Source organism: Parendozoicomonas haliclonae (assembly GCF_900174585.1).
Lineage (GTDB): Bacteria > Pseudomonadota > Gammaproteobacteria > Pseudomonadales > Endozoicomonadaceae > Sansalvadorimonas > Sansalvadorimonas haliclonae.
In genome coordinates, this window is the sequence record NZ_FWPT01000013.1 from 1 (window position 1) to 57671 (window position 57671).

51 protein-coding genes (1 of these 51 running past the window's edge) are annotated in these 57671 nt (G+C 53.3%); 28 read left to right on the forward strand and 23 right to left on the reverse strand.

The genetic code is table 11. The features are described from left to right. Positions 1-160 precede the first annotated feature (160 nt). The 4 genes from EHSB41UT_RS21475 to EHSB41UT_RS21490 all read right to left on the reverse strand — a co-directional run bounded on the left by EHSB41UT_RS21475 (position 161) and on the right by EHSB41UT_RS21490 (position 2819). On the reverse strand, positions 161-613 hold the full coding sequence (locus EHSB41UT_RS21475) for a regulatory protein RecX (protein ID WP_087112922.1): 453 nt from the start codon (positions 611-613) through the stop codon (positions 161-163). 2 nt (positions 614-615) lie between these two features. Next, positions 616-1671 (reverse strand): recombinase RecA, encoded by a 1056-nt coding sequence (gene recA / locus EHSB41UT_RS21480; RefSeq protein ID WP_087112923.1) that lies wholly within the window; start codon positions 1669-1671, stop codon positions 616-618. Positions 1672-1959: 288 nt separating this feature from the next. Continuing rightward, positions 1960-2472, reverse strand: a complete 513-nt coding sequence (locus EHSB41UT_RS21485; RefSeq protein ID WP_242667390.1) for a CinA family protein — start codon at positions 2470-2472, stop codon at positions 1960-1962. Positions 2473-2489: 17 nt separating this feature from the next. Next, a complete protein-coding gene (locus EHSB41UT_RS21490; RefSeq protein ID WP_462938300.1) occupies positions 2490-2819 on the reverse strand; it encodes a YkgJ family cysteine cluster protein in 330 nt (109 codons plus the stop codon). 97 nt (positions 2820-2916) lie between these two features. Here EHSB41UT_RS21490 and EHSB41UT_RS21495 point away from each other — a divergent pair, with 97 nt between their 5' ends. From EHSB41UT_RS21495 to EHSB41UT_RS21505, 3 genes are all read left to right on the forward strand, one after another. Next, complete coding sequence (locus tag EHSB41UT_RS21495; RefSeq protein WP_133060609.1) at positions 2917-4998, forward strand: RING finger protein; 2082 nt, start codon at positions 2917-2919, stop codon at positions 4996-4998. A 159-nt stretch (positions 4999-5157) separates the two neighbouring features. Then, positions 5158-7380, forward strand: a complete 2223-nt coding sequence (locus tag EHSB41UT_RS21500) for a hypothetical protein (protein ID WP_087112925.1) — start codon at positions 5158-5160, stop codon at positions 7378-7380. Positions 7381-7441: 61 nt separating this feature from the next. Continuing rightward, a complete protein-coding gene (locus tag EHSB41UT_RS21505; RefSeq protein ID WP_087112926.1) occupies positions 7442-8350 on the forward strand; it encodes a hypothetical protein in 909 nt (302 codons plus the stop codon). Between the two features lie 9 nt (positions 8351-8359). On the opposite strand, the gene EHSB41UT_RS21510 is transcribed toward EHSB41UT_RS21505, so the two are convergent. Beyond that, a complete protein-coding gene (locus EHSB41UT_RS21510; RefSeq protein ID WP_087112927.1) occupies positions 8360-9430 on the reverse strand; it encodes an alpha/beta hydrolase in 1071 nt (356 codons plus the stop codon). A gap of 156 nt (positions 9431-9586) precedes the next feature. Here EHSB41UT_RS21510 and EHSB41UT_RS21515 point away from each other — a divergent pair, with 156 nt between their 5' ends. Together EHSB41UT_RS21515 and EHSB41UT_RS21520 are read left to right on the forward strand one after the other, a co-directional pair. Further along, positions 9587-9832, forward strand: a complete 246-nt coding sequence (locus EHSB41UT_RS21515; protein WP_087112928.1) for a hypothetical protein — start codon at positions 9587-9589, stop codon at positions 9830-9832. A gap of 91 nt (positions 9833-9923) precedes the next feature. After that, positions 9924-10313 (forward strand): DUF2721 domain-containing protein, encoded by a 390-nt coding sequence (locus EHSB41UT_RS21520; protein WP_087112929.1) that lies wholly within the window; start codon positions 9924-9926, stop codon positions 10311-10313. A 47-nt stretch (positions 10314-10360) separates the two neighbouring features. Here EHSB41UT_RS21520 and EHSB41UT_RS21525 read toward each other — a convergent pair whose 3' ends face one another. Further along, the gene (locus tag EHSB41UT_RS21525) at positions 10361-10672 is read right to left on the reverse strand and encodes a hypothetical protein (protein ID WP_087112930.1); all 312 of its coding nucleotides are present in this window, start codon (positions 10670-10672) and stop codon (positions 10361-10363) included. A gap of 174 nt (positions 10673-10846) precedes the next feature. Between EHSB41UT_RS21525 and dapE the strand changes: the two genes are divergently transcribed. The 8 genes from dapE to EHSB41UT_RS21565 all read left to right on the forward strand — a co-directional run bounded on the left by dapE (position 10847) and on the right by EHSB41UT_RS21565 (position 20325). Beyond that, positions 10847-12007, forward strand: a complete 1161-nt coding sequence (gene dapE / locus EHSB41UT_RS21530) for a succinyl-diaminopimelate desuccinylase (RefSeq protein ID WP_087112931.1) — start codon at positions 10847-10849, stop codon at positions 12005-12007. Beyond that, on the forward strand, positions 12007-12309 hold the full coding sequence (locus tag EHSB41UT_RS21535) for an antibiotic biosynthesis monooxygenase family protein (RefSeq protein ID WP_087112932.1): 303 nt from the start codon (positions 12007-12009) through the stop codon (positions 12307-12309). Before dapE ends, EHSB41UT_RS21535 begins: the two co-directional genes overlap by 1 nt. Before the next feature lie 56 nt (positions 12310-12365). Continuing rightward, the gene (locus EHSB41UT_RS21540) at positions 12366-13232 is read left to right on the forward strand and encodes a putative RNA methyltransferase (RefSeq protein WP_087112933.1); all 867 of its coding nucleotides are present in this window, start codon (positions 12366-12368) and stop codon (positions 13230-13232) included. 7 nt (positions 13233-13239) lie between these two features. Further along, positions 13240-13623: a hypothetical protein gene (locus EHSB41UT_RS21545; protein WP_087112934.1), complete on the forward strand. Its 384-nt coding sequence runs from the start codon at positions 13240-13242 to the stop codon at positions 13621-13623. 102 nt (positions 13624-13725) lie between these two features. Further along, positions 13726-16212, forward strand: a complete 2487-nt coding sequence (gene plsB, locus EHSB41UT_RS21550; RefSeq protein WP_087112935.1) for a glycerol-3-phosphate 1-O-acyltransferase PlsB — start codon at positions 13726-13728, stop codon at positions 16210-16212. 141 nt (positions 16213-16353) lie between these two features. Next, complete coding sequence (locus EHSB41UT_RS21555; RefSeq protein WP_087112936.1) at positions 16354-17511, forward strand: J domain-containing protein; 1158 nt, start codon at positions 16354-16356, stop codon at positions 17509-17511. 107 nt (positions 17512-17618) lie between these two features. Further along, positions 17619-19307: a hypothetical protein gene (locus tag EHSB41UT_RS21560; RefSeq protein ID WP_087112937.1), complete on the forward strand. Its 1689-nt coding sequence runs from the start codon at positions 17619-17621 to the stop codon at positions 19305-19307. A gap of 127 nt (positions 19308-19434) precedes the next feature. Then, positions 19435-20325 (forward strand): radical SAM protein, encoded by an 891-nt coding sequence (locus EHSB41UT_RS21565; protein ID WP_087112938.1) that lies wholly within the window; start codon positions 19435-19437, stop codon positions 20323-20325. Positions 20326-20344: 19 nt separating this feature from the next. Here EHSB41UT_RS21565 and cutC read toward each other — a convergent pair whose 3' ends face one another. Next, entirely contained in the window at positions 20345-22744 is a 2400-nt protein-coding gene (gene cutC / locus EHSB41UT_RS21570; protein ID WP_087112939.1) for a choline trimethylamine-lyase, read from the reverse strand. Between the two features lie 87 nt (positions 22745-22831). Here cutC and asd point away from each other — a divergent pair, with 87 nt between their 5' ends. Together asd and EHSB41UT_RS24670 are read left to right on the forward strand one after the other, a co-directional pair. Then, entirely contained in the window at positions 22832-23881 is a 1050-nt protein-coding gene (asd, locus tag EHSB41UT_RS21575) for an archaetidylserine decarboxylase (RefSeq protein WP_087112940.1), read from the forward strand. A gap of 27 nt (positions 23882-23908) precedes the next feature. After that, positions 23909-24064, forward strand: coding sequence for a hypothetical protein (locus tag EHSB41UT_RS24670; RefSeq protein ID WP_165767369.1), 156 nt, complete (start codon positions 23909-23911; stop codon positions 24062-24064). A 53-nt stretch (positions 24065-24117) separates the two neighbouring features. Here EHSB41UT_RS24670 and EHSB41UT_RS21580 read toward each other — a convergent pair whose 3' ends face one another. The 4 genes from EHSB41UT_RS21580 to EHSB41UT_RS24535 all read right to left on the reverse strand — a co-directional run bounded on the left by EHSB41UT_RS21580 (position 24118) and on the right by EHSB41UT_RS24535 (position 27276). Further along, positions 24118-24918 carry a class I SAM-dependent methyltransferase gene (locus tag EHSB41UT_RS21580; protein WP_242667391.1) on the reverse strand — a complete coding sequence of 267 codons (801 nt, stop codon included), beginning with the start codon at positions 24916-24918 and terminating at the stop codon, positions 24118-24120. Between the two features lie 150 nt (positions 24919-25068). Next, positions 25069-25875, reverse strand: a complete 807-nt coding sequence (locus EHSB41UT_RS21585) for an undecaprenyl-diphosphate phosphatase (protein ID WP_087112941.1) — start codon at positions 25873-25875, stop codon at positions 25069-25071. An 11-nt stretch (positions 25876-25886) separates the two neighbouring features. Further along, positions 25887-26609, reverse strand: a complete 723-nt coding sequence (gene tsaB / locus EHSB41UT_RS21590) for a tRNA (adenosine(37)-N6)-threonylcarbamoyltransferase complex dimerization subunit type 1 TsaB (RefSeq protein ID WP_087112942.1) — start codon at positions 26607-26609, stop codon at positions 25887-25889. 217 nt (positions 26610-26826) lie between these two features. Continuing rightward, on the reverse strand, positions 26827-27276 hold the full coding sequence (locus EHSB41UT_RS24535; protein ID WP_133060610.1) for a hypothetical protein: 450 nt from the start codon (positions 27274-27276) through the stop codon (positions 26827-26829). 93 nt (positions 27277-27369) lie between these two features. Here EHSB41UT_RS24535 and EHSB41UT_RS21595 point away from each other — a divergent pair, with 93 nt between their 5' ends. Both EHSB41UT_RS21595 and EHSB41UT_RS21600 read left to right on the forward strand, forming a co-directional pair. Beyond that, on the forward strand, positions 27370-28467 hold the full coding sequence (locus EHSB41UT_RS21595; RefSeq protein ID WP_133060611.1) for a hypothetical protein: 1098 nt from the start codon (positions 27370-27372) through the stop codon (positions 28465-28467). A gap of 163 nt (positions 28468-28630) precedes the next feature. Further along, entirely contained in the window at positions 28631-30310 is a 1680-nt protein-coding gene (locus EHSB41UT_RS21600) for a hypothetical protein (RefSeq protein ID WP_087112944.1), read from the forward strand. Between the two features lie 116 nt (positions 30311-30426). Here EHSB41UT_RS21600 and adk read toward each other — a convergent pair whose 3' ends face one another. Beyond that, complete coding sequence (adk, locus tag EHSB41UT_RS21605; protein WP_087112945.1) at positions 30427-31077, reverse strand: adenylate kinase; 651 nt, start codon at positions 31075-31077, stop codon at positions 30427-30429. A 172-nt stretch (positions 31078-31249) separates the two neighbouring features. Continuing rightward, complete coding sequence (ppc, locus tag EHSB41UT_RS21610; RefSeq protein WP_087113024.1) at positions 31250-33916, reverse strand: phosphoenolpyruvate carboxylase; 2667 nt, start codon at positions 33914-33916, stop codon at positions 31250-31252. A gap of 373 nt (positions 33917-34289) precedes the next feature. Between ppc and EHSB41UT_RS21615 the strand changes: the two genes are divergently transcribed. The 4 genes from EHSB41UT_RS21615 (at position 34290) to EHSB41UT_RS21630 (ending at position 39171) form a co-directional block, all read left to right on the forward strand. Beyond that, entirely contained in the window at positions 34290-35993 is a 1704-nt protein-coding gene (locus EHSB41UT_RS21615) for a glycoside hydrolase family 19 protein (RefSeq protein ID WP_087112946.1), read from the forward strand. A 144-nt stretch (positions 35994-36137) separates the two neighbouring features. Beyond that, positions 36138-37100 (forward strand): class I SAM-dependent methyltransferase, encoded by a 963-nt coding sequence (locus EHSB41UT_RS21620; RefSeq protein ID WP_087112947.1) that lies wholly within the window; start codon positions 36138-36140, stop codon positions 37098-37100. Then, positions 37097-37762 (forward strand): response regulator, encoded by a 666-nt coding sequence (locus EHSB41UT_RS21625; RefSeq protein WP_087112948.1) that lies wholly within the window; start codon positions 37097-37099, stop codon positions 37760-37762. Before EHSB41UT_RS21620 ends, EHSB41UT_RS21625 begins: the two co-directional genes overlap by 4 nt. Next, positions 37762-39171: an ATP-binding protein gene (locus EHSB41UT_RS21630; protein WP_087112949.1), complete on the forward strand. Its 1410-nt coding sequence runs from the start codon at positions 37762-37764 to the stop codon at positions 39169-39171. Before EHSB41UT_RS21625 ends, EHSB41UT_RS21630 begins: the two co-directional genes overlap by 1 nt. Here the strand turns inward: EHSB41UT_RS21630 and EHSB41UT_RS21635 are convergent. Both EHSB41UT_RS21635 and EHSB41UT_RS21640 read right to left on the reverse strand, forming a co-directional pair. Continuing rightward, entirely contained in the window at positions 39168-39677 is a 510-nt protein-coding gene (locus tag EHSB41UT_RS21635) for a hypothetical protein (protein ID WP_087112950.1), read from the reverse strand. The two genes, EHSB41UT_RS21630 and EHSB41UT_RS21635, sit on opposite strands and share 4 nt — an antisense overlap. Positions 39678-39795: 118 nt before the next feature. Next, positions 39796-40749 carry a fatty acid desaturase family protein gene (locus EHSB41UT_RS21640; protein WP_087112951.1) on the reverse strand — a complete coding sequence of 318 codons (954 nt, stop codon included), beginning with the start codon at positions 40747-40749 and terminating at the stop codon, positions 39796-39798. 177 nt (positions 40750-40926) lie between these two features. Here EHSB41UT_RS21640 and EHSB41UT_RS21645 point away from each other — a divergent pair, with 177 nt between their 5' ends. Further along, on the forward strand, positions 40927-41202 hold the full coding sequence (locus EHSB41UT_RS21645) for a DUF406 family protein (protein WP_133060612.1): 276 nt from the start codon (positions 40927-40929) through the stop codon (positions 41200-41202). An 85-nt stretch (positions 41203-41287) separates the two neighbouring features. On the opposite strand, the gene EHSB41UT_RS24975 is transcribed toward EHSB41UT_RS21645, so the two are convergent. Then, positions 41288-43492, reverse strand: coding sequence for an immunoglobulin-like domain-containing protein (locus tag EHSB41UT_RS24975; protein WP_087112953.1), 2205 nt, complete (start codon positions 43490-43492; stop codon positions 41288-41290). A 393-nt stretch (positions 43493-43885) separates the two neighbouring features. Here EHSB41UT_RS24975 and rimO point away from each other — a divergent pair, with 393 nt between their 5' ends. Continuing rightward, positions 43886-45280, forward strand: coding sequence for a 30S ribosomal protein S12 methylthiotransferase RimO (rimO, locus tag EHSB41UT_RS21655; RefSeq protein WP_207626731.1), 1395 nt, complete (start codon positions 43886-43888; stop codon positions 45278-45280). 102 nt (positions 45281-45382) lie between these two features. Here the strand turns inward: rimO and rluB are convergent, their stop codons facing one another. The 3 genes from rluB to EHSB41UT_RS21670 all read right to left on the reverse strand — a co-directional run bounded on the left by rluB (position 45383) and on the right by EHSB41UT_RS21670 (position 48935). Next, on the reverse strand, positions 45383-46393 hold the full coding sequence (gene rluB / locus EHSB41UT_RS21660) for a 23S rRNA pseudouridine(2605) synthase RluB (RefSeq protein ID WP_087112955.1): 1011 nt from the start codon (positions 46391-46393) through the stop codon (positions 45383-45385). Between the two features lie 221 nt (positions 46394-46614). Then, entirely contained in the window at positions 46615-47982 is a 1368-nt protein-coding gene (gene scpB / locus EHSB41UT_RS24990; protein WP_087112956.1) for an SMC-Scp complex subunit ScpB, read from the reverse strand. Continuing rightward, a complete protein-coding gene (locus EHSB41UT_RS21670) occupies positions 47979-48935 on the reverse strand; it encodes a segregation and condensation protein A (protein WP_165767370.1) in 957 nt (318 codons plus the stop codon). The genes scpB and EHSB41UT_RS21670 overlap by 4 nt, the downstream gene beginning before the upstream one ends. Positions 48936-49173: 238 nt before the next feature. On the opposite strand from EHSB41UT_RS21670, the gene EHSB41UT_RS21675 reads away from it, so the two are divergent. After that, a complete protein-coding gene (locus EHSB41UT_RS21675; RefSeq protein WP_133060613.1) occupies positions 49174-50913 on the forward strand; it encodes a hypothetical protein in 1740 nt (579 codons plus the stop codon). Between the two features lie 24 nt (positions 50914-50937). Here the strand turns inward: EHSB41UT_RS21675 and EHSB41UT_RS21680 are convergent, their stop codons facing one another. Together EHSB41UT_RS21680 and EHSB41UT_RS21685 are read right to left on the reverse strand one after the other, a co-directional pair. Next, on the reverse strand, positions 50938-51558 hold the full coding sequence (locus EHSB41UT_RS21680) for an L-threonylcarbamoyladenylate synthase (RefSeq protein WP_087112958.1): 621 nt from the start codon (positions 51556-51558) through the stop codon (positions 50938-50940). A 76-nt stretch (positions 51559-51634) separates the two neighbouring features. Next, positions 51635-52546 carry a PHP domain-containing protein gene (locus tag EHSB41UT_RS21685; protein ID WP_087112959.1) on the reverse strand — a complete coding sequence of 304 codons (912 nt, stop codon included), beginning with the start codon at positions 52544-52546 and terminating at the stop codon, positions 51635-51637. Positions 52547-52698: 152 nt separating this feature from the next. Between EHSB41UT_RS21685 and ispZ the strand changes: the two genes are divergently transcribed. The 3 genes from ispZ (at position 52699) to EHSB41UT_RS21700 (ending at position 54448) form a co-directional block, all read left to right on the forward strand. Further along, positions 52699-53298 (forward strand): septation protein IspZ, encoded by a 600-nt coding sequence (gene ispZ / locus EHSB41UT_RS21690; RefSeq protein ID WP_087112960.1) that lies wholly within the window; start codon positions 52699-52701, stop codon positions 53296-53298. A 181-nt stretch (positions 53299-53479) separates the two neighbouring features. Further along, positions 53480-54145, forward strand: a complete 666-nt coding sequence (locus EHSB41UT_RS21695) for a TIGR04211 family SH3 domain-containing protein (RefSeq protein WP_087112961.1) — start codon at positions 53480-53482, stop codon at positions 54143-54145. Between the two features lie 114 nt (positions 54146-54259). Next, positions 54260-54448, forward strand: coding sequence for a DUF2061 domain-containing protein (locus EHSB41UT_RS21700; protein ID WP_087112962.1), 189 nt, complete (start codon positions 54260-54262; stop codon positions 54446-54448). A gap of 22 nt (positions 54449-54470) precedes the next feature. Here EHSB41UT_RS21700 and EHSB41UT_RS21705 read toward each other — a convergent pair whose 3' ends face one another. Beyond that, positions 54471-54761, reverse strand: a complete 291-nt coding sequence (locus tag EHSB41UT_RS21705) for an Rdx family protein (RefSeq protein WP_087112963.1) — start codon at positions 54759-54761, stop codon at positions 54471-54473. 131 nt (positions 54762-54892) lie between these two features. Here EHSB41UT_RS21705 and EHSB41UT_RS21710 point away from each other — a divergent pair, with 131 nt between their 5' ends. Beyond that, the gene (locus tag EHSB41UT_RS21710; protein WP_133060614.1) at positions 54893-55795 is read left to right on the forward strand and encodes a hypothetical protein; all 903 of its coding nucleotides are present in this window, start codon (positions 54893-54895) and stop codon (positions 55793-55795) included. Between the two features lie 16 nt (positions 55796-55811). Here EHSB41UT_RS21710 and EHSB41UT_RS21715 read toward each other — a convergent pair whose 3' ends face one another. Then, on the reverse strand, positions 55812-57671 hold the 3' portion of the coding sequence (locus EHSB41UT_RS21715; protein ID WP_278248170.1) for an ABC transporter ATP-binding protein. Its footprint extends 12 nt past the window's final position; the window shows 1860 of its 1872 coding nt (coding positions 13-1872); its start codon lies beyond the right edge, outside the window; it ends in the stop codon at positions 55812-55814.

Consider the following 57671-nt stretch of genomic DNA (forward strand, 5'->3'; position numbering starts at 1 on the left):
CGAGCTGATGTGATGATATTCCATCATCTATGTATTCGCTGGCAATGATACGTTTCAGCTCTGGGCTGTATTTGGACATAAAAGTAACCCCCAATAATTGGGTGTCCAACTATTGGGGGTCACTTCAGTTTGGCTGCGCTTTTTGACTGGATGACAATCTCTAGTCCTGATAGGCCCGGATAGCGTGATTAATCGCGTCCATCTCAAAGCCCCGATATTGCAGGTAACGCATCTGTCGGGCACGGTCGCGATTATCAACCGGTGTCGCCTGACCAAACTTGCGCTGACGACAGTCCCGCGCCAGTTCGTACCAGTCCACATCCGCCTCTTCCAGAGCTATCTGACACTCTTCGCCAGCAATGCCTTTCTGCTGCAGTTCCTGACGAATACGAACCGGGCCATGCCCTTTACCGATACGTGCCCGAACAAAGCTCTCGACGAAACGTCCATCGGAGAGCAAATTGTCCTCCTCAAGGCGATCCAGAACCTGCTCCAGCACTTCCGGCTCCTCGGCACGCCCCCGCAACTTGTTATGCAACTCCTTGCGGGAGTGTTCACGGCGGGCCAGAAGATCCATCGCAGCCCTGCGCAGCAGTACGTCCTGCTCGGTCATACTCAGGCCTTGATCAGATCATCACCGGCTTTATCAGCCGCTTCTTCCTTACCCTTTTCTTCTGCAGAACCAATGTTCAGCAGCTGACGACGGATTTCAGTTTCAATCTCGTCAGCAATGGCAGGATTGTCTTCCAGGTACTGGGAGGCGTTGGCCTTACCCTGACCGATCTTGTTGCCTTTGTAGGAGTACCAGGCACCGGCCTTCTCAACCAGCTTCTGCTTCACGCCCAGATCGATCACTTCACCCATATGGTAAATGCCCTGACCGTAAAGAATCTGGAATTCAGCCTGTCTGAACGGAGGGGAGACCTTGTTCTTAACAACCTTGACGCGGGTTTCGTTACCGACAACTTCATCACCCTGCTTCACGGAACCGGTACGACGGATATCCAGACGCACGGAGGAGTAGAACTTCAGGGCGTTACCACCGGTGGTGGTTTCCGGGTTGCCGAACATCACACCGATCTTCATACGGATCTGGTTGATGAATACCACCAGACAGTTAGCCTGCTTGATGGAACCGGTCAGCTTACGCAGCGCCTGGCTCATCAGACGGGCCTGCAGACCCACGTGAGAATCACCCATCTCGCCTTCAATTTCGGCCTTCGGTACCAGTGCGGCCACGGAGTCAACGATAATAACGTCAACGGCATTGGAGCGAACCAGCATATCGGTGATTTCGAGAGCCTGTTCACCGGTGTCAGGCTGGGACACGTACAGGTCGTCTACGTTCACACCCAGCTTGCCGGCATAGTCAGGATCCAGAGCGTGTTCCGCATCCACGAATGCACAGGTGCAGCCACTCTTCTGGGCCTGAGCAATCAGACTCAGCGTCATGGTGGTTTTACCGGAGGATTCCGGACCATAGATCTCAACAATACGGCCCTTTGGCAGACCGCCAATGCCGAGCGCGATATCCAGCTGCAGGGAGCCGGTGGAGATAGCCGGAATGGCTTCCCGCTTCTGGTCGCCCATACGCATAACTGCGCCTTTACCAAACTGGCGTTCGATTTGACCTAGCGCAGCAGAGAGCGCTTTCTTTTTGTTATCATCCATTTGTTCACCTCACTCGCAATATTCCTGGTTGCTCCCTCGCATCCTCTGCCGATCAGTGATGGCCGTTGCCGGTTTTCTTCCGAAATCCTCAGATTCCGAAATACAGTGATACTCAGAGTATGGAGACACAAAATACTGTACAGATAAACAGTATTAAAACACATCTTCTGGAAGGCGACCAGTTTTCCGAAACACTTTTGCAAAACCGCGTTGTAAAACACCGCTGCCAACATGCCCACAACAGGAAGAGTGGGCCGCTAAAAACCTGTATGGAAAGTAGCCTTCGCTTCAGGCCTCTGCCAAGGGATAACGGGACAGTATCTCCGTTAGTGCACGGTTAATAGTCTGCCGGCGTACAGTTTCCCGGTCACCGGTAAAGAGACAGCACTCTGAACGCACGCCCTGCCCTCGCTGCGCCCAGGCCAGCCAGACCGTACCCACCGGCTTTTGATCGGAACCACCATCCGGCCCGGCAATACCACTGACGGCAACCGAGATTGTGGCATCACTCCGTTCCAGAGCACCTTGTGCCATGGCTTCCACCGTCTCCCGGCTGACCGCGCCACAGCTCTCCAGTGTTGCTTCCGGCACCCCAAGAAAGCGTTGCTTGGCACGGTTGGTGTAGGTGATAAAGCCGCCTTCACACCAGCCGGAACTGCCGGGGATATCGGTCATGATCTTCATGATTCCGCCACCGGTGCAGGATTCGGCAGAGACCAGCATCTGGCCGGCAGCGGCAAGTGCTTTGCCAACCTTGGTGGCCAGAAGATCCAGTTCTCTATCTGTCACAGCATCCGTCACAAGCCGCTCCTCAGTCTTCAGGTCGTTGCCTGTTCCATATCGAGAATACGTAACAGTGCCTCGTCCCGCGTGCTTCCGCAAGTGGCTTCATCAGCAGAAAATGCACTACAGACCGCCGGTCGATCCGACTGCCCAAATATACGACAAAAGTTACGCTCATCCAGCTGCACACAGCGTACTCCGGCAGGCTTGCCATTAGGCATCCCCGGAATCGGCGTAGAGATAGAAGGAGCAATACAGCAGGCACCACAGCCAGCCCGACACATCATCTGGCTCACAACACCACCCTGCTTAATGAAGTTAAAAAAGGAATTGTCGTAATACCGCTCTGAACCGTCAATGCGCATACGCCTCCCCCAATAACAGATTTTGTCTATGCTGGCGTTCGCCAGCGAACAGGCTGCACTATTAAACCGATCTAGCCGCCCGGATCCAGAGGCCTGCATGCACAGGAGCACCACCGGCCCAATCACACCTCCAAAACCATTTGGCTCTTTTATAAGAGCCATGCTGGCGGTATGGCTGCTAGCTCTCTCCTGCTGCACATCCGCCAATGAGCCTATTAACCTTGATGTAATTGAAGAAGAGGGACGGCTGGCACTGGAGCAAAACCGGCATGGCAGTTTTCTGGAATTCGGTAACAACCTGCTTTTTCTGGAAGACTTTTCCCCAAATCGGATAACCAGTGCACTGGCACAAATCACTCTGGGAGGCATTCTGCCCGGGCTACTGATAGGTTCAGCGCCCCACCTGGGACAGTGGCTGGAAAAGGTCACTCAAACCACACACTCCCATACTCAAACTCTGGTTCAAGGCTCCCAATGGGCGGGTACCCTTTTGGCTCTGGTGGCCAGACTGGCCAATCTGGAGGATATCTTTAATGCAGGCCTCAGCTATACCAACCTGAGTGCTGCATTCGAGCTGCTGGGCTATCAACGCATTCTGTTTTTGTTAGGCCTTCAGCAACTGACGGATCAGCAACGTCTCCATTACCGCCTTCTCAGTACGGCTCTGCTGATCACGGCCTGGCAACTGTGGCCATTTTCAACAGGTGAGAAGAGCTGGCCGGTTCAACTGACGGATCGCTACAGCAAATATTTTATTATTCGTATCCACAGTCCAACACCGGACCACAACCTGCCTGTCGTTGAGTTCCTGCGCACACAATTGCAAATGACCAGCCGTCATGACGGTCAGCATCCGCTGGGACGACTGGCCCATGCCATGGAGCGCACCGGACGGGAAAGCCTGTCGGTCGTACCACGAACCCTGACCACCGGAAAGCAGCTCATGCTGATGGTGCCGCAGGACGATACCGGGCAACAGGCTGCCATCGTACATATTGCTCTGGATTACCAGAAAGAGACTTTCACCCCCTGGCTGGAAGAGAGTTATGCCAATCCGCACCTCAGGCAGGCCAGTCGCTTCTTCAGCCTTTTCCAGAAAGATATTCTTGATCACATCAGTGATGCTTTGCTGTGTCTGTATAACAAGTGCCACTGGGGCCAGTTGTCAGCAACGGCCCACGAAGATGTCTTTACCTACCAGCCCGATGAACCCGCCGCACCGGTTCCGGCACAGGAGAGTACCGTGCCTTACCACTCATCCAATGCCCGGGTATTCCAGCTGGGCAGCCGATTGTTTGCCAGGGCCAACGACCACAATCTTGAGCTATCTGCCAACCCAGTGCAAAGCGGTCATTTTCATCAATATCGCCTGCCGGCATGGCTGACCAGCCTGATATCCGCCGAGTTGACGGCTTCATTTAGAGACTGGGCGTTTAAAAGCACATTAAATACTCTCACTCCACATGCGTCGGTTACTCCTGCAGGTCCTTCGTTACCCGAAATATCTCCAGAACCATTTCCAGAGCTATCACCATCGCCTGATCCCGAAATAACATCGGACGCTCACTCCGCATCGGTACCACTTAGCTCAGGCGTTGGGCGTACACGATCACAAGTAGCAAGAAGCCAGACAACACCATTACCACCAGCTGCTCAGAACCTGCCATGGATTCGTCGAGGCGATAAAGAAAAAATACAGCCGGTCAGCCAGACCAAACGGTTTGGAAACGCTCAGCGCAAGACCCCAAAAGATCCATTGAACCTGTACAAAAACATTCGCCGCCGACACCCATCCGATGGCCTGGCCACCAGCTTCGAGACCAGCCACTACTACACCAATTATGCCGGGGGCGTGACTGACAAAATGTACAAACACGCCCGCCAGAATAAGGAGTGCGTGATCTGCTTTGACTCCGGGAGAAAGGCAGCACCGCTGCTCAAGTGTCCACATCAGTGCGAAGCAGGCGTTATGCATCTGGGCTGCCTCGACAAATATCTGCACAACCATGTCCAGTACAACGATGTTGGCGCGGAGCTGCTTTACCCTCCCGGCAACAGGCAAGGCTCAATAGCGAATCCCACCAAAGCCATTGGTGCCCGCCACCATGCCCATATAAATGTTCCCTGCCCCGTCTGCCGACAACCAATCGCGGCGCAGCTGCGCTGGGGAAAACGATAATGCCTGTTTGGTGACATCAGGTAACGGCAACTTGGTATTTTTGTATCAATTCCCTCCGGAACACTTTGTAACAGCGTTATTTGGCTATGCTTGCGCTCCTTCTACTCGCGCGGATCCTGCAATGCAATCCGCCTGGCGTGTCTGGCATACGAGGGATTCATGATTGGGGCAAGCTCATCACGGATAATAACCGCACTGACTTACCTGACCGGTATCACCTGTCTGCTATTCACCCTTTCCGGTGTGGCTCAGACCGGAAAGGCCACAGAAAGCGATACCGAGAGAAGCAGTGGCCTGACCACCAGCCAGAACAGTAATGGCAGCTTTATCTCTTACGGCAACAGCACGCTCTATCTCGAAGGATTAACCAAAGAACAACTGAGTCAATCGGCACAGCAGATTTTCTGGGGCGGCATTATCCCGGGGATTCTTTTGGGTTCCCGCCCGTTTGTCTCCGGCGTTCTGGACACCGTTGATAATGATTCAGCCGTTGTTGCCAGCACCGTTTATGGTGCCCAAACCTTTGCAGGCTACGGTCTGGCCATGATGGGCGCACTGGCCAACATCAAGAATATTATTGATGCCGGTATGGGCTATACCACTCTGAGCAGTTTCTTCAGCACCCTGCACGCAGGGCATATTCTTAACCTGCTCGGTAATACATATGAAGGCTATAGCCGCAGCATGCACGAATACCGACGAGCAACCTTCACAGCCATAGCGCTACTGTCTTACTACCTGAGCCCGGACTCATTCAAGGGTGCCTCGCCCCGTCCTGTTTACCTTCAGGACAACGTCAGCCATCGCCTGTTTATCCAGCTGGGACTCCCCCCACAGGACAACAACGCTCCGTATATCGAGTTCAGTCGGACTGGCTTTAACAGCAAAAGTCGGGAATCTCGCCAGAGCCCTCTGAATCGTCTGGCCGATACTATGGATCAGATTGGCCTTCAAAATCTGACCGTTTTCCCCAGCACAGAAGTCACTGGTAATCAGCTACTACTTGCGGTCAACAAAAGTACCGACAGCCCGCCGACACTGATTGAAATGGATCTGAATTTCGGCCGGAACCGTTATACACCATGGCTGGAAGAGTCCTATCTGAATGCGGCCGAGCTGGATTCAGAAGCATATTTCAGTGTTTTCCATGAATCCCTTCTCCACCAGATCAGTGATGCCCTGCTTTGCACTCAAGGCGCCTGCGCCACTGGCGTATTGAGCGATAGCCACGATGTACACAAAGTTTACCGTCCGTTCCGTAACCAGATAACAGATGTTCATCTCAATACTGATGAGAACTCCTCAACGCCCGTTGCTTCTTTGGGTGGACAGTTCACTCTGTCTCTGGACAAGAAAGCACTGACCATCACCTCACCAGATGCTACAGACGATCTCCATTATCAGTACCGCCTGCCCCGCTGGCTGGTCAGCCTGTTCAATGCCGAAATTACCTATAGCGCAAGGGAACTATCCCTGCACAGCCTCCGTGCTGCACTCCATGAAGGGGCGCGCAGCCTGGATTTAAACCTGGAAGCCCCCACACGAAGAGTCCGCAGGCCTGAAATCAAACACCATATCTACTACGGCTACTACGATGAGCCTGTGGCCCGCACACCTTCTGGCGATTACTACGAGATGACCATACCGGCTCCCAGCGCTGCGCATGGCCCGTCACACGGCCCTTCATATAACCCAACCCCAACACCATTGGTTACTGAGACAAGGCCTGCAGCCCCGATGATGTCTTCTGTGGCACCCTCGGAGAGCAGTCATAGCTCATCATCACTACAACTATCATCGTTTTCCTGGTCGGATCACCTTTTCAGCCGGCCTTCCCATGCTGCAAATGCTACTCATGATGCATACACAACAGGCGTCGGTGATCCGTCGGCAACCAGGCCAGCACCACAACCCAACAAACGGCTTCGTCCGGTTCTGGATTTTGGACAAAAGAGAAATTCCCCAAAAGATCCGCTCTACCGTTTTAATAATGCGCCGGCTGATCCCAGGGACTCCATTGAAGGGGGGTTTGGTGTAGATAACCTGCGCAAGCCCTATGCTGCAGGAATTGTCGAAGATCTGCAGGTGGCTGCGTCCAGAGATTCAGATGGTGAACCTAATGCCTGCATCATCTGTCTGGAAGAAGGCAGTCCGGCTGAGCCTCTCTATAAGTGCCCTCAATGCAGAGCTGGCATGGGGCATCTGGGATGCCTGGATGAATATGCCTTTAACGAGATTCAGAATAAGCATACGGGGTACAAATACAGTCTGCACTGGCACGACCTGTTTCATCTGAACCATGAAGTCAATGTGCCCTGTTCAAGCTGCAAGCACCCATTGGCCGCTCAGATTCGCTGGAGCCAGATCCACAAACATTACTAAGAAAGAAAACCCGCTATATGCCGATAACCAGTCATACCAATAATAATGACCGGTTATCAGCATGCGGCAACTTCTCTTATTTTTAATCTGTTCTATTTCTCTGGTACTTTCTTCGTTAAGCGCAGCTTCTACCGAACCGCAGTACAAAGTGGCCATTCTGGATCGGTTCTTCCCCCCGGCTGAAGGTTTTTCTTCTGAGGAAGAACGTTCTCACCACCTTGCACTCTACGGTCTGGATGATCTGGACAATGATTCAGAAGCCGAGCCGATCTATCACGGTGATCTGGTGCGTATGCTCGCCGCTACACAACAAGTGACGTTCATCAATTATCCCATCCACCACAACCAAAACCCGATGGGCGATATTCTGGCCAACCTGCAAAAGATCAATGCGCGTATGGCAACCTCTCCGGTGGATGCTTTGGTGCTGTCCTGGGAATCCTCCACTCTGATCAGTACATTCCCCCAACCCTTAAAAAGAGAACATGCTGCCCTGTATAAGGAGAAAGTGCGTCAGATGGGCGAAAGCTCTCCGATCTGGCGTGACACCTGGTTAATTATTAAAGAGTTGGAAAAGCTGGCAGAGACGGGCGTGGCGGTTTACACCATCGCCGGTAATGGTGGACGACGAATGATCAACACCTTCTCACTGGCGAACGGGGTTATTACTGTCGGTGCGGTGGAAGAAGAGCTGCAGCATTATGTGGCGAATAATGTGTTTGTTGATACCTACGCCCGGGCTGCGTATCTGCTGAAGCGTATCGACAATGAAGCAGGCCAACCACTCGGGTATGATCTGGATGCCGATAACTGCGTAGATATTCCTTTGGCCAGACTGACCGGGGCTGGTCAGCAAAGCCGTGATGCCTACCCCAAAACTTACTGGAAAGTGTTAAAAGGCTCATCCTTTGCGGCACCGGCGGCCTTAAAAGCCGCATTGGCGGGCAATAAGGCAGAGCCCTGCTCCTGATTTACGATATCAAGTGCGCTCAATCTTCTCGGTTTTGTACTGAGTTTTCACCGGCAGGGTTCTGCGCGCCTGCAGACAGATCATATCAATCAGACTTATGGCTTTTTCCGTCGCCCGCAATGCTGCATCGGAGAAGCCGGTAAAGTTGATATAGCCATGGGGCAGTTTCGATTCATGGTGCACTGCAACAGCGACTTCCGCACCTTTTAACGCACGAGCATAAGCCACACCCTGGTCTCGCAGCGGATCATATTCCGCTGTGATCACCACCGCAGGTGGCAAGGCAGCCAGAAGCTCAGCATCGGCACAGGCTGGTGAGGCTGCAATCAGAGATTGCTCTTCTTTATTCGGCACATAAGTATCGTGAAAACGGGCCACCAGCTGACTGGTCAGGATCAGATCATGGCTGTAGGTCACCCAGGAGCTGCTGCTTCGATCAAGGCAGTTCAGCATGGGATAGATTAACCATTGCCAGGCGGGCATATGTTCAGGTTTCACTGATAGCGTCGAACGCACATGCTGCTGGCACACCACGGCCGCAAGATACCCACCGGCGCTGTCACCACCAATACCAAGCTGACGAAGATCACCACCCTGACTCTGCCATTTTTCGGCAATGGCATTCCAGGCCACAATCGCATCTTCCGCCCCAGCCGGAAAAGGGTGCTCGGGAGCAAGACGATAATCCACAGCCACTACGGTCATACGCCGTTTGCGGGCAATGCGACGACAAAAACGATCATGGGTATCCAGATCCCCGATCATCATGCCGCCGCCATGGTAATAGACCAGACACTGGTCGTTATCGCTATCAGCCACGGTATACCAGCGCAGGGAGATATCATCATTCAATGATTCATCCCGCACCATCACAGTCGGGTCGGCGGGAATGTTCCAGAGATTGGAGCTGAGCCGATAGGAGCGGCGCAGACTTTTGGGAGACTGAACATCCGGGTTGGAGACCCACTGGATCAGCGTCATCAGTTTGCGCATCTGCCGATCCATGCCCAGCCAGGCAGGATGAGGAGGAACCATGGCCGCTGCAGAACGGGCCATGCGGGACAAGATCCAGTCAAACATAGCGCCCCCCTTTACCCAAACGAGTCATCCTGTACTCAGTCATTATTGTTCTTTTCCTTGTGTGCTCCCTTTTTTATACCACTGCCAGCCGCTGATCCCCAAACAGAAACGCTGCGTATAAGCTAAAAAGAACGTTCTTTTAAGGGAGTTAACCGCATGGAAGCAGGTAAAATCTCACTAAAAACCCTGAGCACGGCTGGAACCGGTGGATGTATTGGTGCTCTGGTCGCCGGCCTGCCAGGAGCCGCTGCCGGAGGCCTGACCGGGCTGGTTGTCGGTGCAGCCTGGGCCTATCTCACCCCGGCCTCGCGGTTGCCGGATATTCCTACCGAGCATCTGGATCGCCGCAGCATGCACCTCTCCGCTGCTGTCGACGATGAAATGATTCACCATGGGGACTGATACCGATAACGGGGCCTGCCGCTTACAGTTAAAATAAGCATCAAGAGCATTCCACAACGGATCATCCTAACGGATGACACACAGGCCCCTTATGGAACTGACACTGACCACGCCCGCCCTGTTTTTCCCGGCCATCTCCCTGCTGTTTCTCTCTTATACCAATAAATTTCTCACCCTCGCTGGGCTGATCCGCAACCTGCACCGGGATTATCAGGCCAATCCAGACCGCAAATTTTTATCGGAGCAGATTGTCGATCTGCGCAAACGTCTCAAACTGATCAAACATATGCAGGGTGCCGGTATTCTCAGTTTTATCCTGTGTGTGGTGGATATGTTTCTGCTGTATCTGGGATGGATGGACTGGGGCGTGCTGGTATTCGGAGGCTGTCTGATCGCGCTGATGGTTTCATTGATATTGTGTGCGGCTGAAATCCAGATATCCACCCGCGCACTGGATATTCAGATGCGTGATATGCAGTAACCACCTGTAAGCAATGGCCGCCTTGTACCGGCGGCCAATGATAAAGATTAGTGCGACAGAATCAGCTTGTAGTGGCAGGAGATATCATCATCCCCAAATATGGAAGGCAGCTCTTGGAAAGCATCAAGCATGGCATTGAGTTCATCCGGAGAGAGTGAGAGATCCTTAACCACATGCAACGGTTCCTGCTCTTCCGGCTCGGTCTGCTCGGCATTCTCGAACAGGTACATGGCCCAGCCAATCTGGTACATGCCCTCATCTTCTTTTTCCATAATGCCCACATAAACCCGGGCATGCGTACATACCATCGAGGACAGTTGCTCGGGGATGTGTGACAGCAATGTCTGTGTTGGATTCATGAAATGCGTTCCTGAACTTTTGATTTTTGTTCTGGTTAATTTTTATACCAATTCACAGTATGGTGTAGAAATGGGCTGTTAATCAAACTCCACAAAGAACTGTCGGCCCGCCCATGCTTCTTTAACTCTGTTATCATTGCCAGCAAACACAATCAGAAGAACACTGAACGCACCATGTCAGACTCGTCCCTCTCTCCCACTTTGCAGCTGGCCTGCGAGTTAATTGCCCGTCCATCCGTCACGCCTGAAGATGCCGGCTGCCAGCAATTGTTGATTGAACGACTGGCACCACTGGGTTTCAAACCGGAAGCCATGCCCTTCAGCGATCATCACGGATCCGTGCAAAACCTCTGGCTGCGTCGGGGTGAAGATGGCCCATTGTTTACCTTTGCCGGTCATACCGATGTTGTACCGACCGGCCCGGAAGAGGAATGGCAGTTCCCGCCTTTCGAGCCCACTTTCCACGAGGGTGATCTGTGCGGTCGCGGCGCAGCCGATATGAAAGGCAGCATCGCCTCCATGATTACTGCAATTGAACGGTTTGTTGCCGAACATCCTGATCATAACGGCTCGATTGCCTTACTGATCACCAGCGACGAAGAAGGTCCGGCCACCTGCGGTACCGTCAAAGTGGTGGAAGCGCTGGAAGCCCGCAAAGAGAAAATTGACTGGTGTCTGGTAGGCGAGCCTTCCAGTACAGAGAAAGTGGGTGATGTGATCAAGAATGGTCGTCGCGGTTCGCTGGGGGCCAACCTGACAGTAAAAGGTATTCAGGGCCATGTGGCCTATCCGCACCTGGCCAACAACCCGATTCACTCGGCCGCCCCGGCCATGACCGAACTGGCTTCCACCGAATGGGATCAGGGCAACGCCTTCTTCCCGCCCACCAGCTTCCAGATTTCCAATATCCATGCCGGCACCGGTGCGACCAATGTGATTCCTGGCACCCTGAATATTGTCTGCAACTTCCGATTCTCCACCGAACAGACCGATACCGGCCTGCGCGAGCGCTTTGAAGACCTGCTGAGCCGCCATCAGCTTAACTACGATATCGACTGGCGCACCTTCGGTCAGCCGTTCCTGACCGCCAAGGGCGAGCTGGTTGATGCCACCGTAAAGGCAGTATCCGAGGTTTGCGGTTACCAGCCGGAACTGTCCACCGCCGGCGGTACCTCCGATGGTCGCTTTATCGCCCCGACTGGCGCTCAGGTGCTGGAGTTGGGGCCCTGCAATGCCACGATCCATAAAGTGAATGAGCGGGTCAGCGCCGAGGACCTCAATACACTGTCTACTATCTATCAGAAGATTCTGGGCAACCTGCTGGTTGCGGGCTGATGTTTGTCGTTATTTTTCAGGCAATCCTGACCGTTCCGGAGGACGAGTATCTCCAGACGGCCAGCCAGCTCCGTGAACTGGCTTTGAATGATTACGGCTGTCTGAAATTTGTAGCCATGACCGAAGGAGATCAGGAACTTGCTCTCTCCTGGTGGGCGGATGAAGAGAGCATCCGCCACTGGAAGCAGGCTTCTGATCATCTGATGGCCCAGCAACTGGGTCGGGAGCGCTGGTATTCCAGCTATTCCGTGGAAGTGGGCAAAATCACCCGAAAATATGCCTTTCCGGAAGATACCGCTTGAGGTCGCAGTCACGGGCAGTAAACTACGGCCCGTTCTTCTCTTAAGCTGATAAATTCATGTCCTCCACTTTACGCTGTCCGGTTTGCAGGGCAGAACTGCCCGCCTTCTCCGATGGAGCCAGCTGCCTGAACGGCCACCGTTTCGACCGTGCCCGTCAGGGTTACCTGAATCTGTTGCCGGTGCAGAAAAAACGCAGCGCCAACCCGGGTGATAATGCCGAGATGGTACAGGCCCGCAGCCGCTTCCTCGACAGCGGACTCTACAATACGCCGGCGACAGCTCTTGAAGCGAAAGCCGCCGAATGCCTGACCGGGAATGACCAGCCTCATATTGTTGATGCAGGCTGTGGCGAAGGTTATTACACCCTGCGTCTGGCAGAACAGTTCCCCGCGGCAGATATCACCGGCTTTGATATTTCCCGCCCGGCGATTCAGCACTGCTGCCGCCGTACCCGGAAGGATCAGGACAAACAACTGCAATGGCTGGTAGCCAGTGTGGCCGATATTCCACTGGCGGATAGCAACACCGATCTGATTATCAGCGTGTTCTCCCGTATAGACTGGCGTGAGTTTGGCCGCATTCTCAAGCCCGGCGGCCATGTATTGGTGCTGGGTCCTGGGCCGGATCACCTTTTGGAACTGCGCCAGCAGATTTACGACGATGTGCGCCCATATCCTGAAGATAAACTGCTGAGTAGCCTGCCGGCGGATTTCACCCTAAGTTCTCAGGAACCGGTCACCGATACGCTTGCGCTGAACAGCAGCCAGACCATTATTGATCTGCTGGCCATGACGCCCCACTACTGGCATATCAAACCGGCGCAGCGCGAGCAACTGGCACAGCTGGAAAACCTGATCTGCCGACTGGATATGCGTCTGTACACCTTTATTTACCAACCCGCCAGCTCCGCGAAAGGGCACTGAGGCCGCCATGGATAACCAGACCGATATTGAAATTTACCTGATGAAACAGCCGGTCGACGCTATTATCGAGTGGCTGGGCGAAACGTTCGACAACTGCTCAGAGGCGGATGTACGGGGCCGTAGTTACAACCTGACAGTCACCCATAACGAGCAGAGCATCCCGGTCAATATTGTTGAGAATGCGGCGGGCAAAGCCTGGACCAGTGTCTGGTTCGACTCAACCTCAACGCCCTGGCACTGCGATGCTGACTGCGCCCGCAGTGCCCATAAAATGCTTGCCGGTCGCGTACGCTGCAATGCCTCGTTCTGGCAGGAAGGTGCCGGAAATATGGATGAGTGGCTGGAAATTGGTCAGGACGGTTCAGAAAAGCTGATCGACTGGCCTTCCTGATTTAACAGCCTGACTCCTGCTCCCGGGCAATACGTGATTTGCCCGGGAACATGGTAAGATACCCTCACTTTGCAAGCCGTTACGATTCCGAATACAAGAAGCATGGATAATTCTTTCAGTATCAGTCGATACCTGTTCAACCTGCTGCAACGCCTGATGTTCCTGTGGGTGCGAACCTCTGTCCAGGGCAATCTGCCCGAGCCTGCCGATGCCGATGCGCAGAAGCCGGTGATTTATGTACTGCGCAGCCGGTCACTGTCTGACCTGCTGGTGCTGGACCGTGAGTGTCGCAAGGCCGGTCTGCCGCGTCCTTATGCGCCACTCAAGGGTGAGGGCATTGATGAACCACACGCCTATTTCTTTCTGTCCAAGCCGGAAGGCCTGATTCTCCAGCGTGAACGGGTATACAACGCGCCGCGCCTGCAACGTCTGGCCCGCTCCGTGGAAGAGTTCAAGGATTCCGATGTTCAGATTGTGCCGGTTTCCATCTTCTGGGGCCGCCGTCCGGATAAAGAACAATCAGCTTTCAAGCTGCTGTTCGCCTGGAACTACAACGTCGGCAGCCACTTCCGCAAACTGCTGGCGGTATTGTTCCATGGTCGTCAGACCCTGGTGCATTTCAATGCACCGCTATCCCTGCGTGAATTGGTAGATGAAGGTCAGGACGAAGAGCGCACCCTGCGCAAGATTCACCGTATCCTGCGGGTTCACTTCCGTCAGCTGCATACCTCAGTGAACGGACCGGACTTGTCCCACCGCCGTACTCTGGTGGATGGTCTGATCGAATCCGAAGTGATCCAGCGTGCCATTCAGAAGGAAATGACCGAGCACAATATCAGTCAGGAAAAAGCCTATCTGCGTGCCCGCAAGTATGCCAACGAGATTGTGTCCGACTACTCGCACCCGGTGGTGCGGTTTATGGACATCCTGCTGACCTGGTTCTGGAACAAGATCTACAGCGGTGTCGAGGTCAATCATATTGAACCGGTACGCGAGCTGGCCAAGAACCACGAGATTGTTTACCTGCCGTGCCACCGCAGTCATATCGACTATCTGCTGCTCTCTTACCTGCTCTATTACCACGGCCTGCAGATTCCACATATTGCCGCCGGTATCAACCTGAACATGCCTCTGGTTGGCTCCATTCTGCGTCGTGGTGGTGCGTTCTTTATTCGCCGCAGCTTCAAGGGCAACCCGCTGTACTCCACGGTTTTCCATGAGTATCTGCATACCCTGTTCACCCGCGGTTTCCCGACCGAGTTCTTTATTGAAGGCGGCCGTTCCCGTACCGGCCGAACCCTGAAGCCAAAGACCGGCATGCTCTCCATCATGCTGCGTAGCTACCTGCGCAGTAACAGCAAACCTCTGGCACTGGTGCCGGTTTATATCGGTTACGAGAAGGTGCTGGAAGCTGCTACTTACATGGGCGAACTGCGCGGTAAAGAGAAGAAGAAAGAGTCACCTCTGGATATCTTCCGAACCCTGGCTGCTCTGAAAGAAAACTTTGGCCATGCCCACGTGAACTTCGGCAAGCCGGTGCTGCTGAATGACTTCCTGAATGAGCACCAGCCAGACTGGAAACAGCAGACCTACGATCAGGAGTTCCGTCCTGAGTGGCTGTGGAGCGTGACCGACAGCCTGGGTACCGAGATTGCCAGCCAGATCAATACTGCAGCGGCCATCAACTCGGTGAACATGCTGGCCATGGCTCTGCTCAACACCCCGCGTCAGGCGATGGGTGATGAAGAGCTGGCCAAGCTGCTGGACGACATTAACGGTCTGATGGCCAAGGTGCCTTACAGTGATTACGTCACCCCTTGTACTCTCTCCGGAAAGGAGATGATCAAGGAGGTGGAATCCCTGAATATGGTGGTGCGCCAGAGTGACTCTCTGGGGGATATTATCAGCACGGACGAACGCAATTCCGTTCTGATGACTTACTACCGCAACAATATTCTGCACCTGCTGGCAATTCCGTCCTTTATCTGCCGCCTGTTCTCCAATACTTACGTGTTGAAGCGCAGCGAGATTCAGGATGACTGTGCCCGTTTCTACCCATATATGAAGGCGGAACTGTTCCTGCGCTGGGACAGTCTGTCACTGTCGGCAGAAGTGGATCACTGGCTGCAGGCCCTTACTGAAGCCGGTCTGCTGATCCTGATTCAGGATGGTGATGAAGACTGCTTCCGTCGTCCGGATTCCAGCAGTACCGCCTTTATCACCCTGACAGTGGTCTCCCGTGCTATTCAGCAGACTCTGGAACGCTACTTTGTGGTGATCAGTCTGTTGCTGCGTAATGGTTCCGGTCAAATCGATGCAGACGAGATGGAAAAGCAGAGCCAGGATATGTCCCAGCGCCTGTCTATCCTGCATGGCCTCAATGCTCCGGAGTTCTTTGATAAGAACCTGTTCCGCCAGTTTATTGAAGAGCTGAAGGTTCAGAAAATTCTGGATATTGATGAGGACGGTCATCTGACCTTTGATAACGAGCAGATTGCCGCAATGGCGGAAGACTCCCGTCGCCTGCTGCCAAGCGAAGAGCGCCATAGCATTCGTCAGGTGACCTGGAACAAGACCTCTAAAAATTAAGATCCCCCTTCCACGCATGCCCTTCGGGGCATGCATCTCCTCACCGTCTTCCCGCATCATGGCTGCTATTATGGATAGAAACCCTGATAGTGACCCTTAGCTCCTCTCCAAGGTCACAGCCAACCAGAATGGAACGGAACCATGGAAGGATCCCGAGGCGTCAGCTCTCAGACCAGTACAACCCCGCTTCAGTCAGAAACCCCAAAAGCCAAATCAACGGGTAAAAGCCGCTCCCAGCGCAAAGTCACCATCGCCAACTCACTGCGCAAGTTTTTCGGCACTGGCGCTTCCAAAACCAGAAGCGCACAACCCAAACCCCTGCATCAATATCAACTCAGGCCAACCACAGCGCAGCTGCACTTTAACAGTAATGGTCAGCGCACTACCGTGGATGTTTCCCTTCAGGCTCAAAAGCTGGGCAATCAGGGTTATAACCCGGTAGAGACCTCTGTGATTCTCGGCAACACCGCCCACGCTACTGGCAACAATATGCCGGAGCTGAGCAGTCGGGTTGAAGCCGTGCCCCAGAAAGGCTCCCTTCAGCATCAATGGCTGTCGTGGGCAGTCAATGATCTGATGCGCAAGGGCTACCCACCCGCTGAGGCTAATAATATTGCCCTGAACGGCATGAAGTGGGCCGGCCCGGATATAGGCAAGTTCCAGAACTATATCCAGAAGGCACCGCTCACTGCTCAAATGCAGCAGCATCAGGACTTCCAGTGGGCCATTGGCAGCTTTGCGCACAAGGGCTATGCCCCACAAACGGCTGGGCAAAGCATTCAAAGTGCCATGCACAAATTTGCCGGTAACCGGGATGCCTTTATCCAATGGGTAAAAAACGCCCCACCGGCAAGACCTCTGGAGCCAATGAATCAAGGACAGTATGTCAAAGATATCCTGCGCCCCTCCATGCAGCAGATCATGCTCCAGAAAGGGTTCAGCGAAGACAATGCCAACGAGGTAATCGATACCCTGATCCGGCAGGCCGGTGGAACCGAGAAGGGTAATATGGCTGCCGTATGGGAAGGGGTTCTTCTGATCAAACCGACTAATGAAGGTCAGGAAAGCCCACCACCGCAAAACCTGGCCCGACTGACCACAGCCGAAGCTTATAACGTGCTAGGTCTGAAAGAAGGTGCCAGCGCCAGGGATGTGAAAAAAGCCTTCCACAAGCTCTCAAACCAGCTGCATCCGGATAAACATGTTGGCAAGCCGGAAGCGGAAGTCGCACGATTGGAAGAGCAGTACAAACAGGTCGTCAAAGCCCACGACCAGATCACCAAACAGCATATTAAATAGCACCTGAATCAGCCTGCCTTTCACCGGGCAGGCTGCGCCTCCCGATATTTAGCTTTACCCCCCAGCGCCGATATGTCCGGCATATTCCTGAATAAAGGCCTCTTCTTATGCTGAGCCGCTACACCCCGGATATGTCGCCCGCCCAGATACTCCAGAATCTTGAAAAGGATTTAGAACAGGCCAAATCCCAGGGGCAAACAGGCCTTATCGGCTTGTGCCCAAAGACCCAGCGGATGATCCTCCCTGTTGGCGAGCACAATGAAGGGAAAGGGCTTATGGGGCTAATCAGATCCGGAAGCGCCTTTCACGAGCTCCTTACCGAAAAATTCAAGGATTCCGGTGTCAGCCTCTCTTCAGCTATCCGCTATGTCGAACTGCGCGACTTTATCAATAAGATCAAAGCCACCCAGCCCACGCTGTACATACAGCAACAGCCAGAAGAATCACCGACAGTACAGAAGACACCGCAGCCAGGCGTCTACTCCTCCGATATGTCGCCGGCCCAGCTCCTGCAGACCCTGAAAGAGGATATAGCGCAGGCCAAAGTAGATGGACGTCTGGGCGATATGATTGGGATAAACCCGGAGACCCACCAGATCTCCGCCTATCAAAAAGGCCAGACATGGAAAGTCTATAGTCCTACAGCCAAATCCCTTCATGCACTGCTGACAGACAAATTCAAGGAATCCGGCGTCGAACTCTCCAATGTTATCAGTTATGGTCGGCTACGGGACTACATAGCCCTGGTGGAAGCCGCTCAACCCACACTCTATAGCCAGACCGAACCAGAGATTCAGCTCACTCGCCAGCCCTCCGGTGACAGTGGTTTCTCCAACGACTCCAACAACAGTTCACCGGAGATCTCCAGACGCTCATCCGCCAGCTCCTCTTCAGAGAACGAAGGTGCCAGTGACTCAGAAGTCGAAGTCGTCGCCACCTCGCTACGTAGCTTCGATCGAGAGAATAATGTGCAGGAGGCGCGCGAGTATACCGGCCCTAGACGCAGAGTTGCCCGCGATATCGATGTCAGTAAAGCTCTGCCCACCCAGGGGTTAAGCCGAGGCGAACAGATCCCTTTGGGAATGGGCGACAACGATGCAGAGGATCTATCCAAAACCCTGAAACTGAGCCGTAGCCTGCAGATGGAGCGGAGTCTGGCCGGTGAATCATCGGTGACTTCAAAGGTGCCTGATTACCAGGCCCTCTTCCCTGGCGGTGAAGGGTATGCCGGACCTGTATCAGACGACTACAGCGTTTATGCCCAGCTCGGCTGCTTTGCCGTATTTAATCGCACCAGTGAGCTGGAGCTGAATGGCAAGGAGTACCCTGACCCTGATGGCAACCGCTGCACGATCAACTTCCGCCTCAGTGTGGCTGAACAGGATTATGAAAAAGCCTGGAATGCCATTAGAGGGTTGATGGCCTCACCGGAAAATCCTTTCCAGATTTATAAGATGACTAATTTTGGCGCTGTTGAAAAATACGGATTCAAGGATAAACCGGAAGGCCTGAGGTTAACGGAAGGCGGACAGTTTACCCTTTACTGCCTGCGTGATGACGACGAGGATCTGATCAAGGCAAAAACCGCATTCACCTTGAAACTGGAAGATCGCCTGCTCAAAGCCGGCGTTCGCCCAGGAAAAATTCCGGACTCGGATGGCACCTTTGAAGGCCACAAAATGTTCAGCTACCGGGATAAACATTTCAACCGGCAGGGATTAACTGCGTCCAGCCGCGCTGAGCTTGAAGCCACGCCGATGTACATGCGGGTCCAAAATGAGATAAACGCCCAATAGAGTGTATCCAGACTTCTTCCTCACTAATGCCTTCTCTCCTGCGGGAAAAGGCATTAATTATTTTCTCCTCACCCGATAAACTATCCCCACAGCTCTCCAACACAAAACTTCCCAATAATGGTGTGCGATGTATCCACTGAATTATATTGAGCCTGTCTTCCGCCCACCCAGTGAGTGGCAATCTCTTATCCTGCAGGTCACCAATGGCTGCTCGTGGAACAACTGCACCTTCTGCGAGATGTACACTCTTGAGAACAAGAAGTTTCGGCCCAAGCCCCAGCAGGAGATTGAACAGGAGCTGATAAAGGTTGCGGCCAGCGGATTGCCGGTTCGCAGGGTCTTTCTGGCTGACGGTGATGCCATGACTCTGTCGTTTCGCAGGTTAAAAGCCATTCTGGAAGCTATTAATAAATATCTGCCCGGCGTGCAGCGTATCTCCTCCTATTGCCTGCCCCGCAATCTCAATAACAAGACCGTGGAAGAACTGGCTGAGCTGCGTACCATGGGATTAAGCCTGATGTATGTGGGTTGTGAATCCGGTGATAATGAAGTGCTGGGCTTTATCAAAAAGGGCGAAACCTATGCCAGTTCACTGACCGCGCTGGAGAAAATCCATGCTGCGGGTATGAAAAGCTCGGTAATGATTCTGAACGGTTTGGGCGGTCAGACCTTTCTTGAACAGCATGCCATTAACTCGGCAAAACTGATGAACGATGCCCAACCGCACTATCTCTCGACACTGGTCGTTTCATTTCCCATGGGTGATGAACGTTTTCGGGAAGGGTTTAACGGACAGTTTCAACCCCTGCAGCAACAGGACCTGTTTCGGGAGATGGAACTGCTGCTCGATACGCTGGAACTGAACAGCACGATCTTCCGCAGTGACCACGCTTCCAACTATCTGGTATTGAAAGGCACGCTGGGCAAAGATAAACAACGGCTGCTTGATACAGTACGATCTGCCCTCCATCAGCCGGGGAGTATTCCCCTGCGTCAGGAGTGGCAGCGAGGTTTATAGCGGACGATTTACAGCGTGATTAACAGCCGTCCAGAGCCGTACGGCTGATAATTTCATCCTGCACTTCCTTGCACAACTCGACAAAGAAAGCACTGTAACCGGCTACCCGCATAATCAGGTCGCGGTGCTTTTCTGGATGTTTCTGGGCATCAATCAGCGTTGCATTATCCACATAGTTGAACTGCATCTGGGCATTGCCCATCTGGGATGCCGTGCGCAGCAGCTGAATCATCGCCATGCGCGCTTCCGGGGTTTCCAGCGTGCCACTGACCAGCTTGAAGTTATGGGACATACCGAGACTCATGGACTCGACATTGATCTTGCTGACCGACTTCACCACCGCCGTTGGCCCCTTATTATCCGCCCCTTGGGATGGGCTCATACCATCGGAGAGCGGCTTGCCGGAATAACGACCATCCGGTGTCGCACCGACCATGCCACCCAGCGGGGTATTAAACGACTGGGACAGGGTTCCGTGAATCATCCGCGCATAAAGTGATTTATGGCTGTTCATGGTCTTTTCGGTAAAGTCGACAATATCGGCGGCAATCAGATCCGCATAGTCGTTGTCATTGCCGTACTTCGGAGCCCGCAGACATTCCAGACGCATCAGCTCGTAGCCTTCCCAGTTTGTCGCCAAAGCATCACGGAACTGCTCAAGGGTATAACGCTTCTGGTCAAACACCAGATGGCGAATGGCGGCCATGGAATCCACATAGGTTCCCAGACCCGCAAAAATGGTGCCCGGACCTTCATAGAGATAGGCACCTCCGGCGGTCACATCCTTGCCACTGCGCATACAACCATCCACCCACAATGACATATACGGGTTTGGCATAGTGTCACGCACCAGCTTCTGATTGATCAGCGTGCCTTTGGCCGTCTGTGCGATCAGATGAATCAGCTGATCCTTCACTGCGGCATCAAACTGTTCGTAGGTCGTGAACTGTTCCAGCGGACCGGTATCAATGCCTTGAACCGAACCATGCCCCGGATAGAAGCCCCGGTTTAGCATCATTTCCAGCGTGATTGGCCACTGGGTAAAACCACCCGCCGTCCACTGATGGATACGTCCAGATTTCTGCGGTTCCACACAACCCATCAGGCAGTAGTCCCGGGCATCATCAAAGTCGAAACCCTTGCGCAGCATCATGCGGATATGGGCATCATCAAAGTGAATCGCCGGCATACCCATACCCGTGCGGGTCACTTCAACAATTTGCTCCAGATACTTGTGCGGAGAAAGGTTGTGAACACGGCAAGCCAGTGAAGGCTGATACATTCCGGTCAGTCGTACCGCATCCATCACCAGATACGTCAGATCGTTAGTCGCATCCCCACCTTCACGCTTCACACCGCCAACACACATATTGATAAACGGCATATACCCGGCAAAGTAGGTTGCCGTGGCTTCCGGGGTATACCAGATCATCTCGGAGCACTTAATAATGAAGCAGCCCATCAGTTCAAGTGCCTGCTGCTGCGTCATGCCGTCAGCCATGCTGCGGGCAAACGCCGGGAACACATACTGGTCAATACGACCCAAAGAGGTACTGCACTGATTTTCTTCCATCAGGAACAGGGATTGAATCGTCCAGATTGCCTGCAGCGCTTCATGGAAAGTTTCCGGTGGATTAGCGGGAACGCGGGCATTGACCCGGGCAATATCCACCAGCTCGGTCTTGCGAACCGGGTCACTCTCCTTCTCCGCCAGCTCAAGGGCATAGGCAGATAGACGACGAGAGTAAGTCAGAATACCTTCGCAGGTTTCAATGGCGGCCTGGTAGTAGTTGATCTGATCCAGCGCTTCCGGATCAAAGCCCTGGGCAACTTCAGCCAGTCGTGCTTCAGCTTCAGCCTTCAGTCCGTTAACGCCCTGGGTAAACAGAATAATATCGTACCCTGGGCTGGTATCACCGCCACCACTGGTATAGTGATAGCTCAAATCACTGATACAGGCTTCTGCAGCAAACTCCCATAATCCCGCATCACGGAACTTCTGTTCGCAGGCTTCATCAAGGGATTTGCCCTGCCAGAACGGGAAGATTTCCTCCCTTAACGTTCGCTTGTCTTCTTCAGAGATAAAATACGGGTCCTGAGGACGAGTCGCGATGGTTTCCAGCTCATCGGTCAGCCAGCGCCAGGCGGTATCAGGAGAGAAAGCGCCAGCCCGCGGGCTGCCACAGGGATGACCAACAATCAGCTCACCACCCTGAATCAGTAAAGGTGCCGTTTCACAGGCCCTGCGAAAGCCTTTGGCCCGGAGCATGTTATTTGGCAGCCCCGGAAATTCACGGTAAACCTCGGTATAGGCTTTGGCTCGGCCAATAGTGATACTCGGCTTAACCTGCAGATAAGCATCTTTCAGCCCGCGTACCCGCGGTGGCATCTGATCTAGCGACTTAACAGCGTCGTCCATGGACTCATTCACACAATGATGACGAAAGCCGACATCCTACGCACAAATACTTGGAAATGAGTTGATCTATATCGGCAGTCAAAGCGGATGACAACTAGACTTCATGCCTCTTCCCCAATGCGGTCCGGAGATATGATTATTCCTAATCTGAGGCAGCTCCCCATCCTGGCGATACTGCTGGCATTCCTGCTGCAACCTCTTGCCCACGCCGACGACAGCTTTCAAGTAAACGACTTTAACCCACCATCTCCCGATTATGTGCATCCGCCGTCTGTTTTGCAGACCATTCTGGAAAAAGTGGTAGACGAGCTGTTTGCCTCTGGCCATTCCCTTGGAAACAAGCTGGTCAAGCATTACGCCTACAGTACCAACAAGGTGGTGAAGGACTTTTTGATCAGCTTTTATATCCGCAAATTCAATGTCAATCTGTCAGAGCTTCTGGACCCAAACCCTGAGCATTACGCCAGCCTGGCTGATTTCTTTATCCGCCAGTTAAAACCGGATGCTCGCTCGCTGGATATGACACCCAACGCATTGATCAGCCCGGTTGATGGAACTGTATCTCAGGCAGGCCCGATTATTGAGGGCATGCTGCTGCAAGTGAAAGGCAAATATGTGCCACTGCTGGAACTACTGGGCGGAGACCAGGAGCTAACACAACGATTTATGGGAGGCAGCTTCGCAACAATGTATATGTCGCCGGCCAACTATCATCGGGTGCATATGCCGCTGGCAGCCAATATTGTGGAATCCATCCAGATTCCCGGAAGACTGAACAGCGTCAATGAGATGCATATTGAAACCATCAATGATCTTTATGGCACGAATGAGCGACTGGTGACCGTGTTTGTGAATCCGGAGGTGAATCTGCCTTTCATTATGGTCTGGGTCGGCGCCATGAATATTGGCTCCATAGAAACAGTCTGGACGGCCATGAACCCGGAGATTCCTCAATCCATTGCCCGCATGACCTACAACCCGGAAGTCGGCAACACCTATGCAGAGAAAGGGGAACAGATCGGCTGGTTTAACTTTGGCTCAACGATCATCATGCTGTTTCCCGCAGACTTTTCACCAGCCCTGCAGGTTACACCCGGGCAATCCTTCCAGCTGGGCCAGCCTATCGGCTACTTTTAAATCGTTTTTTCAACGAGGGGGTCGGCCATGAAAGCACAAGACAACAAAAAAACCCAAAAACAGCATCAGGGCCAGGTACCGGCAAAACCTTATCCCAGAGGACTCAATATGGAGGCGATAAAAAGGAAAGCGCTCGAACGCTTTCCAAGTCTCACCAAAGAAGATATCGACCAGATGTTCTAGCATCTGGTCGAGAAGGCGTTTACTTCCCCAGCCTACTGGCGGCTAAAGGAGCTCTAGAAACGCTTGAGAGGATAAATATCAAACCGTCCTGATTTACCTTCAAGGCGATATCCTGGCTCCTGTTCGGCAAGATCAGGGGCTCGCTTTGGACGCTTGACCACCACCCGGTGTTCCGCCAGAGCCAATGCCGGTGACAGCAGATCATCGGCATCCAGATCCGGCCCTAACAGGGTCTGGAACAGCACCATTTCCTTTTTCACCGCCGCCGCTTTATCTCGATGCGGGAACATAGGGTCCAGATAAACGACATCAAACTTACGACCTTCTCCAATCATACCCTGCATCAGCTCAGGGGCGTGCCCGGAAAGCAGATTCATACGAGCCACAATCGACCCGGCGTCTTCATCACTCGCCGCGCGCTGCAGACCATCCGCCAGCAAGGCACGAACAATTGGAGAACGCTCCACCATAGTTACCGTGGAACCCATAGTCGCCAACACAAAGGCATCACGCCCCAGGCCAGCGGTTGCATCCAGAACGGATAATGGACGACTGGCATCGGCAATACCGACAGCCTTCACAATCGACTGACTTTTGCCACCACCGTATTTACGACGGTGACCGACAGCACCACCAACAAAATCCACAATCACCGGCCCCGGTGCTTTCTTACCGGTCTGCTGCAGTGCCAGCCCCTCCGGGCTTTGCCAAAGTACCAGACGCTGTTCACGTACATACTTAGGCGCATCCTGCTCAATCACATCAAGTCCGGTCAGCGCCTGCAGCTCCGCAATTCTTTCAGAACAACAATGGGGAGTCGCAAGAATGGCCGGTGCTAAATAAACATCTTCCACAATAAATCTCGAAATCAGAGCGCGGAACTATCAGGTCAGAAGCGCGGGTTTGCTTTCCCAAAGGCCAGGATGGCCTGAGAGCGAGTCAGACCAGGACGGTCTGTCCGAGCGGGGAAAGCAACCCGGGATTCAGACCGAACACCTAATGCCTCAAACAAACAGAACACCCAGCAACACCAAACCCAGCAACATACGATAGATCACAAACGGCATCATGCCGATGCGATTAATAAAGGCCAGGAAGAAGTGAACACACAGGTAGGCACTGATGCCAGCAACCACAATGCCGGAAAACATAGCCATCCAGTCTACCGAAACATCAGAAGTAACCAGCTTCAGTGTCACCAGGGTTGTCGCAGCCACAATAATGGGAATAGACAACAGGAAGGAAAAACGGGACGCCGCTTCACGCGTCAGCCCCAACATCAATCCCACAGTAATGGTAATACCGGAGCGAGAAGTCCCCGGAATAATGGCCAGAGCCTGGGCAAAACCGATAATCATCGCCTGCTTCAGTGTCAGTTTTTCTAACGGCTGCGTCAGGTTAGGGCGACGATCAGCAAAACCCAATAAAGCACCAAAGATCAGAGTGGTTGCTGCAATCACAGCTATAGAGCGCATGGCATCATCAAGGCCGGTCACAGAAACAATGCCACCGAAAACCACCGCAGGAATGGTTGCCCAGATCAGCATCCAGCCCTGACGGCTATGCAAAGTGGACGGCGCCTTACCCACAGAGTTCAGCGTCCAGTCCCGGGCGATCTGGAACAGATCATTACGGAAGTAGAGCAGCACGGCACTGAGAGTACCCAGATGCACAGCCACATCAAAGGCCAGTCCCTGGTCAGCCCAACCCAGCAGCTGGGCCGGCAGGATCAGGTGGGCAGAGCTGGAGATTGGCAAAAATTCAGTAATCCCCTGAATTAACGCCAGAATAAGAAGTTGCCAGGTTTCCATCCCATCATTCCTTACTGTTTTTTAGCTGGACGTTCACTTTTCTTCAGCGCGACATTATCACGCAGATACACCGGCAGCGCCTGATCAGCAGGAACAGCCTGCCCCGCTGCGAATACCGGACCAGCCAGTGCAGCAATATCCGCCGCATGGGGGAAAGCCTGCTCGGTAATCTGAGCCACAGCCAGCTCGGTTAATCTGTCACTGTAGCACCAGCCGGTACCAATACCGGTCACCTGACCAATATTTTGCTGAACGGATTCCGGCAACAGAGAGAAGATCTTCTCCGGCGCGGTCACCTGCTCATCACCCACCAGCGTCATCAACTCACCTTCGAGCTGATACAGGCCCCAGTACACCTCATCCATACGGGCATCAATCAATGCCAGTACCTGAGTGGTACCCTGCTCGCGGTAAGCCTGCTGGGCCAATGCGGCCAGAGTCGATACCGGAACCACCGGCACATCCAGAGCCCAGGCCAGCCCTTGCGCTACACCTGTGGCAATACGAACGCCGGTAAAAGCACCCGGACCACGACCAAAAGCCAGAGCATCGATTTCACTGCGTTTTACCCCCTGAGCGGACAACAGCTCATCAATCATTGGCAACAGTCGCTGGCTGTGCTCACGGGGAATCACCTCATAGATTTCCTGAATGGCCTCAGCAGAGCTATTGGTGTCGTACAGCGCAGCGGAGCAGGCTTCCGTTGCGGTATCAAGGGAAAGTATCAATGCCATAGCGGGATATCATTCACTGTTTATAACAGCCGCCCATCAGCACGGCTGCTACGAGAAAAGGGAAATCGGGCAACCATACACAGTCAACCCCGCTAACTCAAGCCACCCCGTAATAGGCGTGCAAGCAATACTGAACGCTCGGTTATGAACAGATAAAGACACCATCTATCCAAATAACAAATGTGGACCAAAGGATATTTTTGTGGCCTTACCTATTTCAGAGCGTCAACAGCCCGCACCGCCCCAATCTCACACTGTGGCACCGCCTGAAGACACCGTTATTATTGAGGGCAGCTCCTGGAAGGTTGTCAAAGGGACACCACTGATATGCGATATTTGTAAAGAACGCGTAGCGACCACAACCACCCAGTGTCTTGATATTACCCATGGTATCTGCCAGCCGTGTGATAGTCAGATTACGGATAGAAGATGCAGTCACTGCCGGGCCTCTATAACAAATGAGGATACCCTGGAAAATGTCAGCAAGAATCTTGTTCAGCTTGCGAACAAGCTCACCCTGAGCTGCACAGAACCAGACTGCCAATGGCAGGGAAGCTATGGCGATGCCAGCAAACATGGTGCATCCAGAGAAAACCATATCTACCAGTGTCCAAACCATGCCCATGGCTGTAGCGAAAAGGGCACACAGGTTGACCTTCAGGAGCATCAGCTTTCCTGTATTTACAACACAGAACAGTGTACCAATTGTGATAGCAGCTATATCAAATCCCAGCGAGCCGATCATTTGGAACACTGCCTGATGATGCCGGAAACCTGTGCAGTCACTCTGCTTCGTTCGCAGTGGAAGGCACTGGAATCAGTTCTTGACGAGCGCACACCACTCTCGGCTTTATCCGATTCTAAAAAGCTCGCAGAGTCCATAAGAAATCGTCAGATCATGGACAGCCCATGCAGCTATGGCTGTGGTTTCTATTCAGATGCGCTGAACACGCTGGGAGATCACTACAAAATCTGCCCAGAAACCCCTGTCAAGTGCAACAACGACTGTGGCGAACAGATTGCTCGCAAATCTCTGCTGGACCATAACAAACACTGCGACCATGTAGAGCAGGAGTGCCACAGAGGATGCGGCGCCCGTGTTATCAGAAAACGTCTGTTATCCGGAGAACATGACAAAACCTGCCCAAAGTTGACTATCCCCTGCAACTACTGTCAGAAGAGTTTTGAACGACAGGAAATTTCACTGCACGAACGAACTTGCCATAACCGCCCGGCACCATGCCGTTATTGTGGGAAGAAAATGCTATTCAGCGAGAGTAAAACGCATCTTGATCACTGTGATAAGACCATGCCTTTTACGCTGACAGACCATACCTACATCATTCAACCGGAATCAACCGGCCTTGTTTTCCAGCGCGAAGGGGAAGCTGTATGCAGCCATATCTGCATCCGGGAAAGCGCACATATCCTTAATAGCTGGATGTCTGGCCGCTCGGGAGAGATGAGGATGAATTTGGGAATTCTTGACAAAAAGGAACTGACCTTTTCTCTTGGAAACAATATAACTACGTTGATGCTGGATGACGCATCGCTGAAGATCTTCAGTGATTCATACAATATCAGCAATTTTGAAGTGTTTTGCATCAATGAAAATGGCAATAAACTTTTTACACTGTATTCCTCCGATGCCCGTGAAGCCCAAGTATGCAAATCCAGAGTTGATCTTAGTCATTCATGTGTGCTTTTAACAAGAGAGATTCTGGCAAAACAGCCTCAGCATGACATCCTGTATCTGATTATCAGCCTGCGATCCCATACAACCTTGTTCCCGGCAAAGGCCAAACAATTACAGGACAAACAAGCTACACCCCAAAAAAAATCATGGTGGTCTAGATAATAAAAACCGCAATCCACCTGGAGATCTCTTCCCTGTCGTCCTTACGCTGAACCAACCTCCCGACTGATACGATTGTCAGGAATACTGACGCCTCTGTCTGAAACCGTCTTTTGCCGTCAGAATCCATACAGCGAATACTATTCAACAGCACAGGGGCAATGCCATGGACTCACCATCCCGCTCCTCGCAGGCCTTGGAGCTACCTTGCACTTCAGCTCTGCCTAATGAGCCCAGCCCCAGACGAGTCATGGCCAATGGCCGCTACTGGCAGGTGACTGAGGGTGCTCCCATCCTGTGTGTGGTCTGTCGTGAAAGCGTTGCTACCACCACAACCCGGTGTACCGATATCACTCACGCTGTCTGCCAACCCTGTGATGACAGCATTCTCTTCCCCAGACAGTGCAGCCTCTGCCGCTCCGAAACAATTGATGAAAACAAACACACAACCGTTCAGGAATGCCTTCAGGCACTGGCCGATCAGGTCACCTTCCGATGCACAGAAAAAGAGTGTCTTTGGCAGGGACAATTCCGCGATATTCCCCGACATGTCGCATCCTGCGAGAACCACATCTATCTCTGCCCCAACAACCATTATGGCTGTAAGGAAAAAGATACTCTGAGCCAGCTGCAGGAGCATGTTCTGGCCTGTTCCTACCGGGAGGAAAACTGTACAGAGTGCGGAGGTACATACGCGCTGGCCTTCCGGGAAAATCATCAGAATGTCTGTGAAAAATTGCCACTGACCTATGCCATCACCATGCAACGAAAAGATTGGCAGAACACTTTTGCTCAGGTTCAGGATGGCGAGATAAAGAACACCTTGATGCCAACTCTCCAGTCTGCGCTGTCAGAGGAGAACTGTGTACTGTATGAGAAGCGGTGCCGCTATGAGTGCGGATTTATTGAAGGAAACAGCATCTCTCTGGAAGCCCATCTAACCATCTGCCCGGAAAGCACTGCAGAATGTGGCTACAAATGCGGAGCCTTCGCTAAGAGGAAACTGCTGCATGAGCACTACCAGCACTGTGATGAAGCACCAGTCTCCTGCCCAAGAGGTTGCACAACCATCCAGTACAAGAGAATTGATATCCTCTCCGGGCTCCACGAGATCCAGTGTTCCAATGTGCTGGTGCCATGCACCTACTGTCAGGATAACTACCGAAGGATTGAACTCGTTCACCATGAGAAGAATTGCCAGAAGCGTTCTCTGACATGCCGTCATTGCAAGGAGCTTATCCTGTTTTCTGATAAGCCCGGGCATCTTGACCATTGCAGCAAAGCCGCACCATTCACTCTGGCGGGCTACCACTACTCTGTTCAGGAACAGTCAGATGGCACAGTCTTTCAGCGGACCAGTGAGAATCAGATCAGCCATATCTGTATTCCTGTCGCTTCCCATGTACTGCTCGACTGGCTTTGCAAGAACCATATAGAGTTGAGCAGTTTGATCGGATCAGACAAAAATACTTTTTCATTTACACTAAATAGCGGAACCTATTCGCTTTCCATTACGCCAGAGGGATTGCACAGCACCAAAAATGACGACCGACGCATGCTCAATATCTTCCTTCTCACCGAAAAGGGAGCCTTTTTTTCTAACATTTTTACGGTTGTAGGAGGGCATCGTAACAAGACCTATACGCTTAATCATACTATGAACACAATTGATGACCCCCTTCGGAAAAGCCTGATCAAAACTCTCAGCAAATATGGACCCCACATTAGGCTGTATCTGATTCTAAGCTGCGCGTCTTACCCAACCTTGTTTCCTAATATGAAACCACCCGCCCGCTATAGAACGCCAAAACCTCAAAGTTCAACCAAAGGCAACTCGCCTTTCTAAAGCTCAGGCTTTATCCAATAAAAAAACCGCACACTGCCTTTCAGCAATCTGCGGTTTTAATCGGCCAGACCAAGAGCGCTTTATTCGCTCAGGGCTGTTTACTAGCTCAAGGCTGTTTACTCGCTCAGAGCAGCAAGCACAGCCTTGGTGATGTCTTCAACAGAGCCAACACCTTCAACACGGTGGCACTTCACCTTACCGTTGTTCTCAGCCATTTCGGTGTAGAAACCGACCAGTGGCTTGGTCTGCTCGTGGTAAACCGCCAGACGGTTACGCACGGTCTCTTCCTTGTCGTCATCACGCTGAACCAGCGGCTCGCCGGTTTCGTCGTCGATGCCTTCAACCTTTGGTGGGTTGTAGATCACGTGATAAGTACGGCCGGAAGCCAGGTGAGCACGACGGCCACTCATACGCTTAACGATCTCTTCGTCTTCAACGGCGATTTCCAGAACGTGATCAATATCCACGCCAGCATCAACCATGGCCTGGGCCTGAGGAATGGTGCGCGGGAAACCGTCAAACAGGAAGCCCTTGGCACAATCATCCTGAGCGATACGCTCTTTCACCAGATCGATAATGATGTCATCAGATACCAGCTGACCGGCATCCATAACCGCTTTCACCTTGAGACCCAGCGGTGTTTCGTTCTTGATGGCAGCACGCAGCATGTCACCAGTAGAGATCTGGGGAATACCATACTGTTCGGTAATGAAACGAGCCTGGGTTCCCTTACCAGCGCCTGGTGCGCCCAGCAGAATCACACGCATGAAATACGCTCCTGAAAGCCTTTTATCCTTGAGAGATAAGCTGTCTGCCAGTGAGAACTTGCTACCGGCAGCGCTGAAACGGGCAACAATACACAGTCATCCTGTGTAACTCAAGCACGGGAGGTGTCCACAACGGCCAGAGAACACTGACCGCCGTGAACACTCACTAACATCAACCGGTATTACGCATACCGGCAGCAATACCGGTAATGGTGACCATCAATGCCTGGTCCCGTTCGGACAGAACCGCCTCGGGAACATGGCGGGCACGGAACAGCAATTCGGCCTGCAGATAGTGCAGCGGATCCGAATAAGGGTTGCGTAATTCGATCGACTGCCGCACCCACGGATGACCACCAGTCAGCTCGCCGCCTTTCAACTCTGTGGTGACCTGCACCGCATCGCTAAGCAGAATACGCAGTTTCTCGCCAAGATACTGCAGTTCTTCCGGCACCAACCGCTGATCATAGTAGGCCGCGATATCGGCATCAGTCTTCAGATACACCATCTCCAGCAGGTCCATACGGGCGCTGAAGAATGGCCAGTTAGCCATCATATCTCTCAGAACATCTTCATCACCGCGGGCAATAGCCTTACGCAAAGCCACACCACTGCCCAGCCAGGCCGGCAGCATCAAACGGTTCTGACTCCAGGAGAAGATCCACGGAATCGCCCGCAGGCTTTCCACACCACCGTTCGGGTTGCGTTTGCTGGGTCGGCTGCCCAAAGGCAACAGGCCCAGCTCCAACTCTGGCGTGGCCGCGCGGAAGTAAGGCACAAAGGCTTCTTCTTCCCGCACCATACCGCGATAAACCGCCAGCGAGTCTTCGGCCAGATGATTCATCACTTCACGCCATTCCGGCTTCGGCTCGGGCGGAGGTAGCAGTGTCGCTTCCAAAGTGGCGCTGGCATAAAGCGCCAGGCTCTCCTCGGCAATGCGAGGGAAGCCAAACTTGAAGCGAATCATCTCGCCCTGTTCGGTAACCCGCAGATGGCCATTCACCGATCCCGGCGGCTGGGACAAAATCGCCTTGTGGGCAGGGCCACCGCCCCGGCCGACAGTACCGCCACGGCCGTGGAACAGGGTGAGACTGACACCCTTCTCTTTACAGAGATTGGTCAGCCCTTCCATCGCCCGATACTGGGCCCAGGCTGCAGCCATCTGCCCGGCATCCTTGGCGGAGTCGGAATAACCCACCATCACCATTTGTTTGTGAGCGGCGTAATCCCGGTACCAGGGCAGATCAAGCAGAGCATGAATACTGGCCTCGGCCCCTTCCAGATCAGCCAGGGTTTCAAACAACGGCGCGACCGGCATATTAAATGGGCAGCCGGACTCCCTCAGCAGCAGGATCACACCCAGCACATCAGATGGCGTACTGGCCATGGAGATAATATAAGGCCCCAGACGTTCCTGTTCCTGCTGGGCAATCACCCGGCAGGTATCCAGTACTTCCTGCGAATCCGCAGATGGCTGCCAGCGCGGTGAAATCAGTGGTCGTACGCTGTTCAGCTCGGCAAGCAAAAAGGCCTGCCGTTCTTCTTCGCTTGCCTCGGCATAATCCGGCAGCCCCAGATAACGGGTCAGTTCCGACAGCACCTTGGTATGCCGTCCGGACTCCTGACGAATATCCAGCCGCACCAACCCCAGGCCAAAGCTGCGGGCACGCCAGAGCATATCCCGCAAGGCGCCTTTAGCAATCAGGCTCATACCGTTGGCGCACAGGGAGTCGTAACAGGCCTGTAGTGGCTCAATCAATTCGGCATCCCGATGCAGAACACCCCGATCATCCGGGTGTTCGCCATTCAGACGCTCTTCACACCAGGCCCGGGTAATCTTCATGCGCCGGCGCAGCTCACGCACGATAACGCGATAAGGTTCGCTTTCCCCTTCGCCGGTCATCTGTTCAGCCAATGCCTGCAGCTCCGGCGTACATTCCGGCATGGAAAGTTCAGCCGACAGTGCTTTCAGATCACGGACAAAAAGATCCGCAGCCATCCAGCGGCCATTAAGCAGAACACGCTCGGTCACTTTGGCCGTCACATTCGGGTTGCCGTCCCGGTCTCCCCCCATCCAGGAAGAGAATTTGATCGGCATGGCGGTGGTCGACAGCCCTTGACCCGTCTCGGCTTCAAGACGCTTGTCCAGTCGATTCAGGAAACGGGGAACGGCTGTCCACAAGGAATGTTCAACGGTGGCAAAACCCCAGCGGGATTCATCAACTGGTGTTGGGCGGTTATCGCGGATCTCATTAGTGTGCCAGATCTGGCTGACCAATTGCTGCAGGCGCTCTGTGGCTTCTTCACGCTCACGGGGCAGAAGGTCACTGCGATCCAGCTCACCAAGACATTGAATGATGCCGGTGAATTTCTGGATAACCGTACGGCGGGTCACCTCTGTGGGGTGGGCAGTCAGGACCAGCTCCACTTCCATATCCTGCACATGGCGATGCAGGGTATCCGCGTCGATCTGGTTATTTTTCAGATGGGTAAACAGTTCTTCGAGGTGGTCAACGGCTTCGCCGACCTGTTCCCGATGACGGGAGACCACATGGTATTGCTCGGCCAGATTGGCCAGATTCAGAAACTGGGTAAAGGCACGGGTAACCGGGAGAAGCTCATGGTCAGAAAGGCTATGAAGAAAATCAAGCAGTTGTTTGTGAGCGTCTTCATCGCCACTCCGGGCGGTTTTCGATAACCCCCGAATTTGCTCGATCTTGTCGAGAAAGTCCGTTCCCAGATGCCCCTCTATCGCATTACCCAACAATTCCCCCATCAGGTGGACATTCTGCCGCAATGCTGCATGCTCATCCGTTAAGGCGCTTTCGTTTGTGGCCATACGGGACATCCCTCATTATTGGATCGATTTTATCTGGTTGTTGCCGCAAAAATATCCCAAAAACCTGAAAAACACACGCGAATCCTACCGTCCAAACCTTAATAAGCTCCTTAATCAACCCCCTAATCAATCAGGAGGCGTGCGCAATTCAAACGTTTGCTCAACACGCCAAAGATACACCCTGATCTAGGCATTTATACGAAACACAACAACAAACACCGGTAAAAAAAACCAAAGCAATAGCGAGAATGCCATTTTTTGCAGTCCATCCCAAAATACCCACAAAAAGCCAAGGGTTATATATTTTCCCGCAAGTTGTCCGACTCCTGAAACGCAACGTTTGGATGGCAACTCTGATATTAGGTAACGGTGAATGAAGTTCAAACCATTAGTCCTGGCCATGTTGGTGGCGGGGGCTACCCTTCCCCTCACTGCCATTGCGGCAGATGCTTACAATGCAAGCCAGTCATATCCTGCCGGAGAACAAGTGTCTTACGGCGGCAATATCTATAAAGCCAAGTGGTGGGCAAACCCGGGCCAGTCTCCTGCAGACAGTGTTGAAAACGCATGGGACACCCCATGGGAACTGGTAGGCCCTGATGAAGGCGGTCCAGACCCTGACCCTCAGCCAGATCCTGATCCAGAACCACAACCCGATCCGGATCCCGAGGAACCTGAAGAGCCACCGACGGGTGACTTCCCAGCCTACAAAGAAGGTACCAAATACAACAGTGGTGATGTCGTTCTCGCTGATGGCAAGCTGTATCGCTGTAAAGAGGGTGTTGCAGCATGGTGTTCCGGCGCTGGCTGGGCCTACGCACCTGGAAGCGGTACCGCCTGGGATATGGCCTGGGAACTGAGCGACGGCACAAAGCCTCCTAAGCCAGATCCTGATCCGAATCCGAACCCTGATGGCGACGGTGACGACACCAAGCCACCAGTGGATGGCGACTATGAGATGACCCGTGAAGAGCTGGAAGCCAAAGAGAAGGAAGTCACCAGTTCTCCAGAGATTCAGTCAATTCTGCACAGCGTGCGTACGCTGGACAACGCACTGGTTGAACAGGTGAAGCCTGGCGCGGCGTCTAACCCTGCCAACGTGAAGCGCGTAGAAGCGCTGATGGATGCCGAGGATTGGGAGTTCCTGTTCCCTGAGCGTGCGCCTGAGTACACCTACGAGGGTTTCCTGAAAGCCGTAGCCAAGTTCCCGGCTTTCTGTGACGAGTACACCGATGGCCGAGACTCCGACGCCATCTGTCGTAAGTCTCTGGCGACCATGTTCGCTCACTTTGCTCAGGAAACCGGTGGCCACACCGCATGGTGGGATGTACCGGAATGGCGTCAGGCCCTGGTTCACGTGCGTGAAATGGGCTGGGATGAAACCATGATGGGTGGTTACAACGGCGAATGTAACCCGGATGTTTGGCAAGGTCAGACCTGGCCATGTGGCAAGCTGCCAAACGGTGAGTTCAAGTCCTACTTCGGACGTGGCTCCAAGCAGCTGAGCTACAACTACAACTACGGTCCGTTCTCCCAGAAGATCTACGGCGATGTCCGTACACTGCTGGATAACCCTGAGTTGGTTGCTGATACCTGGTTGAACCTGGCGTCTGCTGTCTTTTTCTTTATGCAGCCACAGACGCCTAAGCCATCCATGCAGGACGTGATCAACGGCACCTGGCAGCCAAATGAAGTAGATCTGAGAGCCGGTCTGGTACCAGGTTTTGGTGTCACTACCATGATCATCAACGGTGGTGTTGAATGTGGTGGCTCTGTTGAAGTTCAGCAGTCCGTTAACCGCATCAGCTACTACCAAGAATTTGCCAAGCACTTCAACGTGCCTGTGCCGGCTGATGAGAAACTCGGCTGCTCCAATATGCTGCACTTTGATGCGGGCGGTGCCGGCGCAGTGAACACTTACTGGGAAATGGACTGGAGCTGGAACCCGGAGACACCTGACAACAAGAGCTACGCCTGTCAGCTGGTTGCCTACCAGACGCCACACTCTGTGTTGATCGAAGGTGACTATGCCAAGTGCGTACAGAAGAACTTCCCTGACGTTGTTATTGTCGACTAAACGGGTTGTTTATCTGAACTTATGCTGAGGCATTAACCATAAGGCCACAACGAGATATCGTTGTGGCCTTTTTTCTTGTCTTAACTCTGCCTTAAGTCGGCGTCGGTATGGTGCGGGTATCTTCTGTAATCGAGACCCAACCCCATGCCCTGTCAATTCTGCCACCACCCTGCATTTACTCCCGTATCCAGCAAAGATGCTAAAACCGGCCAACCGCTTCCTGTCGGCATGTGCGATGGCTGCGGACTGGTTCAGGTGATCAACATGCCTTCTGAGGAAGAGCTGAACAGCTACTATCGGGAAGATTATCGACAAGATTATAAAGGCGTCATCACCCCAAGAGCCGAACATGTCTTCCGTGCTGGCAACATCGCCCTCGAACGGCTTGACCTCCTCTCCCGGGCTGACCTGTGGAGCGGTCGCCTTCTGGATGTCGGCGCTGGCGGTGGCGAGTTCACTTATCTGGCTTCCCGGATGGGATATACCGCAACCGGAGTGGAACCAAACAAAGGTTACTCAGGGTACGCCAAGGAGACCTATGGCTGTGATATCAGAACCGGATACCTGCAAGACATAAAAGGTCGTTACGACATCATCACCCTGTTCCATGTTCTGGAACATCTGCGTGATCCTGTCGCAGCATTCGCACACCTGCACTCCCTATTGAATCCACAGGGCCATCTGTTGGTAGAAGTGCCGTGGATCGAAACCAAAGATGCATCACCCAACAATATTTTCTTTCGGGCGCACCTTTATTACTTCAGCATTGAAACACTGAAAGCCGCGGCCAGCCGCCACTTTGAATGTGTGCAGATTGACACCCGAGCCAATCTGAAAATCTTGTTCCGATCCCGCAGGGTTCCGGCTATGCTCACGCTGCCAGACAGCCAATCGGTTTCTGCTTTGCGAATGCGCCTGAACAGCAAAGGCTGGATGGAGTACCTGTTTGCCGGGGGCGGATTGATCAAACCTTTGCGCAAGCAGATACAACGTTTCCAAGAGCGAAAAGTCCGAGGTCTGCATGCTCGCAGCATCCTCGACAGACTCCTGTCCCCAACCCGAAAACATTGCCATGTGCACTCCGCACAGAGCCTGCCACAACCATGAAGATCCTTCTGATTGAAGATGATGAACTCATCGCTCAGGGTATAGTCTCCGCTCTCAGCAATGACGATACCCAGGTAATCCATTGCCCGGCGGCACAGCCTGGATTGCAGCTTATCCACAGTCCGGAACAGCGTCCTGATCTGGTGATTCTGGATCTGGGCCTGCCGGATAAAGACGGCATGGACGTGCTGGGGGAAATCAATCATCCACACCATCAAACAAATCATCTGCCGGTGCTGGTACTGACTGCCCGGGACACCCTCGCGGAGAAGGTTCGGGGGTTGGACAGAGGTGCGGATGATTATCTCACCAAGCCGTTTGAACTGGAGGAACTGCAGGCCCGCATCCGTATGCTGGCCCGCCGTTTCAAATTGACCAGCCACCCCTGCCTTAAAATCGGTCAGGTCACGCTGGACACTGCCAGTTATACGGTCACCGTTTCCGGGCAGACACATCCGCTACCCCGAAGGGAGTTTGCTTTGCTGCAGACACTGATGGAAAACCCGGGCCGAATATTCTCCCGTGAACATCTCATTGACCGTATGTATAACTGGGATGAAGAGGTCAGCAGCAACTCCGTGGATGTACATATTCACAATCTCCGGAAAAAAGTAGGCACTGACTTTATCCGTTCCATTCGCGGCGTAGGCTGGCTGGTTTGATGCGACATCCTTCTATCTACCGTTTTTTGATGATCGGTCTGCTATCCACCATGGGATTGGCTGATCTTATGACGATGGCTTTCAGCTACCGGCAAAGCTTTCTGGAGTCCGAAGAATTGCAGGATGCCCAACTGGTGCAGTACGCCCGTGCACTGAGCATGCTCAGTGCCTTTCCTGATAACAACCAGCCTCATAAGCCCGGACAAATCATTACGGTACCGATACAGATGCCACCGGAAGACTGGCAGGGTGATCCCGCAGGCGTAAAAGGACACAAGTACGAAGGCAAACTGTTTTTTAAAATTTATCGGGACGACCAAAACAATAAGACACTGTTGGCCCACTCCGTCAGCACACCGGACTTCCATAAATTCCCGCTCCGGGAAGGCTTTCGCACATTGACGACAGCGGGTCAGGACTGGCGAACCTTCTCGCTTTATCTGCCGGAGAAAAACATCTGGATTGTCACTGCCCAGCGGGGAGATATACGTCAGGAGATGGGAGACATCATTGCCTTTCAGGGAATTCTTCCAACCCTGTTCAGCCTGCCCGTGGTCTTCTTTCTAATTAACTGGCTGGTGCGTCGGGGACTCCGCCCGGTGAATCAAATGGCCGGAGAGATGGCACGAAGGCAGGCCACAGACCTGTACCCAGTCACGATTGAAAACCCGGTCAGAGAACTGGATCCTCTGATTACTTCCACCAATCAACTGCTGGCACGGTTATCAGAAGCTTTCCAGCGTGAACGCCGCTTTGTTGGAGACGCAGCCCATGAACTGCGCACGCCTCTGGCCGGGTTGGGGCTTCATCTGCAGATTGCCGAAAACCGCACTGGCGCAGAAAGAGATCAGGCCATTACCCGTGCTTTGCAGGGGCATAGACGTCTGGCCCGGCTGTTTGAACAACTGCTGATTCTGGCACGCACGACACCGGACTCTTATCAAAGTCATTTTCAGCGGGTCAATCTCAACAAACTCTGCCAGACAGCCATCGCCGACAACATTCACCCGATCCTTAATAAGCAGCAACAGATCACTCTGGAAGGGGATAAAGATATCTGGATATTGGGAGATGAAGCAGGACTGCTGATCATGATAAATAACCTGATTCGCAATGCCATGCTCTACACCCCAGAGGGTGGCACGATTCGCCTGCAACTCGATAACGCCGAGAATACTGTTTTGGACATCAGTGATTCCGGGCCTGGCATTCCGATTGAACAGCGGGAGCGAGTGTTTGATCGTTTTTATCGCATTGGCAGTGATCGCCATGCGTCAGGGGTCGAAGGTTCAGGGCTGGGACTGTCTATCGTGAAACATGTTGTTGATCTGCACCACGCCGACATAACTCTGGCTGATGCAGATCTTGGTGGTCTGAATGTGAAAATCAGATTCACCGAGGCAATTTAATCACACCGACGCTCAAGACTGTCCACACTGCGGAACATGACTGATCGCCAAAAAGCCGCTTCTGCTGGCTTACCGGCATGGCGGGCATCATTATCCTCGACGCCATGGTCATGGACGTCAGGAGTCTGCGAGGGTTTTAATTGAGGGCGCTGCTCATAATCGACAAAGCGCCCCGGCGGTGAGTTATGGCTGCATTGGTCATAAAACATATTGCCTTCATAGACAGAGGCCTTTTCATGGGCCAGCACATGCAGATAACTGCGTTCATTGTTATAACGGTTATTCACAAAGCCCACTCCGCACCGACTGACGGTTGCACTGTAAAGACTGATCTTGTGATAAGTGCGGAGCTTGCCGTCTGGATAGGTAGCACTGACCGGTACCGAGCGAGAATCCTGATAGGTCAGCTTGAGCCGGTATTCACAATTAATATTGAAGGGCGTTTTATCCTGGGGAGAGAGCTTTTCCCAGGAGCTGGCAGCAGCCTGAACGCTACTGCCAGCCATAGCTATTACAGCTAAGAATAATGTAGGAAGGTGTTGTTTCTGTGCGCTCATCCCTGACCCCAGTGTCCTGCCGTTATTCCATTAATAATCAGCTTAGACACCAAAGCCACAACATCCTCTATCCCTGTGTGGCCCGGCGAACAACCTCCCGATAATTTCCCGCCAGAGCGTGGGGATGCTCCTGGTAAAACCCGCGCTCGCGCACCATTTCATGCAACTGTTTCAGATGATAGCCCGGTACTGTCGGCATAAAGTGATGCTCACAGTGGTAATTAACAAAATGCGGGGCAAACAACATGCGCTCCCACCAGCGGGCCAGCGTCGTGCGAGTCGTCATACGCACATCATCCGACGACAGCTCCGGCATGGCTCCATGCTCAGCAATCTGACGAATACGGCTGATGGTCTGGAAAGGAATCAGATAAGCGCCCCACCACAGCAGGTACAGATAAGGCTGACCGAGAACCCAGAGCAACGTAAAGGCCGAACCATGAAAAACAATCAGATCACGGTAGTTGATCAGGGTCGTCCGTAGAATCTGCTCGCGGGTCAGGGCTTTCTTCTGCTGCCCCATGGCACGGGCATTTCCCACCCGCCCGGTGTTCACATACAACAGCATGGCCAGAAGAGATTTTACTCCGGATTGCCCGGTGAGATCCCGAAACAGCTTACGCTTGAAACGTTGCTTACTAATCGGGTAATCGCGGATATTGCCGACATCTGGATCATCATCTGTGCCGGTTTTGGTGTGATGGGTAAAGTGGTAGGGGCGGTAAAAACTCATCGGTACCAGCACAGGGATACCGGCCAGCCAGTGCCCGACCCGATCATTAAGTTTCTGGGAACTGAACCAGGATCGGTGCGAACAGTCATGCAGCAATATTCCCAGAGCCAGCTGTCGCCCGCCAATCACCAGCAGTGCCACCAGCACGGTGAAGACATTGGGACAAATTGCCACCAAAGCCATGGACGCGATAATCATTGCCCATGTTGTTAGAAAACCCAGCCAGGCCTTGCCATCATTTGCCTTCCTGAACTGATATTTTTCTTCTTGGGTCAGGTAGTCAAGCACGGGGGTACCTCGTTTCACAGTCAACGAATGACTATAGCAACTCCCCAACACCGGGATATGACCAATCCTGACAGTTTGCTAAACAGGATTTACCACTAACGCGTATATTCAGGTTCTTTCTAGCGACATATAATGCGTCTCCCTCCGCCCGTCCGGGCCCTTTGAGTGAGTATTGCCATGATTAAAGAAAATGACATCACCTGCACTGCCTGCAACGTCATGGACATCGGCACAATCATCCAGGAATCCGACACCCTTGCGCACATGCGTTTGAGCGGTGAAAACATGGACACCCTGCAACAAACTCTGACGGATCTGGCCCGTGAAGTGGAAAATGAGCCTTGCGAGATCAAGGTCATTGAACTGGATAATGGTGAGCGGGAAATGGCTTTTGATTTCTCCTGCGCGGCAGAGAAACTGATTTTTGAAATGCGCGCCCGTCGTCTGATGTAAGCCGTCAGTCTTTCCGGACTCCAAAAATAAACCCCGCACTTTGAACTCAGAAGTGCGGGGTTTATTTTTAATCGATTACCGGAACTTAGAGCTTATCCCACGCATCTTTCCAGTACTGGCTGCTGCCCGGTGCATAAGAGGCACTGGCACACCAGCCGGTATAAGGCCAAGGCTTGCACTGGTACGCACTGCCATCAGCTCCCAGTACAATATCACCATCTTTATAAGCGGTACCGGCCTGATAGAGTGGATAGTCTCCCGGAGGCGTCACACCACCTTCATCGCTAGCGCGCACCATAAACGACTGGTTAAGCATATCCTTGTCACCATCGTCAGCGGTCGCATTCACCGTCAGGGTGTGACTGCCTGTCTCGGCATTCTCAATCGTCAAAGCCAGCTCGCCCTGACTCTCGATAGCCGTGCTGGTTGTTGCGACTTCAATACCATTGTGAACGACAACTGCCTCAACAGTGACGGCTTCATTGGTGGTTAGCTGCAGAGCCAGCTCAACTGTGCCATTGCTGGCAACATACTCGGACTTCAGCCCTTCAACAGTCACTTCCAGCTCTGGCTGCGGTTCCGGCTCTGGTGTCGCGCCACCACAGCTGCTGTCACCGATCTTGCGCCAAACGCCCCACTCACCGGTTGTTCCTGGCTCTTCGCCCTGGGTCCACCAGCCGGCACGCCATTCGGAACCGTTATGAGACACCTCCGCGTCCGCCAGATACACCGCCTTCACATCCCAGGCATTGGTACAGGTAGAGCCGTCAGTCACTCTGACTTTACGGGTGGCCGTGACCGTCTGATCTGCGCTGTCAGTGACCGCATACTCCAGCTGATAGACGCCAACTGTCGCACTATCCACCTGACCGGTCACTTTGATGTCTGCTGTCAGATCACCATCTTCAGCATCAGAGGCACTCACACCAGCTAAAGGTGCGAAGTTGGCGTTCAGTTGCAGCGTGAGGTCTTTTACGCCGCTAAGAACCGGCTTCTCACTGTGAACATCAATCACCCGCTTGGCGGTCGTGGTATTGTTGTCGCTGTCGGTCACCGTGTAGGTCAGGCTGTAATCGCCGACCCGTGCCGTATTCACCAGACCGTCAACAACAATAGCGGAGGTCAGATCGCCATCTTCCTTATCCGTTGCGGATACACCGGACATCGGGTCAAAATTGCTGGCGTGCATAACCCGCTGGCTGATGACACCTGTCAGCACCGGCTTACCCGGAACAACCGGTGGAGGTACTGGCGTATTGCCATGAATAAATGAACCGTAATCGCGGATAAACTGCTCACCATAAGGCTGGCCGCTGGCATTAGTGCCCATATCCCAGTTCACCGACCAGGTCATCACGCCACGCAGCCCTTGGCCCTGCTTACTGAGACGATCAAAGGCGTTATACAAATCCTGTGGATCCTTGATAAAGCCGGTTGCCGCCGCATCAATATTGGCCGGGATACCAAACACCAGCTTGTTATGCGGAATCAGGGTGAAGTTGCGGGAACCATTCACCAGAGAGTCGGAAATGTAATAGATAAACTCTTCTTTCAGCTCATCATTGTTCTGGGCAATCCAGCCCACGCCATCAATCCAGAGGCCGTCCCCGCCCTGGTTATAAAACTGCGGGTTGATCCAGTCGTAGTAGCCTTCAAGGTTGGTAATGTAAGGCACATACTTGCCGCCTGACGTCAGATAAGGAAACTCCGGCGCCATGGTAATCAGGAAGTTTTTGCCCTGCTTGCGATAGTGATCCTTCACGATGCGCAGTGCGGCCGGAATGACAGTCTGGTTATCAGAGGCGGTCACTGCTGCCTGTTCCAGATCGATATCCAGACCATCAAAGCCGTAGGTTTCTACCAGACGAATAATCTCATCAGCAAACGGCTGCTCATCACCCGCCTTCAGCTCGATATGGGCATCGGCACCACCGAGTGCGATCAGAACAGAACGTCCCTGACTGTTCAGGTTGGCAATCTGATCTTTAAACTGCTGCTCACTCAAACCAATGGAAGGATCGAGTTTGAAGGTAGGAATACGGCCTTCGCTGGTGTCGTAGACCTTCATAAAAGAGACATCGACCACGTTGTACTGTGGATCAACCTCATCAAGGGTTACACAAGGCGCATTACCACCTTGATAGCCACCGCCATCGCACCAGTTGTGCCAGTAGCCTACAACAACACCGCCCTGCGGGTTGATCATATCCGCACCACTGGCGTAAGCCGGTGCCTGCATCGCAGCGATACCTGCAGCAACAGCCAACTGCAGTACTTTTAATTTCGACATATTTCTCTGCCAGTTCCAACACACCGTGGATAGTCACAAACCGAATGAAACCGGTTACATTAAGGTGAAGCCTAACAAAAGGTAGTTACTGCAACGTATGCGTAAAGCACGCAAGTGTGATCTGGTACACAACAGAATTTGTAATAGTATGTTGTTTCCTGCGAGAAGGCCGGGTGCGATGGGAGCCAGAACAGCCCCGTCATTGTTCATACAATCCACACTGTATCTGTGGAGAGCATCAGGTATAATCCCGCCTCATTTTTACCCCACAAATTTCCGGATATTCCGCCTGGAGAGTTCAGGACGCCTATGACTGTTAATACATTCGATCCCAATGAGAGCACTGTTGCCGTGCAGCCAAACACCACTCATGCGACCAAGGTGGCGCCGGAGATGGGTAACGGCGCCAAAGGCACCGGTACCCGCATCGGTTTCATCAGTCTGGGCTGCCCCAAAAACCTGGTAGATTCCGAGCGCATCCTGACTCAGCTGCGCACCGAAGGTTACGATATCGTCAACACCTATGAAGGTGCTGATCTGGTGATCGTGAACACCTGCGGCTTTATCGATTCCGCAGTGAAAGAGTCCCTGGACACCATCGGCGAAGCTCTGCGGGAGAACGGCAAGGTGCTGGTAACTGGCTGCCTGGGTGCCAAAGAAGATGAGATCACCGAAGTGCATCCGGGCATTCTCGGCATCTCCGGCCCGCACGCCTACGAGATGGTGCTGGAGCAGGTACACGCACATCTGCCTAAGCCGGAATACGATCCGATGACCAGCCTGATTCCGGACCACGGCGTTAAGCTGACCCCGAAGCATTACGCTTATCTGAAAATATCCGAAGGCTGCAACCACACCTGCACCTTCTGCATCATCCCGTCCATGCGTGGCAAACTGGTCAGCCGCCCGGTCGGCCAGGTGCTGGATGAAGCCAAGCGCCTGAAAGCCTCCGGCGTAAAAGAACTGCTGGTGATCAGCCAGGACACCGGTGCCTATGGCGTTGATGCCAAGTACAGCACTTCGTTCTGGGATGGCATGCCGGTGAAGACCTCCATGCAGGCTCTGTGCGAGAAACTGGGTGAGATGGGCATCTGGGTGCGTCTGCACTACGTCTACCCTTACCCGCACATCGAAAAGGTGCTGCCATTGATGGCCGAAGGCAAAATCCTGCCGTACCTCGATGTGCCGTTCCAGCACGCCAGCCCTCGTATCCTGAAGCTGATGAAGCGTCCGGGCAACTCTGAAAAGACTCTGGAGCAGATCAAGTCCTGGCGGGAAATCTGCCCGGAGCTGGTGATTCGTTCCACCTTTATTGTTGGCTTCCCGGGTGAAACCGAAGAAGACTTCCAGATACTGCTGGACTGGCTGGAAGAAGCCCGCCTCGACCGCGTAGGCTGCTTTAAATACAGCCCGGTGGAAGGCGCTGTTGCCAACGAGCTGCCTGACCACGTACCGGAAGAGATTCAGGAAGAACGTTACCAGCGCTTTATGGATGTACAGTCCCGTATCAGCCGTGAAAAGCTGGGCGAACGTGTTGGTCAGGAGATGCTGGTACTGATCGATGAGATCGGCGAAGAAGGCGCGATTGGCCGCAGCTATGCTGATGCTCCAGAGATTGATGGCCGCGTTATTCTCGGCGGTGAGTTTGATCTGACTCCAGGTGAGATGGTCTGGGTCAGCATTGAATACTCCGACGACCACGATCTTTACGGCACGCTTGTTGACGATGAAGAGTTCGAGGACGACGAGTACGAAGATGAGCTGGAAGGCGAGGAACTGGAGGGTTAAGAGCTAGAAGCCTGATTTTTCTCGACAACCTTACAGAATAAAAAAACCGGATCAGGGCAACCTGATCCGGTTTTTTTATAGACGACTAATAACGATCAGCTATCAGCGTGAACGACGCGGTGCAGAACGCTCGTTGCGACGCTCATTCCGGCGTTCGCCACGATTCTCAGAGCGCCGGCCTGCACGCTCGTCACGGCGATCATCACGCGCTTCTGCACGACGGGCACCCGGCTTCTTACCAGTACGCACCTGCGGCTTCTTGCGCTGGGAACGCAGAGTCTTCTGCTTATCTTCCACGGTACGTGGACCCGCCTTCACCCGTGGCAGCTCAACCAGATCAGCCAGTGCATCCACATCGGCCTGCTCCAGCTCTTCCCAACGCCCCTGACGCAGGTGATCAGGAATAATGGTGCTGCCGTAGCGAACACGCTTCAGACGGCTGACTGCCAGCTCCTGGGACTCCCACAGGCGACGAACCTCACGGTTACGACCTTCCAGCAGGCACACGTGGAACCAGCGGTTAATACCTTCGTTACCGCTATCAACGATATCGGTAAAGCGGGCCATACCGTCTTCCAGCTCAACGCCTTCAAACAGGTTTTTAACCTTCTGTTCGGTCACTTCACCGAATACACGTACCGCGTACTCACGCTCAATCTGGTAAGACGGGTGCATCAGACGGTTAGCCAGCTCACCATCGTTAGTGAACAGCAGCAGACCGGAGGTGTTGATATCCAGACGGCCAATGGCAATCCAGCGCTCGCCGGCGATCTTTGGCATCCGATCAAAAACGGTTGGACGACCTTCCGGATCAGTCCGGGTGCACACTTCCCCTTCCGGCTTGTTATAGGCAATAACACGGCGGGTGGTGGCTTCAGTGTTCAGGTGGATAGAACGGCCATCCAGGGTCACGGTTTCCTGACCGGTCAGGCGCATACCCAGTGTCGCTTTTTCCCCATTGATCTCAATACGTCCTTCGGCAATCCAGGACTCGATCTGGCGACGGGAACCCAGGCCGTGACGGGCCAGGACTTTCTGCAGACGTTCACCAGCCGGAGCGGCCTTTTCTGTCTGCTCGATAGCTTCTGCTACAGGGGATTCAGTAGTGGTCATACTTCTTACTCAATAAATTTCACGGTTTTCCCAAACGGTGAAAAGCTGGCCAGGCAGTTTCAGTTTCCGTGTCCTTGCTGCATCAATGCAGAGCATACTGCATCAATGTAGAGAAACCGGCCTGACTTACCTGATAGCTTACGGGTGGCCATGGAGCCCACCCGATGGGATCGCGGTACAGTTTATCCTATCGCCGTCACCTTTAGCGACTGTACGATAGCCTATTCTTCGTCGCCAGGGCGACGATTTTCAAAATCATCCATAAAGGAAGAGAGATCATCGTTCTGTTCGTCCTCATCGTCATCATCAATCACGATGGTCGGGCGGTACAGTTCAAAGTCTTCGTCGTCTTCCTCATCCTCTTCCGTAGCCTCGGTTTCTGCGGCCGGAGGTTCATCTGCAAAGACGGAATCCAGGGCATCCTCAACGGAAACATCATCTTGCTCTGCGGAAAGTTCCTGATCGTCATCATCAAGATCAACAATCAGTTCATCAGTCAATTCATCAGAGACGTCATCAGAGATTGCATCCGCTTCTGATTCAATGTCACCCTCTGTTTCCGTTGCATTAGCCTCGACCGTCTCATCCGCCACAGCTTCAGCACTTTGCTGAGTTGTTTTCGCTTTCTCGGCAGTCTTCTTGTTGGACGGTTCAAACTCGGGTTTAGGGTCTTCCAGCGGGTTGTAGTCTTTATACGTCAGAGTAAGACTACCTTCCATATCATCCAGCTCGGCAAACAGCTTATCGATATTCTCATTGCCTTCCTCATGGAAAGCCTGCGCCTGCTCATGGGAAACCAGCTCGGAGGCATCAACCCCACCTTCAGCCGCTTCGGCAGTTTCAGAAACGATCGGCTCGCCATTCTCATCCAGCTCCACCAGAGGCAGTTCCGGCTGATCACCTTCAGCGGCACCACCTTCCAGCTGTTTAGCCATGGCATCGAGATCACGCAGCTCGGAGAGCGGCGGCAGCTCATCCAGATTCTGCAGGTTAAAGTAGTCCAGAAACTGTCGTGTTGTCGCATACATGGCCGGACGCCCCGGCACATCACGATGCCCCACCACCCGCACCCACTCGCGCTCCTGCAGAGTACGAATAATATTGGTGCTGACACTCACGCCCCGGATATCTTCAATTTCGCCCCGGGTAATCGGCTGGCGATAGGCAATCAGGGCCAGGGTCTCCAGCAAGGCACGGGTATAACGCTGGGGCTTTTCATCCCACAGTCGGCCGACCCACGGGGCCAGCTCCTGCCGTACCTGGAAACGCCAGCCGCTGGCCACTTCCTTTAATTCAAAACCGCGGCCTTCACAGGACGCTGCGATATCCACCATCGCCTGTTTCAGGGTGGGCTTGTCCGGGCGGTAATCTTCATCAAACAGTGCCGCCAGCTGTTCCAGCGTCATCGGCTTGCCGGACGCCATCAGTGCCGCTTCCACCACAGGTACGACAGGCGCTTCACCAAAAATGGCAACACCTTCCTCAACGGCTTCTTCCACGGCCTCGTCGACCACATCTTCACCCGTTGCGTTCAGCTCGGCTGCGGTCTTTTCAGCCAAATCGTCTACCTGTTCCAGTTCTTCATTCATTCTGCGCGCGCCTTAACATGAATGGGACCATAGGCTTCGGTCTGGACCAGCTCCACCAGCGATTCCTTGATCAGTTCCATAATGGCAAGAAAGGTCACCACCACGCCAAGGCGCCCTTCTTCCAGGGTAAACAGGGTTACAAACGGAACGAAGGTATCGCCCCGCAGCCGCTCCAGCACCTGGGTCATCCGCTCACGGGTGGAAAGCGCCTCAGCCTGGATATGGTGTTCTTCAAACATTTCGGCCCGCTTGATGACTTCACCCAGCGCGACCAGCACCTCCCGCAGATCAACATCCGGATGCACGGCACCACGGGTCAGCTGCGGAGGGTCAATTTTCACTTTGTAAATATTGCGGCCCACCCGGGGCAGCTCGTCGATGCCTTCTGCCGCTTTTTTGAAGCGCTCGTATTCCTGCAGACGACGAATCAGCTCTGCCCGCGGATCCTCTTCTTCATCTTCCGCTTCCACCTGTCGCGGCAGCAACATGCGGGATTTGATCTCCGCCAGCGTCGCCGCCATCACCAGATATTCCGCCGCCAGCTCAAACTGAGAGGACTCCATCAGATCAACATACTGCATGTACTGGCTGGTAATGGCCGCTACCTGGATATTGAGAATATCCATATTGTTGCGTTTGATCAGATAAAGCAGCAGATCAAGCGGGCCCTCAAAGGCTTCAAGAAAGATTTCCAGCGCGTCCGGGGGAATGTAAAGGTCATCCGGCAGTTTCATCAGCGGCTGGCCAGAGACAATGGCCAGCGGAATCTGTTCCGGCAATCCGGCCTGTTCCGCTTTGGCAACAGCTTCCTGTACCACACTTTCTTGCACAAGGGCTTCGGAGGATACGGTTCCGACAACCACAGAATCACCTGCCGACTCTTGCGGCATCGCGTTCAGCAGATCGGTTGACGGGGAATCTGACTCCGTCCGGCCCTGGTTATCCTTTCCCATGCGTGGTCGCCCCGGAGATGTTCTGGCTCGCCTGACTATAACTTTGCACCTTTAACGCAGCAGGAGCAATCCCGCAGGCGGCTCCAATATTTTTCCAGCCCGCCATTATATCGAATTTCATGCCATTCAGCAGCCGGGAGTCTCGCCCTGGGCATAAGTGTTTACAGCATCGAAAGGCGAGATCATCTGGAAGAAACGAAGAACGCTGCTATTACTTGCTGACCAACAAAAACATTGCATGACCACACACGGAATGACACAGGCCATACGACCCATGACTGTTCGGGCATTGCATCCCAGGCTTATGACTCTTGCGCTCTGGGGATTCCTTCTGGCCGCAGCCTGCGGTGCCCAGGCCAATCGGCTGGATCAAATCATCTCGGCTCTGGAACTGAATGAGAACCCGACAGCAAAACAGGTGGTCGAGGCACTCGAACAAAAAGTACGCACAACACTGCTGTACCCTCCATCCAGTCTGGCGGACTTTAATCAGCGCATTACCGAGCTCACCAACCTGGGCTTTGACCGGCAAAAACTAAATAAAGTGACATTCACCCGCAAAGGGTTTAACTGGGTCACGCCCTGGGTCTGGGACAACCTGCAGGATCTGAACAATGTTGTTGCAAGCCATTTTCAGGACAAGGAGACTGCTTCATTTACCGAAATCCGACAGGCTGCGGGAGATGATCCGCTGCCCAGCCCACACGCCTATTGGGAGTCCATTCAGGAGCTGCTTCAGGAGTGCCAAAGATTTCTGGCCGCCGATGTTGACCGAATTCTCAATGAAAGCCACGAAGACCCCTCCTACAACCCGACAGCTATGCGCCGGGGACAGTTTGGTGAAGCCAGCATCCTCGACAAAAATTTGATTGACCACTTTTCCAGCCTCAAGGATAACCACCAGATTCTCAAACTGTTTGCCGATATCGCCACGATCATGTGGGCCGATCTCTCCATGTTTGCCCATCTGGATTACACCCCCGATACCGAAGGCTATTCTGCCTCAGGGTCGTTACTGGACTGGCGCTCACACTTCCAGAGTTCTACCGGTGGCAAGAGCCTACATACCAAACCACCCAGACCAATGCCTACAGCAGCCCAACGTCGAACTTCACCCAAAGTTAAAATCACCCCTGTTATCAAAAACAGCACCCCCTCAAGCATTAGTGGCAACCACCAACCAGAGACAAAGCTTCTCAGCAGCAAAACATCCTCATCTTCCAGTGCAAAACATGCGTTGAAAGACGAGAAAAAATCATCCCGATCCCGGAGCAATACCCTGATACTAAACGCCCTCAACCAGCTCTCTGAGCAGATCAATCAAAAGCAGCCAATAGAAACCCGTCAGCTGCAAGAGGATCTGGAGCAACTAAAAACAGAGGTCAGTCTGATCAAAGCCATGTTGCAGAAGAACCATCGGGAAGGCATGGTTCCCATAGCATGGAAAGAGGGGAAGCACGTAGCATCAACTTCTCTGGGAACAGAGACTCTGGAAAAGAGCACTGCCGGGACACAGACTGATGCACCATACCCTGATACCCGACAGTCCGTGATTATCAATCCGCATAATGTGCCGCAACCACCAATGGGATCGGCCGCAGATAATCCGTTTCCACTTATGCTGTTACCGGGTGACCGTCATGTGCAGATTGAGGGCGTCGATTATATTATCAGATACCCCTCACATGGCGCGTTGCGCGTGCCAATTACCGAGTTAATACAGGGTCTTGATCAACTGAAAGATATCCATCACTTCAGCGTAAATCCGCCCTCAGAAGCAGTGCTCACCAAGACACTGGTGTATATGCCGTCGCCACCCGCTTTGCAGCAATCGCAATCAGCCACACCTTCAAAAGCCTCAGCAGTAGCCCCGGCGATTCCTGCTTTACAGCCTGCCAATACACTGCCGGAAAACGGTGCCATCACTGCAAGCATGTACAGCAATATGTTATCCACCCCCAGCTACAGCAAGTTTTGAGGCCCGGATATCAAACAACAGGCCCTAGACAAACAGGCTGGGGTCGCCCTTGCCTTCTCGCCAGATCTCAGGAACCTCATCGACCAGGCTAACCACAGTGGTCGGCTCCATACCGCAGAAACCTCCATCAATCACCAGATCGAGACTGTTCTCCAGCGTCTGGCGAATATCGTAAGGGTCCATCAGGGGGAACTCATCACCGGGAAGCTGAAGCGTGGTGCTGAGCAGTGGGCCGCCCAGCTCATCCAGCAGCTCACTGACAATAATATGTTCCGGTACCCGGATACCAATGGTGCGGCGCTTGGGGTGCATCACCAGACGGGGCACCTGCGATGTGGCCGGAAGAATAAAGGTATACGCACCGGGTGTGGCCGCCTTCAGCAAACGATAGGAGGTGTTATCCACCTTGGCATAGGTCGCCAGTTCCGAAAGATCCCGGCACACCAGTGTGAAGTTGTGCTTTTCATCAAGCCGACGAATCTGGCGAATGCGCTCGATCGCTTTTTTATCACCAATACGGCAACCGAGGGCATAGGCGGAATCGGTGGGGTAAGCAATCACCCCGCCCTGTTCAAGGATGGCAACAGCCTGACGGATCAGCCGCTGCTGCGGATTGTCCGGATGAATCTGGAAAAACTGGCTCACGAATCAATCCTTCGTCGAAAACAGCCCCAAAAGGCGGGAAAGTATAAAACAGGGGACAAGGCTCTGAAAGCAGACGTTAGTTCAGCGCTTCCAGCAGTTCCATAACCGGCCGGCAATTTTCAGGAACAGGGGCCAGCCGGCCCAGCTCCACATATTCACTCCATGGGCCATGAAAATCACTGCCCAGAGAGGCATGCAGTTCAAACTTCTCGCAATACTTGGCCATGGTTTCCCGCTCGCCCCAGGGCTGCTGACAACCAACCACTTCCATCGCCAGCCCGCCAGCCTCTTTGAAACCGCGGATTACTTCCTGCAGTTTCATACCAGTCATTCGGTAGCGCCCAGGGTGAGCCAACACCGGTACCGCGTTCCAGCTGCGAATGGCCCGCACGGTTTCTTGAAGCCCCGGCCAATGCTGACGGGCATTGCCAATGCGCTTGGCACCCAGATACTTATCAAAGGCGGAATTACGATCGGCCACTATGCCCTGTTCGACCATCCACCCAGCAAAATGGGGGCGACCAATCTGCAGGTCCCGATCGGACAGAATAAAATCCGGATCAGCCTTGGCCTGTGCCTGCTGGGCCTGTTGAACAGCGCCTTCCAGACAGGCTTCGGCAGCGAAGCCCGGCAGGCGTCTGGCGACCTTGTCGGCAATGCGTTCACTACGCTGCCAGCGCGCTTCCCCCTGCTGCTCCAGGAACGTCTGAACATCGGGGTCATCCATGTCCAGCCCCAGCGCCACAATATGTATCTCACTGGTGCCCCACAGGCAGGACAGCTCACTGCCAAAGACCATGGTGAGCTGCTCCTGATACTGAGCCAGCAGGCCCTGATCCCGCAGCCAGCGCACACCGGCAACGGTATCGTGATCCGTCAGGGCCAGGTAGTCCACCTCCCGGGCCACGGCCCTTTCCAGTACCTGCCGCGGGGACAACACACCATCGGATGCGGTACTGTGGCAATGAAAGTCTACCTTTTGTGACATGTCTGTCCTTTATCCCTGACCGGCCAGCCTTTACACTGTGCAGCCTGAACGCCCGGCTTATGGCCCATACTCTGTGAGGGGGTCATAGTTCGGAACTACTGTGAGGAAACCAACGAATAAGGGCGATTGTCGCCGATTATCCGGTTGAATGCATGAAACAATTTATCGATTTTCTGCCTCTGATTATTTTCTTTGTGGTCGCCAAAATGGATCCCCGCGAGGTATCCCTGGCCGGCCAGACCTTTGAACTTGGCGGCATTATCAGTGCCACCGCCATCCTGATTGTCACCTCTATTATTGTCTATGGTCTGCTTTGGTACCGGCAAAAGAGCCTGGAAAAAAGCCAGATGTTTACCATCGCCGCCGTGATTATCCTTGGTGGCATGACAGTACTGTTCCGGGATGAAACCTTCCTGAAATGGAAAGCACCGCTGGTGAACTGGGCCTTTGCCGTGGTCTTTCTGGCCAGCCAGTTTATCGGCAGCAAGCCGTTGATTGAGCGTATGCTCTCCCATGCCATGACACTGCCAAAACCAGTCTGGTACAAGGTGAATACCAGCTGGGCGGTGTTCTTCCTGCTGCTGGGTGCAGCCAACTGGTTTGCCGCCTTTATGGTACCTGGCGATTTCTGGGTGGACTTCAAGGTCTTCGGTAACCTGGGGCTGACGCTGGTGTTTACTGTGGTGCAGTTTATGTTTCTGGGCCGCTATCTACAGGAAGATGCACAGACTACCGGCAAAGAGACAGAGTAAGTACTCTCCACTAATACCCGCTACTTATACAGCCCCGACTTAGTTCGGGGCTGTATACTTTCTGGCCAGCAATTTGTCGTAAGCCACAATATGTGATACCCATTTGTACAGCTATGATAAATCCCAGAATTCAGGCTCAACGACGAGCCATAACTGATTAACCTGTGAATGGAGCCCGGACTTGAAACGTCTTATACCGCTGCTGGTTCTTCTGGCCACTCCTCTTATGGCCGCAGCTAAAACCGTTTATATCGGAGATACCCTTTACGTGCCGATGCGTTCCGGCCCGGGGAATGAGTACCGTATTGTTAATCGCGCCCTGAAAACCGGTACTGCCCTGACCCTGCTGAACCAGAAGGAAGAAGGCGGCCACTACAAGGTGAAAACCAGCAACGGCCAGGAAGGATACGTTCCGAAACAGTATCTGTTGTTTGAACCACCTGCCATGCTCAAGCTGCAAAAAGCCGAAAGCGATAGCGCCCGTATGAAAGCGGAAGTGGCCGCCCTCTCCGAGAAGCTGAAAACCACGCAGGCAGAACTGCAAGAGAAAACCCGCGCCCTGGCCAGCAACAACAAAAGTTCTTCCGCCCTGCAGGAAGAGCTGAACCAGATCAAGGACATCTCGGCCAAGAGCCTGGAACTGGACAAGCGTAACCGCGAATTGGTAATCGCCAACGAACAGCTGATGAGTGAACTACAGGCCTTGCAGGTAGATAACCAGCAACTGGTAGACACATCAGAGCATCGCTGGTTTCTCTATGGTGCCGGCACGCTGGTGTTTGGTCTGCTGATCGGTCTGGTGGCACCGCTGCTGCGTCCCCGCAAGAAGTCCTCTGGATGGGCGTAAATGAGAATGAATAGCATTTAGCTATAAGCAGAATACAATTATTTAAATTCTCAATACCATGGGTAACCCGTAATCTGAAGCCATCGAAATAAAGATGTTTTCACGAGGTTACCCATGGCTAAGACTGCAAGTTTTGCCGCTGTTCACTTTACCGTTGGTTTTTCTGTTGTGTATGCGATGACCGGAAGTCTGGCCATCGGCGGCATGGTCGCTCTGGTTGAACCCGCCTGTAACACCGTTGCCTATGCCATCCATGAAAAAGTCTGGGAACGTTTCGGGATTGCCAAAGCTGAGGCGGCATAACCATGGAGCTTAGCAATGGTGCTTAACGATCGATATGCCCCAGGGAGCGCTCCGGGTCGATCCGATCTCGCACCCGGCGCTTGAGTTCCCGCGCATCGGGAAAGCCACCATCGGCTTTTCTCTCCCAAATCAAATCCCCGTTCACCCGGATTTCAAACACACCGCCACTGCCGGGTATCAGCCGCACTTCTCCCAGATCAGTAGTAAACGTCTGTAACAACTCCTGCGCCATCCAGCCCGCCCGCAACAACCAGTTACATCCCGTACAGTAAGCGATAGTCACTACTGGTTTCTGTTGTTCATGTTCTGACACGCTGCTTCCCCCTACATCAGCAATTAATCACCAGTCCGCTTTCGGGCAGAACTTGGTTTCATTGTGTAAGAGCCCGGAACATCAGGGAAAAACCAGAGTCTTTACAGGCAATGCTGACTCCGGAAACCAAAATGTCCAGACTGCTGTCCTCCAGCCGTTCCCTTGCCATGGCCATCATTTTGCTGATCCCGGCCACCAGTCCTGAAGCGGCGAACCGTCCTTTTCGGCACCCGGGTGCAGACTACAACAGCCCGTTATATATCTCCAATGAGGCCATGGCCCACGGCCGCAGCCAGTTTCTTCGCGCACTTGAAGCACGTCTGGCGACCAGACAACAACTGCCCAACACCTCCGGACTGGATATCGAACTCTTCCAGCAGGCTCGGGATCGGGTTGTTCACCATGCACTCTCGCTACGTGCTCTGTTGGATGGTATCGGGCCGGAATCCGTTGCCAGCGCCCAGACTTACGCAACGGTAATTATGCGCAGCTTTGTTGACAGCAGCCACACAATGATCGGCTCAAGCCGCTGGGAAACCGGCCATACCCAAGCCTTGGCAGCACTGGCGATGACCGATGAGTACTTGAATATTCTGCAGTTACTGCGGGTACATATCGCCGAAGCCGGCGTTGATTTTCAGAGGCTTCGTCTGAACAGCGGGCTGGATCATATTAAAACCATTATCGGAAATATTATTACCTCTCCCCACTACAACGGTCTGGTCACTCTGGCTTTGCTGGATTTGTGGGCGCAAATCATCAATCTGCTGAACCCGCAATTTAGCGACACCAGCAGTATTGATTACCTCAGGGATTTGCGCAGCCGAATTGGCAAGGTCTTTCTCGCCCACAGCATTATTGCGCCTTATCCGGCACCGCCACTGGATCCGGAGAAGCTGATTAACCCGGCGTTGAAAGTCACACCATCCCATCAGCAGGCCTGCTATCAATGGCCCTGGCCGGTGCAGGATATTTCGGGTGCCAACAGCACCCGAAATTATCTGATCTGCGTTGAGGCAAAATCCAGTGACTAAACCTTATTAAACAGGATCAGGCGGGATGCCGGTTCTTTTGCCGCTCCTGCAAAGTACCGTAAAGGCGTGCATACACACCGTTCTGCCCCATCAGCTGATCGTGATCACCATGCTCGGTGATATGACCATCCTCAAAGACATAAACCCGATCGGCTTCTTTCACCGCACTCAGGCGGTGAGCAATGATCAGCGTGGTCCGGTTTTCCAGGAAGGTTTCCATAGCCCGGTGTAATTGATGCTCGGTTTCCGCATCCAGAGCTGAGGTGGCTTCATCGAGAATTACCACCCGTGGATCGCTGACGATCATACGGGCAATAGCCACTCGCTGTCGTTGACCACCGGAGAGACGCACGCCCCGGTTGCCGACCCGGGTATCCAGACCTTCCGGCAGTTCGGCAATAAACTCTTTAAGCTGAGCAACTTCCAGTGCCTGCCAGAGGGTTTCATCATCCGCCTCCCGTCCAAGGGTCAGGTTTTCACGTACTGAGGTATCAAACAGAGCCGGATGTTGCAGAACAATAGCGACATGCTCACGCACACAATCGACGCCAATCTGTTCCAGCGGCACATCATCAAACAGAATGCGACCACTGGAAGCCTGATGCAGCCCCAACACCGCCTTAACCAAGGTGGACTTGCCTCCTCCACTGGCTCCGACCAGCGCGACCTTTTCTCCCGGCTGCACATGCAGGCTGACACCTCGCAGCACCGGCTGATCACCATAGGAGAACCAGACATTATCCAGTGCCAGACCCACGGTACTCTTTAGCTGGCCATTGTCGCTAAATGGATCGATATGGTGAGGATCATTCTTTTCGGCATAACGGGGCTCTTCGCCCAGCGTCAGGAGATCATTGATCCGCTTCATGGCTGCATTGGCGGCATAGAGACCGTACTGCATATTCAGCAGTTCGTTTACCGGTGTCAGCATAAACCAGAGATAACCACCGACCGCGACCAACTGACCAATGGTCAGATCCGAGTAAACGACAGCGACCATTGCAGCAGCACGGAACGCATCCACCCCCACCACAAACAGCATAAAGCTGAGACGGCTGGCCGCATCATTACGCCAGGAGAATTCGGAGCTTGCATTGCGCACATTCCGGGCCTTATCCCGCAGACGTAAAAGATAATGCTTCTCGCGGTTAGCAGCACGAATTTCCTGAATACCTTCCAGAGTTTCCGTAAGAGCCTGCTGAAAAATATCAAAGGCCTGGTTTTCATTTTTTTTCAGCTCTTTGACCCGCTTGCCCAGCTTGGCGGTGAAATAGATCACGATCGGGTTAAGCACCAGAATCAACAGCGCCAGCTGCCAGTGAATCCACAGCAGAACCAGAGCGGTTCCAAACAGGGTCAGAAACGCCACCAGCAACCGGCTGACCGTAGAGCCAATAAACTGGTCGATGGTATTGAGATCGGTAACAAAGCGGGACGACACAGAACCAGAGCCCAGCGTCTCATACTCGGACATAGAAACACGCCCAAGCTTATTCAGTAGGCTGCGCCGAATGCGATAGGCCACTTCTTTGGAGATCAGAGTGAACTGTCGGGTCTGCCAGACATTAAAGATCAACGCCAGCAGGCGCAGAGTGATACTGAGCAACAGCACCGCACCGATATAAAACTCTGGCGAGTGCCAGCTGGTCGGCGCTAAAGACGACAGAAACTCAACGACATGCGCCGGCTTTTCCAGCAGTACCTCATCCACCAGCAGCGAAAGCAGCAGAGGTGTGGGCACACTGGCCAGCGTGGCCATGATGGCCACCACATTGGCAATGGCCAGTTCCTTTTTGAAACTGAAGATAATTTTTCTAATACGTGTCCAGCTATAGGTATTGGCTTTGCCGCCTGAGCTGTCGGACACAGAGGATAC

Coding starts and splice junctions, on each gene's coding strand:
- EHSB41UT_RS21475 (WP_087112922.1), bottom strand. CDS start 613: ATGACCGAGCAGGACGTACTGCTGCGCAGGGCTGCGATGGATCTTCTG.
- recA (WP_087112923.1), bottom strand. CDS start 1,671: ATGGATGATAACAAAAAGAAAGCGCTCTCTGCTGCGCTAGGTCAAATC.
- EHSB41UT_RS21490 (WP_462938300.1), bottom strand. CDS start 2,819: ATGCGCATTGACGGTTCAGAGCGGTATTACGACAATTCCTTTTTTAAC.
- EHSB41UT_RS21495 (WP_133060609.1), top strand. CDS start 2,917: ATGCACAGGAGCACCACCGGCCCAATCACACCTCCAAAACCATTTGGC.
- EHSB41UT_RS21500 (WP_087112925.1), top strand. CDS start 5,158: ATGATTGGGGCAAGCTCATCACGGATAATAACCGCACTGACTTACCTG.
- EHSB41UT_RS21505 (WP_087112926.1), top strand. CDS start 7,442: ATGCGGCAACTTCTCTTATTTTTAATCTGTTCTATTTCTCTGGTACTT.
- EHSB41UT_RS21510 (WP_087112927.1), bottom strand. CDS start 9,430: ATGTTTGACTGGATCTTGTCCCGCATGGCCCGTTCTGCAGCGGCCATG.
- EHSB41UT_RS21515 (WP_087112928.1), top strand. CDS start 9,587: ATGGAAGCAGGTAAAATCTCACTAAAAACCCTGAGCACGGCTGGAACC.
- EHSB41UT_RS21520 (WP_087112929.1), top strand. CDS start 9,924: ATGGAACTGACACTGACCACGCCCGCCCTGTTTTTCCCGGCCATCTCC.
- EHSB41UT_RS21525 (WP_087112930.1), bottom strand. CDS start 10,672: ATGAATCCAACACAGACATTGCTGTCACACATCCCCGAGCAACTGTCC.
- dapE (WP_087112931.1), top strand. CDS start 10,847: ATGTCAGACTCGTCCCTCTCTCCCACTTTGCAGCTGGCCTGCGAGTTA.
- EHSB41UT_RS21535 (WP_087112932.1), top strand. CDS start 12,007: ATGTTTGTCGTTATTTTTCAGGCAATCCTGACCGTTCCGGAGGACGAG.
- EHSB41UT_RS21540 (WP_087112933.1), top strand. CDS start 12,366: ATGTCCTCCACTTTACGCTGTCCGGTTTGCAGGGCAGAACTGCCCGCC.
- EHSB41UT_RS21545 (WP_087112934.1), top strand. CDS start 13,240: ATGGATAACCAGACCGATATTGAAATTTACCTGATGAAACAGCCGGTC.
- plsB (WP_087112935.1), top strand. CDS start 13,726: ATGGATAATTCTTTCAGTATCAGTCGATACCTGTTCAACCTGCTGCAA.
- EHSB41UT_RS21555 (WP_087112936.1), top strand. CDS start 16,354: ATGGAAGGATCCCGAGGCGTCAGCTCTCAGACCAGTACAACCCCGCTT.
- EHSB41UT_RS21560 (WP_087112937.1), top strand. CDS start 17,619: ATGCTGAGCCGCTACACCCCGGATATGTCGCCCGCCCAGATACTCCAG.
- EHSB41UT_RS21565 (WP_087112938.1), top strand. CDS start 19,435: ATGTATCCACTGAATTATATTGAGCCTGTCTTCCGCCCACCCAGTGAG.
- cutC (WP_087112939.1), bottom strand. CDS start 22,744: ATGGACGACGCTGTTAAGTCGCTAGATCAGATGCCACCGCGGGTACGC.
- asd (WP_087112940.1), top strand. CDS start 22,832: ATGACAACTAGACTTCATGCCTCTTCCCCAATGCGGTCCGGAGATATG.
- EHSB41UT_RS24670 (WP_165767369.1), top strand. CDS start 23,909: ATGAAAGCACAAGACAACAAAAAAACCCAAAAACAGCATCAGGGCCAG.
- EHSB41UT_RS21585 (WP_087112941.1), bottom strand. CDS start 25,875: ATGGAAACCTGGCAACTTCTTATTCTGGCGTTAATTCAGGGGATTACT.
- tsaB (WP_087112942.1), bottom strand. CDS start 26,609: ATGGCATTGATACTTTCCCTTGATACCGCAACGGAAGCCTGCTCCGCT.
- EHSB41UT_RS24535 (WP_133060610.1), bottom strand. CDS start 27,276: ATGCTCCTGAAGGTCAACCTGTGTGCCCTTTTCGCTACAGCCATGGGC.
- EHSB41UT_RS21595 (WP_133060611.1), top strand. CDS start 27,370: ATGATGCCGGAAACCTGTGCAGTCACTCTGCTTCGTTCGCAGTGGAAG.
- EHSB41UT_RS21600 (WP_087112944.1), top strand. CDS start 28,631: ATGGACTCACCATCCCGCTCCTCGCAGGCCTTGGAGCTACCTTGCACT.
- adk (WP_087112945.1), bottom strand. CDS start 31,077: ATGCGTGTGATTCTGCTGGGCGCACCAGGCGCTGGTAAGGGAACCCAG.
- ppc (WP_087113024.1), bottom strand. CDS start 33,916: ATGGCCACAAACGAAAGCGCCTTAACGGATGAGCATGCAGCATTGCGG.
- EHSB41UT_RS21615 (WP_087112946.1), top strand. CDS start 34,290: ATGAAGTTCAAACCATTAGTCCTGGCCATGTTGGTGGCGGGGGCTACC.
- EHSB41UT_RS21620 (WP_087112947.1), top strand. CDS start 36,138: ATGCCCTGTCAATTCTGCCACCACCCTGCATTTACTCCCGTATCCAGC.
- EHSB41UT_RS21625 (WP_087112948.1), top strand. CDS start 37,097: ATGAAGATCCTTCTGATTGAAGATGATGAACTCATCGCTCAGGGTATA.
- EHSB41UT_RS21630 (WP_087112949.1), top strand. CDS start 37,762: ATGCGACATCCTTCTATCTACCGTTTTTTGATGATCGGTCTGCTATCC.
- EHSB41UT_RS21635 (WP_087112950.1), bottom strand. CDS start 39,677: ATGGCTGGCAGTAGCGTTCAGGCTGCTGCCAGCTCCTGGGAAAAGCTC.
- EHSB41UT_RS21645 (WP_133060612.1), top strand. CDS start 40,927: ATGATTAAAGAAAATGACATCACCTGCACTGCCTGCAACGTCATGGAC.
- EHSB41UT_RS24975 (WP_087112953.1), bottom strand. CDS start 43,492: ATGTCGAAATTAAAAGTACTGCAGTTGGCTGTTGCTGCAGGTATCGCT.
- rimO (WP_207626731.1), top strand. CDS start 43,886: ATGGGTAACGGCGCCAAAGGCACCGGTACCCGCATCGGTTTCATCAGT.
- rluB (WP_087112955.1), bottom strand. CDS start 46,393: ATGACCACTACTGAATCCCCTGTAGCAGAAGCTATCGAGCAGACAGAA.
- scpB (WP_087112956.1), bottom strand. CDS start 47,982: ATGAATGAAGAACTGGAACAGGTAGACGATTTGGCTGAAAAGACCGCA.
- EHSB41UT_RS21670 (WP_165767370.1), bottom strand. CDS start 48,935: ATGGGAAAGGATAACCAGGGCCGGACGGAGTCAGATTCCCCGTCAACC.
- EHSB41UT_RS21675 (WP_133060613.1), top strand. CDS start 49,174: ATGACCACACACGGAATGACACAGGCCATACGACCCATGACTGTTCGG.
- EHSB41UT_RS21685 (WP_087112959.1), bottom strand. CDS start 52,546: ATGTCACAAAAGGTAGACTTTCATTGCCACAGTACCGCATCCGATGGT.
- ispZ (WP_087112960.1), top strand. CDS start 52,699: ATGAAACAATTTATCGATTTTCTGCCTCTGATTATTTTCTTTGTGGTC.
- EHSB41UT_RS21700 (WP_087112962.1), top strand. CDS start 54,260: ATGGCTAAGACTGCAAGTTTTGCCGCTGTTCACTTTACCGTTGGTTTT.
- EHSB41UT_RS21710 (WP_133060614.1), top strand. CDS start 54,893: ATGTCCAGACTGCTGTCCTCCAGCCGTTCCCTTGCCATGGCCATCATT.